Annotated in this window: 52 protein-coding genes and 3 tRNA genes (1 of these 55 running past the window's edge); 24 read left to right on the forward strand and 31 right to left on the reverse strand. The window is 44.8% G+C overall.

From position 1 onward, the window contains the following. The first annotated feature begins 327 nt into the window (after window positions 1-327). Window positions 328-1,146, forward strand: coding sequence for a protease complex subunit PrcB family protein (locus B3157_RS10035; protein ID WP_292590325.1), 819 nt, complete (start codon window positions 328-330; stop codon window positions 1,144-1,146). Here B3157_RS10035 and B3157_RS10040 read toward each other — a convergent pair. The 9 genes from B3157_RS10040 to B3157_RS10080 form a co-directional block, all read right to left on the reverse strand. Beyond that, the gene (locus tag B3157_RS10040) at window positions 1,121-2,467 is read right to left on the reverse strand and encodes a deoxyribodipyrimidine photo-lyase (protein WP_292590326.1); all 1,347 of its coding nucleotides are present in this window, start codon (window positions 2,465-2,467) and stop codon (window positions 1,121-1,123) included. The two genes, B3157_RS10035 and B3157_RS10040, sit on opposite strands and share 26 nt — an antisense overlap. Then, a complete protein-coding gene (locus tag B3157_RS10045; RefSeq protein WP_349680389.1) occupies window positions 2,464-3,435 on the reverse strand; it encodes a DUF523 and DUF1722 domain-containing protein in 972 nt (323 codons plus the stop codon). Before B3157_RS10045 ends, B3157_RS10040 begins: the two co-directional genes overlap by 4 nt. A 14-nt stretch (window positions 3,436-3,449) precedes the next feature. Beyond that, window positions 3,450-4,367 carry an alpha/beta fold hydrolase gene (locus B3157_RS10050; protein WP_292590329.1) on the reverse strand — a complete coding sequence of 306 codons (918 nt, stop codon included), beginning with the start codon at window positions 4,365-4,367 and terminating at the stop codon, window positions 3,450-3,452. A gap of 309 nt (window positions 4,368-4,676) precedes the next feature. Next, window positions 4,677-4,892 carry a DUF2089 family protein gene (locus tag B3157_RS10055; protein WP_243392211.1) on the reverse strand — a complete coding sequence of 72 codons (216 nt, stop codon included), beginning with the start codon at window positions 4,890-4,892 and terminating at the stop codon, window positions 4,677-4,679. A gap of 380 nt (window positions 4,893-5,272) precedes the next feature. Continuing rightward, window positions 5,273-6,550, reverse strand: a complete 1,278-nt coding sequence (locus B3157_RS10060) for an MFS transporter (RefSeq protein WP_292590330.1) — start codon at window positions 6,548-6,550, stop codon at window positions 5,273-5,275. Window positions 6,551-6,562: 12 nt separating this feature from the next. Continuing rightward, window positions 6,563-7,075, reverse strand: a complete 513-nt coding sequence (locus B3157_RS10065; RefSeq protein ID WP_214060682.1) for a 3H domain-containing protein — start codon at window positions 7,073-7,075, stop codon at window positions 6,563-6,565. Between the two features lie 106 nt (window positions 7,076-7,181). Continuing rightward, window positions 7,182-7,257, reverse strand: a tRNA-Phe gene (locus B3157_RS10070). Window positions 7,258-7,264: 7 nt separating this feature from the next. Next, a tRNA-Val gene (locus B3157_RS10075) sits at window positions 7,265-7,339 on the reverse strand. A 5-nt stretch (window positions 7,340-7,344) separates the two neighbouring features. Then, window positions 7,345-7,420 (reverse strand) — tRNA-Glu (locus B3157_RS10080). A 149-nt stretch (window positions 7,421-7,569) separates the two neighbouring features. Between B3157_RS10080 and minC the strand changes: the two genes are divergently transcribed. From minC to B3157_RS10180, 20 genes are read left to right on the forward strand one after another with little or no spacing between them, the layout of a single operon-like run. Next, on the forward strand, window positions 7,570-8,226 hold the full coding sequence (gene minC / locus B3157_RS10085; RefSeq protein ID WP_099828751.1) for a septum site-determining protein MinC: 657 nt from the start codon (window positions 7,570-7,572) through the stop codon (window positions 8,224-8,226). Further along, window positions 8,223-9,236, forward strand: a complete 1,014-nt coding sequence (locus B3157_RS10090; RefSeq protein ID WP_214079197.1) for a M20/M25/M40 family metallo-hydrolase — start codon at window positions 8,223-8,225, stop codon at window positions 9,234-9,236. The genes minC and B3157_RS10090 overlap by 4 nt, the downstream gene beginning before the upstream one ends. Further along, window positions 9,233-10,273 carry a M42 family metallopeptidase gene (locus B3157_RS10095; protein ID WP_292590332.1) on the forward strand — a complete coding sequence of 347 codons (1,041 nt, stop codon included), beginning with the start codon at window positions 9,233-9,235 and terminating at the stop codon, window positions 10,271-10,273. Before B3157_RS10090 ends, B3157_RS10095 begins: the two co-directional genes overlap by 4 nt. Continuing rightward, window positions 10,270-11,280 (forward strand): M42 family metallopeptidase, encoded by a 1,011-nt coding sequence (locus B3157_RS10100; protein WP_292590333.1) that lies wholly within the window; start codon window positions 10,270-10,272, stop codon window positions 11,278-11,280. Before B3157_RS10095 ends, B3157_RS10100 begins: the two co-directional genes overlap by 4 nt. Next, window positions 11,277-12,266 (forward strand): 3-dehydroquinate synthase, encoded by a 990-nt coding sequence (locus B3157_RS10105; protein WP_292590334.1) that lies wholly within the window; start codon window positions 11,277-11,279, stop codon window positions 12,264-12,266. Before B3157_RS10100 ends, B3157_RS10105 begins: the two co-directional genes overlap by 4 nt. Further along, window positions 12,263-13,003, forward strand: coding sequence for an SPOR domain-containing protein (locus B3157_RS10110; RefSeq protein WP_214060889.1), 741 nt, complete (start codon window positions 12,263-12,265; stop codon window positions 13,001-13,003). Before B3157_RS10105 ends, B3157_RS10110 begins: the two co-directional genes overlap by 4 nt. After that, window positions 13,000-13,776: a ComEA family DNA-binding protein gene (locus B3157_RS10115; protein WP_292590335.1), complete on the forward strand. Its 777-nt coding sequence runs from the start codon at window positions 13,000-13,002 to the stop codon at window positions 13,774-13,776. The genes B3157_RS10110 and B3157_RS10115 overlap by 4 nt, the downstream gene beginning before the upstream one ends. Then, entirely contained in the window at window positions 13,773-14,552 is a 780-nt protein-coding gene (locus B3157_RS10120) for an epoxyqueuosine reductase QueH (protein WP_292590336.1), read from the forward strand. The genes B3157_RS10115 and B3157_RS10120 overlap by 4 nt, the downstream gene beginning before the upstream one ends. After that, the gene (locus tag B3157_RS10125) at window positions 14,552-14,857 is read left to right on the forward strand and encodes a hypothetical protein (protein ID WP_214060892.1); all 306 of its coding nucleotides are present in this window, start codon (window positions 14,552-14,554) and stop codon (window positions 14,855-14,857) included. The genes B3157_RS10120 and B3157_RS10125 overlap by 1 nt, the downstream gene beginning before the upstream one ends. Next, on the forward strand, window positions 14,854-15,747 hold the full coding sequence (locus tag B3157_RS10130) for a DNA-3-methyladenine glycosylase family protein (RefSeq protein WP_292590337.1): 894 nt from the start codon (window positions 14,854-14,856) through the stop codon (window positions 15,745-15,747). Before B3157_RS10125 ends, B3157_RS10130 begins: the two co-directional genes overlap by 4 nt. Beyond that, window positions 15,744-17,042 carry a methylenetetrahydrofolate--tRNA-(uracil(54)-C(5))-methyltransferase (FADH(2)-oxidizing) TrmFO gene (trmFO, locus tag B3157_RS10135; protein ID WP_292590338.1) on the forward strand — a complete coding sequence of 433 codons (1,299 nt, stop codon included), beginning with the start codon at window positions 15,744-15,746 and terminating at the stop codon, window positions 17,040-17,042. Before B3157_RS10130 ends, trmFO begins: the two co-directional genes overlap by 4 nt. Beyond that, window positions 17,039-17,830 (forward strand): type I phosphomannose isomerase catalytic subunit, encoded by a 792-nt coding sequence (locus B3157_RS10140; RefSeq protein WP_214079205.1) that lies wholly within the window; start codon window positions 17,039-17,041, stop codon window positions 17,828-17,830. Before trmFO ends, B3157_RS10140 begins: the two co-directional genes overlap by 4 nt. Continuing rightward, window positions 17,827-18,999, forward strand: coding sequence for a tetratricopeptide repeat protein (locus tag B3157_RS10145; RefSeq protein WP_292590339.1), 1,173 nt, complete (start codon window positions 17,827-17,829; stop codon window positions 18,997-18,999). The genes B3157_RS10140 and B3157_RS10145 overlap by 4 nt, the downstream gene beginning before the upstream one ends. Beyond that, on the forward strand, window positions 18,989-19,681 hold the full coding sequence (thyX, locus tag B3157_RS10150; protein ID WP_292590340.1) for an FAD-dependent thymidylate synthase: 693 nt from the start codon (window positions 18,989-18,991) through the stop codon (window positions 19,679-19,681). The genes B3157_RS10145 and thyX overlap by 11 nt, the downstream gene beginning before the upstream one ends. Further along, complete coding sequence (locus tag B3157_RS10155) at window positions 19,678-20,040, forward strand: hypothetical protein (protein ID WP_214060631.1); 363 nt, start codon at window positions 19,678-19,680, stop codon at window positions 20,038-20,040. Before thyX ends, B3157_RS10155 begins: the two co-directional genes overlap by 4 nt. Next, complete coding sequence (locus B3157_RS10160; protein WP_214060630.1) at window positions 20,033-20,992, forward strand: CBS domain-containing protein; 960 nt, start codon at window positions 20,033-20,035, stop codon at window positions 20,990-20,992. Before B3157_RS10155 ends, B3157_RS10160 begins: the two co-directional genes overlap by 8 nt. Before the next feature lies 1 nt (window position 20,993). Beyond that, a complete protein-coding gene (locus B3157_RS10165; protein WP_214060629.1) occupies window positions 20,994-21,329 on the forward strand; it encodes an iron-sulfur binding hydrogenase in 336 nt (111 codons plus the stop codon). 6 nt (window positions 21,330-21,335) lie between these two features. Further along, window positions 21,336-22,055 (forward strand): PHP domain-containing protein, encoded by a 720-nt coding sequence (locus tag B3157_RS10170; protein ID WP_292590341.1) that lies wholly within the window; start codon window positions 21,336-21,338, stop codon window positions 22,053-22,055. Further along, window positions 22,046-22,609, forward strand: a complete 564-nt coding sequence (locus tag B3157_RS10175) for an ATP-binding protein (protein ID WP_292590342.1) — start codon at window positions 22,046-22,048, stop codon at window positions 22,607-22,609. The genes B3157_RS10170 and B3157_RS10175 overlap by 10 nt, the downstream gene beginning before the upstream one ends. Further along, entirely contained in the window at window positions 22,599-25,070 is a 2,472-nt protein-coding gene (locus tag B3157_RS10180) for a POTRA domain-containing protein (RefSeq protein ID WP_292590343.1), read from the forward strand. The genes B3157_RS10175 and B3157_RS10180 overlap by 11 nt, the downstream gene beginning before the upstream one ends. A 53-nt stretch (window positions 25,071-25,123) precedes the next feature. Here the strand turns inward: B3157_RS10180 and B3157_RS10185 are convergent, their stop codons facing one another. From B3157_RS10185 to hpt, 17 genes are all read right to left on the reverse strand, one after another. Then, window positions 25,124-26,086 (reverse strand): histone deacetylase family protein, encoded by a 963-nt coding sequence (locus B3157_RS10185; protein ID WP_292590344.1) that lies wholly within the window; start codon window positions 26,084-26,086, stop codon window positions 25,124-25,126. Next, the gene (gene rpiB, locus B3157_RS10190; RefSeq protein WP_292590346.1) at window positions 26,083-26,544 is read right to left on the reverse strand and encodes a ribose 5-phosphate isomerase B; all 462 of its coding nucleotides are present in this window, start codon (window positions 26,542-26,544) and stop codon (window positions 26,083-26,085) included. The genes B3157_RS10185 and rpiB overlap by 4 nt, the downstream gene beginning before the upstream one ends. Before the next feature lie 26 nt (window positions 26,545-26,570). Further along, on the reverse strand, window positions 26,571-27,197 hold the full coding sequence (gene lexA / locus B3157_RS10195; protein ID WP_099828772.1) for a transcriptional repressor LexA: 627 nt from the start codon (window positions 27,195-27,197) through the stop codon (window positions 26,571-26,573). A 31-nt stretch (window positions 27,198-27,228) separates the two neighbouring features. After that, a complete protein-coding gene (gyrA, locus tag B3157_RS10200; RefSeq protein WP_214079209.1) occupies window positions 27,229-29,655 on the reverse strand; it encodes a DNA gyrase subunit A in 2,427 nt (808 codons plus the stop codon). A 22-nt stretch (window positions 29,656-29,677) separates the two neighbouring features. Further along, a complete protein-coding gene (gene metG, locus B3157_RS10205; RefSeq protein WP_292590348.1) occupies window positions 29,678-31,585 on the reverse strand; it encodes a methionine--tRNA ligase in 1,908 nt (635 codons plus the stop codon). A 60-nt stretch (window positions 31,586-31,645) separates the two neighbouring features. Continuing rightward, window positions 31,646-34,420 (reverse strand): O-antigen ligase family protein, encoded by a 2,775-nt coding sequence (locus B3157_RS10210; protein ID WP_292590350.1) that lies wholly within the window; start codon window positions 34,418-34,420, stop codon window positions 31,646-31,648. Window positions 34,421-34,522: 102 nt separating this feature from the next. Continuing rightward, window positions 34,523-36,733, reverse strand: coding sequence for a GumC family protein (locus B3157_RS10215; RefSeq protein ID WP_292590351.1), 2,211 nt, complete (start codon window positions 36,731-36,733; stop codon window positions 34,523-34,525). A gap of 14 nt (window positions 36,734-36,747) precedes the next feature. Then, on the reverse strand, window positions 36,748-37,410 hold the full coding sequence (locus B3157_RS10220; protein WP_214060328.1) for a CpsB/CapC family capsule biosynthesis tyrosine phosphatase: 663 nt from the start codon (window positions 37,408-37,410) through the stop codon (window positions 36,748-36,750). Window positions 37,411-37,422: 12 nt separating this feature from the next. Beyond that, on the reverse strand, window positions 37,423-42,150 hold the full coding sequence (locus B3157_RS10225; RefSeq protein ID WP_292590353.1) for an SLBB domain-containing protein: 4,728 nt from the start codon (window positions 42,148-42,150) through the stop codon (window positions 37,423-37,425). A gap of 23 nt (window positions 42,151-42,173) precedes the next feature. After that, window positions 42,174-42,533 (reverse strand): response regulator, encoded by a 360-nt coding sequence (locus B3157_RS10230; RefSeq protein ID WP_349680390.1) that lies wholly within the window; start codon window positions 42,531-42,533, stop codon window positions 42,174-42,176. Continuing rightward, on the reverse strand, window positions 42,511-45,222 hold the full coding sequence (locus B3157_RS10235) for a GAF domain-containing sensor histidine kinase (RefSeq protein ID WP_292590354.1): 2,712 nt from the start codon (window positions 45,220-45,222) through the stop codon (window positions 42,511-42,513). The genes B3157_RS10230 and B3157_RS10235 overlap by 23 nt, the downstream gene beginning before the upstream one ends. Beyond that, on the reverse strand, window positions 45,219-45,668 hold the full coding sequence (locus B3157_RS10240) for a Mut7-C RNAse domain-containing protein (protein WP_292590355.1): 450 nt from the start codon (window positions 45,666-45,668) through the stop codon (window positions 45,219-45,221). The genes B3157_RS10235 and B3157_RS10240 overlap by 4 nt, the downstream gene beginning before the upstream one ends. Continuing rightward, window positions 45,665-46,222 (reverse strand): 16S rRNA (guanine(966)-N(2))-methyltransferase RsmD, encoded by a 558-nt coding sequence (gene rsmD, locus B3157_RS10245; protein ID WP_214060389.1) that lies wholly within the window; start codon window positions 46,220-46,222, stop codon window positions 45,665-45,667. Before rsmD ends, B3157_RS10240 begins: the two co-directional genes overlap by 4 nt. 1 nt (window position 46,223) lies before the next feature. Then, a complete protein-coding gene (gene recG / locus B3157_RS10250) occupies window positions 46,224-48,581 on the reverse strand; it encodes an ATP-dependent DNA helicase RecG (RefSeq protein ID WP_292590356.1) in 2,358 nt (785 codons plus the stop codon). Continuing rightward, window positions 48,581-49,477, reverse strand: a complete 897-nt coding sequence (locus B3157_RS10255; RefSeq protein WP_214060391.1) for a DegV family protein — start codon at window positions 49,475-49,477, stop codon at window positions 48,581-48,583. The genes recG and B3157_RS10255 overlap by 1 nt, the downstream gene beginning before the upstream one ends. Continuing rightward, complete coding sequence (locus B3157_RS10260) at window positions 49,474-49,785, reverse strand: hypothetical protein (protein WP_099828783.1); 312 nt, start codon at window positions 49,783-49,785, stop codon at window positions 49,474-49,476. Before B3157_RS10260 ends, B3157_RS10255 begins: the two co-directional genes overlap by 4 nt. Next, the gene (gene hpt / locus B3157_RS10265) at window positions 49,785-50,318 is read right to left on the reverse strand and encodes a hypoxanthine phosphoribosyltransferase (protein WP_214060392.1); all 534 of its coding nucleotides are present in this window, start codon (window positions 50,316-50,318) and stop codon (window positions 49,785-49,787) included. Before hpt ends, B3157_RS10260 begins: the two co-directional genes overlap by 1 nt. Before the next feature lie 171 nt (window positions 50,319-50,489). On the opposite strand from hpt, the gene trmB reads away from it, so the two are divergent. Beyond that, window positions 50,490-51,431: a tRNA (guanosine(46)-N7)-methyltransferase TrmB gene (trmB, locus tag B3157_RS10270; RefSeq protein WP_292590357.1), complete on the forward strand. Its 942-nt coding sequence runs from the start codon at window positions 50,490-50,492 to the stop codon at window positions 51,429-51,431. Between the two features lie 118 nt (window positions 51,432-51,549). Here trmB and fabF read toward each other — a convergent pair whose 3' ends face one another. The 4 genes from fabF to B3157_RS10290 are packed head-to-tail and all read right to left on the reverse strand — an operon-like array spanning window position 51,550 to window position 54,933. After that, on the reverse strand, window positions 51,550-52,773 hold the full coding sequence (fabF, locus tag B3157_RS10275; RefSeq protein WP_292590358.1) for a beta-ketoacyl-ACP synthase II: 1,224 nt from the start codon (window positions 52,771-52,773) through the stop codon (window positions 51,550-51,552). Between the two features lies 1 nt (window position 52,774). Next, a complete protein-coding gene (gene acpP / locus B3157_RS10280; RefSeq protein ID WP_099828787.1) occupies window positions 52,775-53,023 on the reverse strand; it encodes an acyl carrier protein in 249 nt (82 codons plus the stop codon). 27 nt (window positions 53,024-53,050) lie between these two features. Next, window positions 53,051-53,986: an ACP S-malonyltransferase gene (gene fabD / locus B3157_RS10285; RefSeq protein WP_214060395.1), complete on the reverse strand. Its 936-nt coding sequence runs from the start codon at window positions 53,984-53,986 to the stop codon at window positions 53,051-53,053. Then, complete coding sequence (locus B3157_RS10290; RefSeq protein WP_292590359.1) at window positions 53,980-54,933, reverse strand: DUF561 domain-containing protein; 954 nt, start codon at window positions 54,931-54,933, stop codon at window positions 53,980-53,982. The genes fabD and B3157_RS10290 overlap by 7 nt, the downstream gene beginning before the upstream one ends. Before the next feature lie 132 nt (window positions 54,934-55,065). Between B3157_RS10290 and fabZ the strand changes: the two genes are divergently transcribed. Then, window positions 55,066-55,479: a 3-hydroxyacyl-ACP dehydratase FabZ gene (gene fabZ / locus B3157_RS10295; protein ID WP_214060397.1), complete on the forward strand. Its 414-nt coding sequence runs from the start codon at window positions 55,066-55,068 to the stop codon at window positions 55,477-55,479. A 103-nt stretch (window positions 55,480-55,582) separates the two neighbouring features. Here the strand turns inward: fabZ and B3157_RS10300 are convergent, their stop codons facing one another. Next, window positions 55,583-56,980, reverse strand: a complete 1,398-nt coding sequence (locus tag B3157_RS10300; protein WP_214060398.1) for a Do family serine endopeptidase — start codon at window positions 56,978-56,980, stop codon at window positions 55,583-55,585. 123 nt (window positions 56,981-57,103) lie between these two features. Here B3157_RS10300 and B3157_RS10305 point away from each other — a divergent pair, with 123 nt between their 5' ends. Next, window positions 57,104-57,671 carry the 5' portion of an SLC13 family permease gene (locus B3157_RS10305; RefSeq protein WP_214060399.1) on the forward strand. Its footprint extends 707 nt past the window's final position, so only the first 568 of its 1,275 coding nucleotides appear in the window; the start codon lies at window positions 57,104-57,106; its stop codon lies beyond the right edge, outside the window.

Here is a 57,671-nt window from a genome sequence, read left to right on the forward strand (position 1 = left end):
GCAGTAAGAAACTTAGTAAGTAGGGGGGGATCAGAGGTAAGGGGAATGAGGCTAGAGGTAAGAAGATCAAGATCTCTTCGCTCTTCCGACCTCTTGCCTCTGACCTCAGGCTCTTCCCACCAGATCCTGACCAAGAGCACGTCAGGATGACCAATTGAGTTAGTTCATGCAACCTAACGTCCTGCCCCTAGAAAGGTTCTCCCTCCCGGCGAAGCCAGCCTTACGTCCCCGGATGATTGGGGGTGAAATCCCCCTGGGCTACTCACCAATTTGTTCGTACAAACAAACTGTCAGTTTATGTAGTCTTATTACCAGGGAGGTGACTGAATGAAGAAGACATTCTGGGTTTTCGTTGTTGTTTTCTCTCTTCTATCCTATCTATTTGCTTTTAACGTTGGCTATATTGAGCTTGCAGAACTTGAGCCGTTTGTTCTTACGGAGAGTGTAGGAAGTAGAACAAGCAATGTGAACTTCACAGTTCTCTCGAAAAGCAATTCAGAAGAAGTCGCAATTGTCTTGTCCGGCTGGTTGTTCGATCCAGGAAGCGAGAATTCGGAGCGAGAAGTATTCATTCAACTTAGAGGAAATGGGGAGAGTTATGAAAAAAAGATTTCATTGATGAGAGAGGGTATATACTACACAATGAATCCCTTCATTCTCTCGTTTCAAAGAGGTTATACACTCGTGGTAATGGGACTCGAAGTTGATTATGATAAAAATAGGGGGGATGATGCTATAGAACTTGGGTTTGAGGACGTCTCGGTTGAAGTTGAGTGGGATAGCGATGTGAGCATTCTTCTGGGGGAGGTTAATGAAGGTCTTTTTACTCAGGTCTCTGCAGTCCTTGAAGAACCTGTATTGTTAGTCAAGGGGGGAGAAAGGCCTACGGGCGGCTACAACATCGTGATAGACGGCGTTTATCTTCACGAAGATAGAAGCATTGAAGTAGCTGCGAAACTGCAGACTCCGGGAAGCGGAGATTTCGTTACACAGGCCTTCACTTATCCTCATAAAGCGATAAGAATTCTGGGGCTTCATTCCGGCAATTACGATGTCTCAGTTCGAATGGAAGTGCTCAAGGATGGCGAGGTGATTGATATCTATGAATACAGCTCGTGTTTCACTCTTTACTCGTCAAAGAACTGATCTTTTGTACATAGGCATCGGCATCAAACTTCCTTTTTAGGCCGTTTGAGTTCATATATCTGGCTTTTCCGAATACTGAACGCTCCGCCCAAGCTCTGTCGTGTTTTCCGAAGCACCAGAGAATGCCGCTATAACCATTCGGATCTCTACCGTCTAGTTCGTACTTGTCGTTAAGATAGATCGCCGAGCTGATTGCAGTTTCAGGATCAGGACTCCATTCGAGGATCTTCTTTCCCCAATACATACGCATATAACCGTGCATTTTGCCCTTCGCGACCATTTCTCTCTGTGCTGCGTTCCAGTAAGGATCGTGAGTCATCCCGTCCTCCAGTTCAGAAAGTGAGTATACGTATTCTCGCCTATCACTTCTATGTTCATTGAGTGTCTTCTGAGCCCACGGGGGGAGTGCTTCGAAGGAATCGTACCTGGAGTTATAGAACACGAAATTCATGCTCAGTTCTCTTCTAACAATAAGCTCTTCAAGATAAGCTTCTATTCCCGATGAACCAGACTCCATAACCCTCCTGGCGATCAGACAAGGGGAGATTTGTCCGAAGTGAAGAAATGGACTCATCTCTGATAGACAGTCACAATTGGGGTCATTTCTCTCTTTCTCGAACCTATCTATTTTGGTTTCTAGAAATATCTCAAGTTGTCTATTTGCTTCTTCCTGTCCGCCAGGAAAGTTGCTGACCACGCATGCCGTGTGGTCGATATTTGAAAGGTCCGGATTGTCAAGATCAAATGTGGTCTCAAAATCGGTTACAGGGTCTCCGGGTTCGAACACGACGGATTCGAAGTCAGTTATGAAATCTTGAAGGCGACTCAACACTCTTGGCCTAAACGTAGCTGCGCTGTATTCCTCCTTATTACTGGCTGCTTTGACAGGAACAACTACGTTGGCTTCGACCGCGATTACCGGGCACGAGGATGCTTTCGCAATTTCCCTTCTCCATGCGATCTGATGCCTGAGGTATCCAACGTCTGTGACGATCAAAGCACAGTTCCTTGAGGCCCGGGGGACGATTTCTGTTGGATTACCCTCTAGAACAGTGAATCTGATACCCATTTCTTTGAGCTTTGATTTAACGGCCTTGAGCCCGTCAATCATAAAGGAAAAGTTCCTGAGATTTGCAGAGGGGTAATCGGTGTTGAAGACGAAAAGGACTATAAGAGGAAGGCTATTTCTCTTGGCTTCTTGCTTTGCGATCTCGAGTGCGGGGTTTTCTTCGGTTCTTTGAGAGGCCTGCATCCAGTACATAATGAATCTACCTTTGATATCTCGTCTCTTACTCAGGTTATGAATCCTATCACTCTTCATTTTCCGGACCTTCCCTTCCCGGAGTCCGTTATCTCAATCAATTCAGCAGGGTAGGGTTGGAAAAATGTTTGACGAGCAAGATACTCACTGTCAAATGCAACAATGTAAGAACGCAATATGTAGAGAGGAACACTTAGCGGGATTTTTCCGTCTCGATATCTTTCAAGCGTCTCTAGAAAAAACCTCTTCTCAGAAGAAGAGATGTAATTAGAGAAGTAACCAAGCCCATGCATCAAGACGTTTATGTGTGAAGTATGTTTTGGGGGGGTGGACATCATCTTGTAGAAGTGGGATGAATAATCGCTGTATACTTCTTCAATACCTCTTGAATCCATCTTTCCGATTATTCTTCCCATGATTCTCATTTCGTTCTGGTTGTAGGACATGAAGAGCAGCTTGTTATCCGACTGAAAATCAACCAGACCTTTTCTGGTGAGATTTATGGAGAGGTCTCTGAAGCGCGTGACGGTGAATAGAATAGTTAAGAAATGCTCTCTTATTGTGAAATTAGAAAGTCTTCCCTCGTCTTCTATAGGAAGCCCACAGTATCTTTCTAGTACAGTGCCTCCAAAAAAACCAGAATCCCTTCCTGAAGAGGCTACTTTCCCTTCTCCTGGATAGACCTTAACATCCTTTATGCCACACGTAGGTGAGGCCGACTTAAGAATGAAGCCATCTACCCTTTCCAGTCCAGCAAAAAAACTCTCCGTAAACTCCAAGAGGCGTTCAGTAACGTCAACTCCCGTTAAGGGTTGCACTAGTCTTGTTTCGTTAGATCTGAAAACCATGCGGATGGGCGCCCTAGGAACTCCGAGCCCGATGTCGTATTCCGGACATACGGTCCTGTAATTGACGAACTTCTCCAGCTTCTCCACGAATTTGTTCGGGATCATCTGAGCGTTGTATCTGCAGCTTTCGAAGCCCAGGCACCTGCTCACGACCACTTCCGGTTTGGCTAGTCTCAACACATCGCCCTCCTCGTTTATTCCAGAAAATCGATGATTTCTTTTGCTATCCTTTCAGGTGATTCAAGAAATGGAGCGTGTCCGCTTCCCTCTACTACTTTCAGAATGCTATTGGGAATCTTTTTAGCCAGTGGCTCTCCATGCTCCTCAACTGGGAGAACAATATCATTTTCTCCCCAAAGGATCAGCGTGCTGCATTCGATTTCGCCAAGTTTATCCGATACAGAAGCTGTGTCATCACTGTTTATGAATTCATAAATAAAAGAAGAGGACATGTGGTCCACGAGCGAGAAATATCTGCCGAAAGTCTCAGAACTGAATAAGGATTTGTCTCCCAATCCTTTAGTGTAAAGTAATCTTTGAACCGGAAAAGTTTGGAAATAGAACCTCATAGCGATCCGCGTCATTATCTTGCTTCGCGCAAAGAAACCGGGGAGAATATCTCTATCCCCGTGAATGGAAGAGTCAATGAGAACAAGGCGGTTGACCCTTTCGGGAAAATAGTAGGCGATGTTCAAAGAGACCTCTCCTCCAAATGAATGGCCAATCAAATCAGCTTTCTCAATGTTCAATAGGCTCATTAAATCAACCACAAGCTCAGCATAACCCTTTCTTGAATAGTCACCTTTGTTAGAGGCAGTGGACAGCCCAAAACCGGGTAAGTCCAACAAGTAGACTCTTCTATTCGATGAAAGCAGTTTAGCAAGCTCTAGAAAATCAAAATGTGATCCAGCAAAACTATGTATCATTAGAACTGGGTCGCCATCTCCAATAACCTTGAAGAAGACCTCCTCTTGTTCTACCTTCAAATACCTTCCGTCTCTCTCTATTCTTCCGAAATAAATCCTGGCTATGGTAACGCTGAAGATACTGTTGATAACGAGGAGAGCAGCACCTATTAGCAGAATCAAAAAGAGCGCTTTAATCAATTTCATCAGATACACCCCTTCACGGGAAGTATTCAAGCAACAATAATATACCATTTTTTCTTTGCAGATCGTTGGATGGTTACGAATACCGAGTATCTAGGAAAGCAATTCTTCTTTTCGAAGAGCAGTGCTTCTTTCTTTTGGAAGAAGCCACCATTCGAGAACGATTAAGAGAAGCTATTGCCTTTTCTTCTTCTTGCCTAGAAGCTCCACACCTTCCTTGGCACTGAGATTTCCTTCTTCCAATTTCCTGATGATCTTCGAAGCTTCCTGAATTTGGCGATTTGCAAGCTCATATCCGAGACTTGTGACCAGTTACTCCAGTTTGCTTCTTGCAGTGGGATAGGAAATACTTAGCTCCTTCTGGAGTTCAGAGAGATTTCCTCTATTCTTAATGAACACTTTCAGGAAGTCAAGGAGTTCTTCGGGCAGGTAAAGCAGCTCGTCTTGCACAAAGGTCCCGATAATCTTAATCTCGCAGTTCTTAAAGGTATACTCGGTAATTGTAGATATCCGCCGCAGCTGGGACACTTAGCAAGCCGCTTCTTCATCCAGAGTTCTCCATCCGATCGGCAATATGCGTACTGCAAGAGAAAATATCGGTAAACCCGGGAAGAAGTCAATCTTTGGAGAGTCATCAATTCAATAAAGTTCAATAATATTATCTAATAATTGATAAATATATGACAATAACTAATAAGTGTAAATATTGCATAAGCAAAATCTTATTTCTTCTGAATTCTAGATATATCCCAACGATTCGATTTGATGGAGTGTGCGCATGACAGAGAAATGACCAATATTGAAACAATTCCTGAAATTCGCCTGGAAAGAGGACTTTAGGTGTTTTCTGCAACGGAGACACGCTTCTGCAAGACAATCCTTGATGTAAATGAATGCGGAGATTCAAACTATTCAATTATCACCTGTCTTGTTTCGACACCCATTCTGAAGACAACTATAGCTGCAAATGTACTGAGAGCAGCCATAAAAATCATTACAACAAATACGCTACCGGTGGCTCCCATTAAAGTGCTGGTGAAATAGGGGGCGATAATTCCTGCTGACCTTGCCACAGCTCCTGAAGTACCGTTTCCAAGGCCACGCATCTCGGTTGGGTATAATTCAGGGGTATAAGCGTATACCATGCCCCAAGCTCCAAGAACGAATAGAGAAATCAGAACGCTGGCGAAAAGAAGAAGCGAAGAGCTGCTTACAAAAGCCATCACAATAGACGATACTGCCATTCCCGCAAAAAAGAATGTGAGAGATGGCCTTCTACCGAACCTCTCTATAAGAAGCGCTGCGGCAAGATATCCTGGAAGTTGCATGATAAGCATGAAAAAGGTGTACCAGAGAGATGAGACTGGGGTGAGCCCTTTCGACATGAAAATCTTTGGAGCCCAAGTATAGATTCCGTAGTACACAAAGCTAACCGAGAACCAGCTTATCCATATCATGATTGTCCTTCTCGCAAGACCGCTTCTAAAAAGCCCCAGAATAGGCTGCTTTGAGCGTTGGTGCATCTCAACTTCCTCATCTATACTCGTCGAAAGAATCTTTTCCAGAGCTGATTTTCCCTTCTTCATGAATTCATATTTTGGACTTTCAGGAAGAAGAAAGGATACGAATATAAGGGGAATACTGAAGAAGGCAAGCAAGTAGTATGACCACTGCCATCCAAGGGATTCCAGCGTTAACATTGTGAATCCGCCTATCAAGATACTTCCAATTGCCCAGCTAGATTCCAGGAGAGCAAGATAAAGGCCCCTGATTCTGATGGACGAGAATTCGGTAAGGTAGGCGTTTACAACAGGTAACAGTCCGCCATAACCAAATCCTGAGAAAAATCTTCCCAGGGAGAACACTCTCATTGAGTTAGAAGCGCCGGTGAGTCCTGTTGCAAATCCGGCGATCAACAAAAGAACAAGATTAGTCCACTTTCTTCCGAATCTATCTGAAATTGCACCGGAGAATAGTGCTCCAAGAAGCATACCTGCAAACACGGAACTCGCCATCATGTTCTGGCTTCCAACAGTTCCTGCGAGATCGTCAACAATAGAAGGAAGAGTCAGGGAGGTAATCATCACCCCTCCGGCCACAAGCATCCACTCCATTGATGTCAAGAGAAGCATTCGTCTTCTTCTACCGGAAGTGATATATTTCTGAATGACTTCGTCTATGTTCATTCGCTCACCCCTCTACTTGGCAAAAAAGCCCTTCTCCTCCAGCATGTTTCTGATACTCTCCAGTACCTCTTCAGAGTCCGCCTCAATAGTGTGAAGGTGGACTCCGTCTTTTGAAAGACTAAGAAGAGGAAGTGCATCTGATGCTTTCAGAGCAGATACAAACCTGTTTAGATGATCTATGCTTGATAGATTAAGCTGACCTTTGAGCTCACCATAGACTGCGTGAATCACGCTGACATCGATTACGCGTCCTCCAGCTCTTATTATTGCTGAAAGTTCATCGTAGATATCCTTTTCCTCGTGTTTTACGGAGACAACCATTCTTAAACTCTTTCTTCCGTCAAGAACATATCCTCTCGGAGTAGAGACGATTCTATAGCCTCTTTCCCTTAGCTCGTCAACATCCTTTACGATCATCTGTCTACTAACGCCTGTTTCAGCTGCCAGAGTCTGTCCCTTTACCGGAACGGTCGAAGCTTCAAGAGTCTCTAAGATGTGTTTGTATCGCGAAGATCTCTCCACCACCTCACCCCCAGCATAAAGCTAATTATAGCAGCTACTTTACAGTAATTCAGTCTAAAAAAATATGTCCGTAAGGACATGTCGTGAATTAAGAATCCACGAAAAACTCTGGTGGCAAGGGACGGAATCGAACCGTCGACACACGGATTTTCAGTCCGCTGCTCTACCTGCTGAGCTACCTCGCCATCAATCTGGTGGAAGCGACAGGGATCGAACCTGTGGCCTTCTGCTTGTAAGGCAGACGCTCTTCCTCTGAGCTACGCTTCCACCTCTGGCGCCCTCACGGGGATTTGAACCCCGGTCGCCGGCGTGAAAGGCCAGTGTCCTAGGCCACTAGACGATGAGGGCCGAAGCACGAATTTATATTACACTATAAACCGTCCCCGGTCAAGAGGTCGATGCTTTTCTTTCGTGGCTTTCGCCCACTACTTTGGGTTCATAATCCGCCTTGGGTAGGGTTTTTTCATGATAGAATCTTGAAGAAAGGGGTGATCGTGATGCCGATTGACTTCAGAATGACAAAAAAAGGGCTGATTCTTCTCATTGACTCTTACAGAACCGTCGATGAATTGAGGCAAGACATCATGAAGAAGTTTGCTGACGCGAAGGATTTCTTTCGTGAAGGAGATGAGATCTCGCTCATGCTTACTCAAGATACAAGCAAACCGGATGACATCGTTAAGATCGTCTCGCTGTTGAGTGATCTTGGTGTCCACGTTAAGGACATACTCGTGGGTAGTATGGAGCAAAAGGATGTGAAAGTCGGTCAGAAGTATGATCTTGTTAGAGAGAAGATTACTGAAGTTCGAGGAGCTCAGATCATTAGGCGTAATCTCAGATCAGGACAGATAGTCGTTCACAATTATGATGTTGTGGTGGTTGGCAATGTTCATCCCGGTGCAGAGGTAATCGCCGGTGGTAGCGTTGTAATATTTGGAAGTGCAAGAGGGGTTGTTAGAGCCGGTTACTCTCAGGGTGAAATCGGGATAATCGCAGCGATCGATTTGCAGCCTTCACTGATCCAAATTGGGAATTTCATAACTCAGGAATACGATCGTTTTGATAAGCCTGCCGTGGCACACGTAAGGACGGGTAGGATAGTAGTTGAAGAGGCGGACAATGTTAAGTTTGAAGTAAAGGGGGAGGCGAATTGAGTTTAGCCAGGTTATTGATTAATCTCTCCAATGCCTTTGGACCTGTGGGATACGAAGATGAAGTCCATTCGGTAATTAGGGAAGCGATAGGTCCGTTTGTGGATGAGACCTATACAGACGAGATTGGAAATCTGATTGCAGTTAAGAAAGGAAGTGGGAAGAGAATAGGCGTATTCACTCATGTTGACGAGGTATCGCTTGTGATTTCGAGAGTCGATGAAAGAGGGTTTGCAAGGTTTGAAGAGCTAGGAGGCGTCGATCCTAAGGTATTGATTTCTCAGAAGGTTAAGATCAGGAGCAGAGATGGAAAGGAAAGATCAGGAGTAATTGGAATGTTGGCTCCCCACCTTCAGAAAAGGGAGACAAGAGGAGAAGTCCCTTCTTTCGATGAGCTCTTCATTGATGCTTCGATTAATCCGGATTATGAGAAGATAGGTGTTGGCGATCTTGCAGTAGTAGACATTTTGGCGTTTGAGATGAACGGCAAGGTTGCTGGGAAAGCTCTTGACGACAGAGCGTGTGCAGCGATTAGCATAGAGACTGCAAGAGAGCTCTCGAAATACAGTACAACTCCTACCGTCTATTTCGTGTTCACAACAAGAGAAGAAGTCGGGGCAATAGGAGCAAAGGGCGCCGCTGAAGCTTTGGAAATCGATCTTGGTGTTGCCATGGACGTTACTCACCATGACAAAGAGAACGATGTCGAACTTGGAAAGGGTCCGGCCTTAACTGTTGGAGGCCCGAATATCCACAAGAAGTACTTTGAGTTACTCGATAAACATGCGAAAGACAATGAAATCAAAGTTCAATATGACTTCAGCTCAGGTAGAACGGGAACTGATGCAGACAATGTCCAAATAGCCGGTACCGGAGTTCCAACGCTTCTGCTTTCTCTCCCTGAAATGTTCATGCACACTCCAGTCGAAGTAGTTCAAGTTAGTGATGTTGCAGGAACGGCCAGATTACTTGCAGGATTTTTCATATCTCTGAAGGGGGCTGAGGAGCAATGAAGCTAGAACGCCTGAAAGACCTTTGCGAACTCCCGGGAATATCAGGTTTTGAGGAAAAAGTCTCTTCCTTCATCAGGAGCATTGTCGAGCCAAGAGTCGATTCGATCTGGACCGATACAGTTGGAAACCTAATCGCGGTGAAAAAGGGGACGGGGAAGAGTTCTAAGAAGCTTATGCTTCTTGCTCATACCGATGAGGTTGGTCTTATGGTGAGGAAGATCAATGAAGACGGCACACTCTCCTTCACCAGTGTAGGAGGAGTCGATCCAAGAGTATTGATGGGTAAAAAGGTTTTGGTGGGAAAGGATTTTGCTCCTGGAGTGATAGGGTTTGAAGCCATACACACTCAGGATCCAACCGCTTTGCTTAAAACACCAAGTATGGGCAAACTGAGAATCTATTTGGGTTATTCAAAGAAGGAAGAGGCTCAGAAGAACCATCGCATTGGCGACCCAGTATTCTTCGATACTCAGTACGAAGAGATTGGCGACTATGCGATTGCGAAATCATTTGACGACAGGACGGGGTGCGAAGTACTAATAAGGATTCTTGAGAGCCTTGAAGGATACCGTCTGGATTTTGATGTCTATTTCGCCTGGGTGGTCCAAGAAGAGGTTGGTCTGAGGGGAAGCGGGGTCGCGGCGAAACAGATAAAGCCGGACGCAGCTCTTGTGTTCGAGAACACTACGGCTGGAGACAACCCGGAGCTTCCTGATTACAGGTGGGCCACAAGTCTTGGAAAAGGCCCCGTCTTAACATTTGCCCACAGTGGATTGGTGCTAGATAAGAGGATACTCGACACAATCGTGGATACTGCTAAGAAAAACTCAATAAAATTCCAGTACAAGAGCAGGATAGCTGGGGGTACTGATGCAGCTAGGCTTGCAAGAGTAATTTCGGGTATACCGTCAGGTGTTATCTCGACTCCTTCGAGATACATACATTCTCCAACTTCTGTAATAAACGTCAATGATTTTCTCGGAGTGGTAAAACTTGCCAGTTTACTAGTTAAGGAAGGGAAGGTGCTGTCTAGATGAAAAAGCTGATTGAGAAACTGGTTACGATTAGTTCTCCCAGTGGTAGGGAGGATGCTATAAGGGAAGCGATCGCCGAAGAGATCAAACCATACGTTGATAGCATGAAGATAGATCCGTTAGGCAATCTTGTTGCTCTGAAGAAAGGAAAGAGTGGTAAGAAGCTGCTATTTGACGGTCACATGGACGAAATCGGTGTCGTGGTCACACATATCGACTCAAATGGTTTTCTCAGGATTGATTCGATAGGTGGGCTGTCTCCATATATGCTTTTGGGTTCGAGATTGATTTTTGAGACAGGAGCATCAGGTGTCGTTGACCTAGAAGGGGAGACGATCAAAGAGCTCGGGGAGACCATCAAGAATCTTGATTTCGACCACATTTTCGTTGACATCGGAGCAATAGATAAGAGTGATGCAGAGAGGAAGGCACCGATCGGGACTTTTGGAACATATGATTCAGAGTTCATCGATCTTGGAAAGAGACTCATCTCGAAATCTATGGACGACAGGATCGCCTGTGCTATTATGATACAGGTCTTGAAAGAGCTAAAGGATCCCAAAGACGATGTTTACTTTGTCTTCGCCGTTCAGGAAGAAGTTGGACTAGTGGGTGCAAGTGTCGCTGCATTTGATATTATGCCAGATATGGCTGTTGCAGTAGATGTTACCGCAGGACCCGACACCCCGAAATCTTTGAAGAGAATGGGATTCAAACTTGGAGAAGGACCTACGATAAAGATAAAGGATCGCGGAAGCATAAGCTCTTCGAGAGTAGTATCTAGATTGAAGGAGATTGCTGAGAAAAAGGAGATTCCCACTCAGTATGAGGTCTTGATTTTTGGAGGCACTGACGCTAGAGGTTACCAGACGACCGGAAGAGGAATAGCCTCAGGAACGGTCTCGGTTCCTTGCAGATACGTGCACTCGCCTCACGAGATGGTTGATTATGATGATGTTATTAATGCGGTTCGTCTGTTAAAGGCACTTGCTGAAGAAGGAGTGGAATGAGAAGAATCACATTTACCAGTGAATCAGCTGAAAGGTGTCAGTTGATTTTTGGGAAGGCTTTTGCTGGAAGACTTCCAGAGTCCCTGAAAATAGTAGACTCTGGTTTTAGAAAGGTCTTTGGCGAAAGACTGGAAGACGAATACTTGATGCCCGGTGGAGAACATGTGAAGTCAGTTGACAGAGTGTTCGAAATATATCAGGTTATAAGGGCTTCGAGAAGAAAAGCAATAACAGCCGTTGGAGGAGGTTCTCTCATCGATCTGGTAGGTTATGCGTCATCAGGTCATACCGATATTGAGAAGCTCTTCCTCTTTCCTACGACGACAGTTAGTCAGGTGATGCCTGCGCTGAAAGGATTCAGGGTGAATTTCGAGTTTGTGAAGGACCTTCTCTCTTTCAACTGTCTCCCGGACAAAGTCTTCATTGATTTTGAGGTCAGTTACAGAGAGTATGCTTGCTCGTCTAAGAGTGTTCTGATCTTTCCTTTGCTGGTTGCCCTTTCGTTTGATAATAGGCTTTTCAAGTATCTTTTTAACGTTGTGGTCTCTGGTAAAGATATCTCTGCTGAGCAATGGGAAGATATTGTTTTCTCGTCAGTGAAAGCTTATCTTAAGGGAATTGAAACTGGCCGATTCGTTGTAGGCACGGAAATTGGAAGGCTTATTGAAACTGCTTCTAGGCTTAAGGCTGGATATGATGCTTCACTTCTATTTGGAGCCATGATGGAATTACGTCTGGCCGAGAAATTTGGTACAGGGGATAGCAGTGTGACAGAAGACTTTTTTAGAGTGGTGAAATTGCTGTGGGACAGTAGATGGTCTTCCAGAATTGATATGTCGTCCTTGGTTGACTTGGTCGAACAGAAAGGTGGTGTAAGAATCAGTACTCCTGACGGAAATCTCGACAAGACTTACTTCGTGGGGTGTTCTGTATTTGAGAGATTTGTCAGGGAAAAGACCTGGAGGGGATTGGAGAATTTTGTATGAGCGAAGTATCGCATGATTATGTTCTGAAGACTCTTATCGTTATCGTTCTTGCATTGTCGGCAGTTGTCATGACGCTTGGAGGATATGCTATTTTTCTCCGGGAGGAAAACAGAAAGTCGGAACTCATAATTGAGGAAATCAGAAGTTCTGTGCTTTCTCAGGGGATCGATCAGCCTGAACAGCCGGACAATCCCGTACAGTTTCCCACAGGAACACAGGTTGTCAGAGAGACAATATCGATTCCAGAGACTCAGAACTTCTTTCTTGAGGTATTCGACTATAGGCGGCTAATACTGAACTCCTTCGACTTTCTTGCAGAAGGTTCCGAGTTTGGTTATGTTGTTGTGGAAGAAGATACAGCATTCAAGTTGTGCGTGGAGAAAGGTCTCGGGAAGTACTTTATCACCAGGGTGGGGGATAGTTTTGGCGTGATGTTTCTGGGGAAGAACCCACTTGACGGACTTTATGACTCAAAGACGGCGTATGGAATTCAACTCGTATCGCACACAGTCTCAGATGGGATAGCACCACAAGTAATGGATCTGAGGAGTGCAGGTTACCCTGCCTTTGTGTATAAGTCAATAACCGCGGACGGGAGAACATTCTATGCAGCTGTTTTAGGGGTTTTCCCTGATGCGGCAGCGGCCAGAGAGTACTCTTCATCAGTCGACGTTCAGGCACTCCAGAGGATAACGGGCTGGAATATCACTGACAGGTTTCCGAGGCAGTTGAGATGAGGAAGATTTCGGTCAAGGAGTTACAGATAATCGGATCAATTGTGATACTAGTGATCATGGGGTTTGTGGCCCTCTCAGGGTATAGCGGTAGCAACACAATGGCCATCGGTGAAAACTCTGATAAACCGAAGTCGGTTAGCTTCCCTATTGATTTGAACTCTTGCTCGGAGAAGGAGCTGGAGCTGTTGCCGGGGATAGGCCCTGCCAAGGCTCGAGCAATAGTCGATTACAGAGCTACGTCCGGTCCGTTTTTTTCCATTGACGATCTTCTTCTTGTCAGGGGAATTGGTGAAAAGACCCTGAGTAACTTGAGAGAAATGGTGACCGTTTCCGGTCAGCTGTATTCCAACGCAGAAGGAGTGGTTTTAATCGACATAAACACGGCTTCCTCTCAGTCTCTTCAGAAAATTCCAGGAATCGGTGAAGCTAAGGCAGCTGCTATAATCGAATACAGGGAACTCAAGGGACCCATAATAACTGAGGAAGACCTTCTCAATGTACCTGGAATCGGACCTTCCATACTTCCTGAAATCCTTGCTGCCATTATTCCTCTTATCGGGGCTGAAGAACAATCCGGTTCGAGAAAGGTGAATGTTAATAACGCAGATGTGGAAGACCTCTGTAAGCTTCCAGGCATCGGGCCCGTACTTGCTCAGAGAATAGTTGAGGCGCGTGCTCATTTCGGTCCATTTCGTTCGTGCGATGATCTGGCTAAGGTAAGTGGAATTGGTGATAAGACCATTGCCAGTTTGAAGGAGCTGGTTGAGTTTTGAATCTGCTTCATGTTTGCTGCGCACCGGATCTAGTTAGTTCTGTTTTGAGGAGAGAGGAACTGAAGCATTCAATGCTGCTTTTCTATAATCCGAATATCTATCCTGAAGAAGAGTTCTTCAAAAGATATCATGCTTTCCGAAGAGTCTGTCAAGAAATGGGAGTTGAGTGTCCTGAACCAGACTACAGCCCCGAGGACTTCTCTGCTATTCATGATTCCTTTGAAGATGAGCCGGAAGGGGGCATGAGATGTACGAAATGTATAGAATTAAGGCTGAGAAAGGCAGCGGAAGCTGCAAAATCCTTAGGTGCCAAGAGCTTCAGTACCACGCTTCTTGCAAGCCCCCAGAAGCCAATTTATCTGATCTGTCAGATTGGGCAGAAAGTTTCGGAATCGTTTGATTTGGAGTTCATTTCGGAAAACCTAAGACTAGAAAGGGGAAAGCTAAATCAGTTTTTGGGTAATGTCTATGTCCAGAATTACTGTGGCTGCAAATCTAGTCTCAACGAAATTGTCCAGACCAGAGAGATCAAGAAAAGGAGAGATAAAGAGGCGCTAGAGAGAGACTTTTCATGCTTCGCCGATCTCTGGAGATTCAGAGGTGCCGTAATTTCTCGAAGCAGCATCCCCGTTGAAGAGGTCTCCGTGTTGAAAGAGCTGATAACTCTCATTAAGCCTTGTGCACTTCTTGATGATGTCGAAGATGTTTCACTACAAGGCAAAAGATGGTTGAAAACCGGGAGTTACAACTGCCGGATAATCAGGGAGAAGAAGTAATGGATACTCTGGCAAAAAGAATCAGATCACTGGGGGAAGAGTGTGGCATGGTCTTTCGCCTGGTCGACGAAAAAGGAATTCCTTATGATGGGGATTTGGAATTTGATATCCCTCAGCTCATAATAGCGCTTTCAAAAGCTACGGGTTCGAGAAGCTCAACGGTTGTGAATGGGACGCAGATTACCGCTCTATATCTTGATGGAATTAGAAAGAGTTCTTATCTCATAGTGCTCGGTGAGTTCCTTGAAGACAACGCATATAGGCTTTTGAAAACGGTTATCGAGTCCCATGAGGCGAACCTGTGATTGAATTCACTTTGAAACCTGCGGGTCTAATTGATCTTGATTCGACACTTGACTGTGGTCAGACTTTTCGATGGCGAAAAGAAGGAGACTGGTGGAAGGGAGTTGTTCGAGATACAGTTCTCTTCCTGAAAGAGAACTCAGATGGAATTATTGTCAGATCTTCCTCCAAATCTTTGCTCGGAAAAGATATCTATGAGGAAATTGGGAACTACCTTGGACTTGGAGATAATCTGGAGGAGATTCACTCAATAATTCTGGAAAGACTGAAGTGTTTTGATCAAAGGGTTAGAATCGTGTCTGAAAAGGCTCTCAAGGAAGCCGAAGGATTGAGAATACTTAGGCAAGATCCTTTTGAGATGGTTGTGGAGTATATTCTCTCAACTAGAAACAGCATTCCTATGATTCGATGGATGAGCGACAAACTATCGGAACTCTTTCCCGAAAACAGGATCGATCTATGTCAGGAGAGTTACTACACGTTTCCTTCATTGGAGCAGGCCAAGGGAATCTCAGCAGAAGCTCTGACCGAGCTCAAAATCGGTTTCAGGGTTCCGTGGCTTATGAAACTCTTTTCAGACATAGAGACAGAAGGGTATTTCTCACGGCTTTCTTCACTGGCTGCCGAAGACTTGCTCGAAGAATTGATGAAGCATGACGGCATTGGTTACAAGGTAGGTAGCTGTGTAATGCTCTTTGCCTACGGTAAGCTGAGCGCCTTCCCGGTAGATATCTGGGTGAGCAGAGTGATGAAAGATCTGTTCGCGCTGGACGGTTCAACAAAGAAGGTAATGCAGTTTGGAATGGATTCCTTCTTTCCTTATGGAGGGTACTATCAAGAAGCACTATTCAGGTACTATAGAACTCACAAACTAGGAAGAGAGAAGAAATGAGGATAAATGTTATCGGTGGAGGACTGGCCGGTTCTGAAGTTGCTTTGAGCCTCGCGGATTTCGGAAAAGAGGTAATGATTTTTGAGATGAGACCTGCCAGGAAAACCGATGTTCATCAATCGGAAGACTTTGCGGAACTAGTATGCAGCAACTCTTTGAAATCTAAGTCACTGGACAATGCATCGGGCCTGTTGAAGGAAGAGGGTTTGCTAATTGGCTCCCGACTTCTGGAAGCCGCCCACCGTCATAGAGTACCTGCCGGAAAGGCTTTGGCAGTAAACAGAGAGACCTTTGCAAGAGAGATCACTAGGAGGATAGAGAACCACCCACTTATCAGTGTTCGGAGAGAAGAGGTGTGCCAGCTAGACATCTCCGGGTCAGTCAATATAGTGTGTACCGGCCCACTAACTTCTGAATGCCTTGAGAATTATCTAGGTGAACTGTTTGGCAACGCACTCTTTTTCTTTGATGCTGTAGCTCCAATAGTCGCTTCGGATTCGGTAAACTTCGAGAGAGCCTTTGTTGCTGACAGATATTCCGACACCGGAGACTACGTGAACTGCCCTCTTACGATTGAGGAGTACGAAGTTTTCTGGAAGGAGATTGTATCGGCAGAAGTTTTGGAGATCGAAAACTTCTCGGATCGATTTCTCTTCGAACGCTGCCAGCCTGTTGAAGAGATAGCGCGAAGCGGAAAAGAAGCTCTGAGATTTGGTCCAATGAAGCCGGTGGGACTGACCGATCCTGCAACGGGAGAAGAACCTTTTGCGGTTGTTCAGCTTAGAAAGGAAAATCTATCAGGTTCACTTTTAAGTCTTGTTGGGTTTCAAACGAGGCTGAAATGGAGCGAGCAGAAGAGAATCCTAGGACTTATCCCAGCTCTAAGGAACGCCGACATTGCCAGATATGGAGTAATGCACAGGAACACCTTCCTCGATTCACCCAAGCTTCTGAATCCCGATCTTCAGTCCAAAGATTACCAAGGGCTGTTCTTTGCAGGACAGATTTGCGGTCTTGAAGGATACGTGGAGGCAATAGTCTCCGGAAGGCTTGTGGCAATCAATGTCAATCGATTTGTTGACGGTCGCAGAACGTTAATTCCTCCGAAGGAGACAATGCTTGGAGGGCTGGTCAACCATGTAACAGTATCTGGCAGGAGTCCCTTAAGACCAGTATATGCGAATTTTGGTCTTCTACCGGAGATAAGGATGAGAGATAAGAGAGAGAAGAATAGAAGAAAGGTATTAAGAGCGCAAGAGCAGATGGAGGATTTCCTGAAAGAGGTGAGAAAGTGATATACAGAAGCAAACCCGTCTTTTCGAGTAGACCGTGGGGTGATAGTGATTTGAACACCATCTACGGAGTAGATTCTGAAGAACCGATAGGAGAAGTTTGGCTTCTGTCAGATACAGCTAATATGAAGACCAGTCTTGAGTCAAGCTCTTCAAGACTGAATCCTGAAGATGTTACTGAAGAGCTTTGTGGACGAGCTTTGCCTAGGTTTCCTTTGATGGTTAAATATATCTCGGCAAAGGAATGGCTTTCAGTCCAAGTTCATCCTGATGATGAATTTGCCCGTCGCATTGAAGGAGAACCATGGGGTAAGAGCGAATGCTGGTATTTCTTAACAAATGGTCAGGTGCTTGCAGGCTTAAAGAAAAAAACCGAGACAATCGACATCAGAGAGAAAGACCTGAATCACATCAGTCTTAATAAGGGAGATCTTCTGGCTTTGCCTGCAGGTGTCGTACACGCAATAGGGCCGAGTTCTAAGCTGATCGAGATTCAGCAGAACAGTGACACAACGTACAGGCTCTTCGACTGGAACAGGGGTCGGGATCTTCATCTTGACAAGGCAATCAAAGTAATTAAGCCGTCTGTTAATCCAGAATACTGTAAGAACATGAAGAGTTTTCAGTGGAAATACTTTTCGATAGAGAAGACAGTGACATTCTCCGGTACTGGAATATGTGTCACAATTGAGGAAAGACCTAATCTATATGTGGTTATCAATGATAATGTTGAATCCCAAATGCCATTTCTTGCTATCACTTTGGGACCATTTTGGAGTGAGGACTTGTGAAGCACATTTTGGTTCTTGCCTTTATATTGACCGTTTCAGCTCTTGCCTTTTCTGTTGACAAAACGGATTTGCTTCTTTCGAAGAACTACCTTATGGATATACAATCACTTGACAGCAGAGATTTGGAAACGAAGGCTTATCTTACGTTAGCCGTGGGTCTGAAGTACAGAGAGACTATCCAACCAAACTACAAGGTTTGGTTTAGTAATCTCTATTCAGAGCTTCAAGGAGAGGTACTTCCTCCGTACCTTCAGGAAGCCATCGAGGTGGTCTACCAGTTAGTCGCTGTTTCAACTGTCTCCGCGTTGAATATGCTCTATTCGTCTGAAAGCGAGGACCATCTCTTGAAGGCGGTATCTCTGAGAGCCTTCTTCTATGATTGGGTTGATACAAGAGACCCGAGATCGGCAAAGCAGATCGCGGAGACGGCAAATGAGTTGATTGACGCTCGACCCGGGCAGTATTTCCCATACAAAGCTTTGCTGGAGTTGTATTCCAGCATCGGCTCAATGGATATTGAAAGGTTAATGGAAATCCGAGAAACGGTATTCTCTGAAAACCTTCAGGGACTGCTCGGAGACGATCTCATCGAAAGCGAATTTGTCTCAGGGCTTACAGAGATGGTTATAGAGGACTTTTCGAGGCTGGAAACAGAGGATCCACTTTCAAGCTATTATGTGGCGATGTCCTATCTGCAACTTGGTGAAGTACCTCAAGCTTGGGAGATCTTAGACTCCCTCGATCTAAATCAGATTCCTCCCAGATTTGCGTCTAATGCTTCGATGGTAATTGGAGACATTTACCTTGAAGATGGTAACTTTGAAGAAGCAATTGAGCGCTATCAGGAGGCAGTACGTTTTTGGCCGAACAACTCAAGGGCTATTAGGAATCTTGGAATGGCCTATTATGAGACGAAAGATCGAGACTACTATGATTTAGCTAGGTTCTATCTTCAGCTGAGTGGATTCGAAGATTATGATTATGCAGTAAGTTCTGCACTGAAGGAGTTAAGGCGAAGAGTAATCTTTGAACTGGCGCTTGTTACAGTAGTCCCGCTTACTGCCGTAGTAGTCCTGGGGCTCTTTCTGTTAGAATACTTTAGTAGAAAGAGAAAGAGTTCACAAGAGAGAAAGGCGATGAAAGAAGACGGAGGAAATGATGAGAATTGATGTTCTTGACAAAGGGTTCGTCGAGCTTGTAGACCGAATGGGAGATGACTACTCAGCGGTTCAGGCAGCTAGAGTAAGTTATGGTAAGGGCTTAACTAGCAAAGATAGAGATGATCGCCTAATTCGTTATTTGATGGAGCATGGTCACCACTCCCCTTTTGAACACATAGTATTCAAGTTCCACCTGAAGCTACCGATTTTCGTTATGAGACAGCTCGTGAGACACAGAATAGCGTCAATAAATGAGCGAAGTGGAAGATATACTGAGTTCTCTGATGAGTGGTATCTGCCCGATTCCATAAGGACTCCAGACGGCGAAAACAAACAGGGTTCAGTGGAATGTGCAGATAAGGCAATCACTCAAAAGGCGATTGCAATAATCGAAGAAGCCTATAAGAACGCTTTTGTCGCTTATAGTAGGCTCATAGAAATGGGCGTTGCAAAAGAGATGGCGAGAATTGTACTTCCCACATCTATGTACACAGAGGCGTTCTGGACTATCAATGGAAGGTCGATTATGAATTTCCTAAATCAGAGAGCAGATTCTCATGCTCAGCCAGAAATCCAACTGTATGCTAGTGCAATCGCAGAGATTTTCGAAGCTAAATGTCCGGTAGTATATGATGCTTTCATCAGGTACAACTACACAGGTGATCTTCTGAATAAGGAGGTTAGGGGATGAGACTTGCCAATATCATCCGGTTACTTGATTGCGAGATACTGAATAATGTAACTGAAGATCCTGAAATAGAGTCGGTAGGAGCTGCAGATCTGATGAGTGATGTGCTTGCTTTTGGAGGACCTGGAATGATTCTGGTAACAGGCCTGAACTCTCCTCAATGTGTTAGAACTGCCTCAGTGGTTGGAGCCGCTGCAGTGTTGATAATAAGGAAAAGAAATGTTCCTGAGACCACGATTCATCTGGCTCAAGAGCTTGAGATGCCTTTGATTCACGCGAGAATGTCGATGTACAGGGCTTGCGGAATTCTTTATAGAGAGGGTCTTCGAGATTCACTCGAAGAAGGGAAGAACTTTGACTGAACGAAGTGTTGACGACCTCCTTGATAAGTTAAGAGGGTTATTTGTAGATATAACGGCAAAAGACATAATGTTGAAGAGCGTTATCACGCTTACCAAAGATAGAACGATGTGGCAGGCGAAAGAACTGATGAGGATCTGCAAGATATCAGGAGTTCCCATTACCGATGCCGATAACCAGCTGGAAGGCATAGTGAGTATAGAGGACATTATTGTTGCTCTGGAGGGCAACTACATAACTGATTCGATTGAAAAGCATATGACAAGGGATTTAGTTACACTCTCTCCAGAGATGAATCTTGAGGCACTGATTGAAAAGTTCAACAGATATAGATACGGGAGATTCCCGGTTGTTGATTCCGAAGGGAAGCTCATCGGAATAATTACAAAGAAGGATATTATCGGAGCCATTCTTGATAAATTCAGGCTAATCTATGTTCACGATACCCGACGAAGGGAAGTTCTGGAGAGAAGCGTTGACTGGTTTGATAAGTCTCTTATTTCGGGAGATGCCGTTGAGAAAAAGAGTGCTGACTTCGTATTCCATATTGATTATTCGGAAATTGACATGGCCGGAGTTGGATCTGCGAAACTGAAGAGCTATCTGAAGACGCTTACAGAGGACGACAATCTGATACGGAGAGTATCAATCGCCTGTTATGAAGCTGAAGTGAACGTCGTAATTCATAGCGGTAGCGAAGGTTATATCTTCGCCTGGTACGATGAGGCCCTGGTAAGAGTGAGAGTTGAAGACTATGGAAGAGGTATTGAAAACGTGGAGCAGGCAATCAAGGAAGGATTCTCCACGGCGTCTGATCACATTCGCGAGCTGGGTTTTGGAGCGGGGATGGGCCTTCCGAACATGAGAAGGTACTCAGACAAAATGGTTGTAGTATCTGAGGCGGGAAAAGGGGTTGTGGTTGAAATGCACTTCTATCGAAATGGGAGGAAATGACATGAGATTGAGCGAACTGGTTGACAAATGTGGGACAAAAGTAGTCACAGACTTACCTCTTGAGGCTGACATATCGGATGCTTACATTGGAGACTTGCTTAGCGACGTAATGGGAAATGCCCCATCGAATTCTATCTGGTTGACTGTTCAGTCTCATATGAATATTCTGGCAGTTGCCACTATTGTAGGGGTCAAAGCAATTGTGTTGTGTAATGGTCTTCACTTCGACGCCGCGACTATTAGAAAGGCCGAGGAAACGGGAATCGTCCTTATGGAAAGCGAAGAAACTACCTTCGATCTTGCTTACAGGCTAATAGAGAGTGGTTTGAAGGGCTGAAGTGTTTTGCAGTTTCTTTGTGACTTTCACATTCATAGCTGTCTCTCTCCATGTGCCGAAATTACAATGACGCCAGGCGAGATTGCAAAAGTATGTGTATCAAGAGGGATCGATTGGATTGCTATTACGGATCATAACAGTGCGGGTAACGTTAGAGTTTTCAGCAGTGTTCTTCAAGAAGTGGGGGTTTCCGTGATCCCCGGCGTAGAAGTACACACACTTGAGGATGTTCACGTATTAGCATATTTTCCAGATGTTTCGTCAGCAGAAGGGTATTCTGCATTTCTTAAGAGAGAGAAGCTTCCGATAGTTACGATAGACCCTGAGATATCTGGTTATCAGTTGTTGGTGGATGAGAATGATTCTTTTGTAGGTATGGAGGAAATCTGGCTTGGACAGCCAGCTTCTCTGAGCATTTCTGAGACTCTTAAGACTGTAGAAGAGAATGGTGGGATTTCAGTAATGGCTCATATTGATAGGAAAATGGGTCTCATTGTGCAGCTCGGACTTGTACCAGAAGAATGTATAGAAGTGCCCATGGAGATTTCTTTTGAACGGACTCTGAAGCGGGGGCTGCAGACAAAAAACATTATACATTCAAGTGATGCACATAGTTTAGACCTAATCAAGCCCACGGTGTCAATTTCGGCCAGCACAAGAAGCTTCGAGGAGTTCAAAACTGCGATTTTTTCCTCAGGAAGGGCGTTGAGTATAATATGGGACTGAGAACAATCTGCGACCATATACTGGATATTGCTCAGAACTCAGTAGATTCTGGAACAAAAACAGCGAAGTTAACGATCGAAGAAAGGAAGGAAGAGACTCTCTTTTTCTCGGTTGTGGATTGGGGTAAGGGGATTAATGCTCAATCTTTGGAAGCAGTCATGGATCCTTTCTATACGGAAAAGAAAAAGAAAGTCAAGTTCGGATTAGGCTTGCCGATGTTGAAGTTTGCAGCTGAATCTACGGGAGGCAACTTCGAAATTCGTTCAGAGCCTGGGATTGGTACAGAGGTTAGCGCACTGTTCATTCTTTCAAGTGTCGACTGCCAGCCTGTAGGTGATGTCCCATCGACTCTATTTGCTGTGATTACTATGAAAGAAAATGTAGACTGGACAATAGAGAGAGTTCTAGATGAAGATGGTTATTCTTTCTCCTCGGCTCAATTCAGAGAAGTTCTGGGGAACGACTGTTTCGTTTTTCCAGTCAAAATGAAGATGATTCTTGAAATTCTTCAGGAGGCAGAAATTTCATTGGGAGGTTTATCGGATGTCCATTAGAAGATTATCGATTATTCTCAGTATGCTTTTGCTATGTGGGTTTGGTTTGGCAAGCATCGTTCCGTCAAGGATCGCTGTTCTTGACAACAGAGTGATCTCAGACAACGAAGTTCTAGAGATTCTGAACATTCAGCGTGGAAAGGAAATAAGCGGTTCTGAACTTGAAGAGGCGATAGAGAGAGTGAAGAACAGTGGTTACTTTTCCGATGTTTATCACAGCTTCGATGAAGCATCCAGACTTCTGACAGTTCAGGTCAAAGAGTACCCTGTTGTAGAGGTTTCAGTTGTTTTCGACGGTCCGAAAATCGTTGAAACATCTCTACTCGAAGCTGCTTCAGTTATCAAGAGTGGCAAACCTATGAATCCTTCAAGGTTGATGTATGATATTCCCTTAACCCTAGAAGCAATAGAGAGCAAACTGGCTGAAAGCGGTTATATAGAACCGTTTGTACGGGTAGAGTGGGAGACCGATAAAGACAGAGCCGACATTTTTTCAGGTAATGTTACTGATAAGGTGAAGGTCACTTTTACAGTTAAAATCTCTTTCCTGTGGGAGCTTTCGATCGATGCTCCAATATCGGATGAAGCTAAATCCTATCTCCTTAGTAGATTGGAGATAGATTATTTGAAAAAGTATTACGATACTTCGATCCTGATTAGATGGGTCAATTCTAAGAAAAAGTATGTTCCAAGAGTCGAAGACATTAACAGAGTCGTTCAGACGATTTACTCCACTTATTATGCTAATTCAAACGGACAGTGGGGATTCGATGACAGAACTTATCAGGCGATGATCGTGACATTGAATAACGCCCTGAAAAGCGTGAGACAGGTGACGCTTCCCGATGAAGTTAGGGAAAGCAGCGCATTATCAATGAGTATCACTTTCACGCCGATAGAGTATGTAAAATCGGGATTCGAATTGAGAAGTGTCTTTATTGAGGGGAGCGTTAACTTGCAGAAAGGAGAAATCCTTAGACAGACCGGTCTTGCTGAAGGTCAGATGGTTGACAACGAGATTGCGACAAAGGCAATTCAGGCAGTTCAAGACTTATACACCGATAGGGGTTATCCCTTTATGAGAATTGAGCCGGTAATTGATGAAAAAATCGGCTTCTTCAGTCTGAAGATAACTGAGCCTTTGGTGAGAGATGTAACAGTTGAATTTGATGGTCCAAAGAAGACTCAGGATTATCTCATCAATGACAAAATCGTCATTGAGAAGGGTAAGGTTTTGTCCTTGGATGAGCTTAGAAACACATATGCCTTCCTAAACAACACAGGTTACTTCTCGAAAGTGGATATTGCTCCTGTTCCTGTAGGTAGCGATGCATTGGATGTGAAGATCACACTTATGGAAACCGATAAAAACAACAGGATTGGTGGCGGCGGAGGATGGCAGAATGGTCTGAATCTTTATCTTGATCTCGGACTGCTCAATGTGTGGGGTTATGGTCAGAATATCTCAACTACGTTCAGTGTTACCGTTCCAATGCCCAACAACAAAGAAGTTTTTGTGACTGAAGGAGCCACGGAAACAACAACGAGAAGACCTGCCTTTGATGCCACTGTAGGCTATTCGATTCCCAAGATCGGTGGTTCCAGGCTTGACTTGGACACGGCCTTCAGACTGAAATTTACTGGATTTACGACAACAATCGATTCCACCGATACCATAGTAACCAAAGCTTCTCAGGATACAGAGTTCATGTTCTCATTTACTCCAAGTTACAAGCTGTCACCCGGACAGAAAATTGGGTTCACTGCGGGGTATGAGTATATTATGTCAGAGAGCAAGGTTTCTACAGAGACCAAGCCTGCGACTGGCGACGATACTGGGAGCGTCTCGGAAAGCTTTGACGGGCTGTTTACTGGGATAAGTTATCAGCTCTCTACCCGAGATGACATCCTAAGGCCGACAATGGGAAGTGAGTATCTTGCCGGCCTCACTGCTAGAGGTATCCTTGGGAAGGACGACAAACTGTTCCTTTCGGGATATGCAGAGTACAAGAATTTCATGTCAATAGGAGATCCAGTTCTTGGCTTCAGAATAAGAACGCAGCAGCTTTTCCCGCTCTCTTCAAACGGTGTCTTCAGAAACTATCTGTTTAGCCCGGACTCTCTCATTAGGGTAAGGGGTTCTCAGAGTATCGGCCAGAATTCCTACGGTGTAACTGTCGGTTCTGCCCAGCTGAGATATCCGTTGACACCGGAAACATCGTCAATACCTGTTGACATAGTTGGGTTCGGCGACTTGCTTTTCTATCGGAACAGTTCGGGCGGGGACATAATCGGAGGAAACTTTCTTGCTGACTTTGGTCTTTGCATAGATATATCAATTCCAATGATTGGGTTGGTTCGTCTTGGTTACGGATACAACACGAGCCTTGCTGAACAGAATTCCAAGTATGGCAAGCCGTATTATGGAACTCCCTTCTTTGGTTTTGGGCCTGCATTCTAAGAAGATAAAGAAAGCGCGGCTTTAGCCGCGCTTTCTTTATTGGTGAGTCAAGGTTAAACTACTGCAGTCAAAAAGTTAAGCACAGATTCTGAGTTCGCAACAGGGTTGTAGCCACCCTCCTGTACAATAAGCTTTTGAACATCAACTTCCTGTATGAGTTTCCCCATCATTGAGAAGTCCTCATTGTTCAAACTGAAATGGCCTATCCCGTCGTCTTTGTGGCTGTCAACTCCAAGAGAAATAATAAGCAAGTCAGGGGAAAAATCATCGATTTCCTGAAGTGCTTTCGAAAGAGTTCGCATATATTCAGGTCCCTCTGTGCCACCCGGAAGAGGGAAATTCATGTTGAAGCCTTCGCCCGAATCGGAACCAATCTCCCAAGAGTTGCCGCTTATCCAGGGGTAGAATATCTTTGGATCGCCATGAATGGAGACATAGAATACCGTGTCGTCGTAGTAGAAGATCTCCTGAGTTCCGTTTCCGTGATGGAAATCGACGTCAAGAATTGCAACGAAGCCTCTAGTGTGTTTTTGGTAGTATCGCGCGGCAATTGCTGCATTGTTGAAGTAGCAGTATCCTCCACCAGTCGATATACCGGCATGATGTCCTGGGGGTCGGCAAAGAGCATAGGAAACACTCTCACTGTCGAGGATTGAATCGACGGCGTTTAAGGCTGTGGAAACGGCAGCAAGCCCTCCAACATAGCAACCCGAGGTGACCGGCGTGCCAGTATCGAAGAGTTTGTCATATCCAAAGACCTCGGGGAAGTACTCTCTGTCTCTTGATACTGAGAGACTCTTTTCTCTTAACCATTCAACGTATTCTGGTGTATGCACCTGATAAAGATGAGAACAGTGGTAATCCCTTGGTTCCCTAATACGAAAGCCCGCGGTCTCCAGCGTGCTGCGGATTGCCTCTATCCTTTCAGGTTTGTCCGGATTTTCGATCCAAAGACCGTCTTCCAGTTCTTTCATAGGTAGATGAAAGAGATGTCTTCTGTCATAGTAAGTTATCAATTTCCATTCACCCTGTCCCCGGAAGGTCCAGTCTCAAGCTTGTCCACTCTGACCTGGTGACGTCCGCCCTCTTCAGTTGAAGTGAGAAAAGCTTCCACTATCCAACCGGCGAGTTCGCTGCCTATCAACCTTCCACCCAGCACGAGAACGTTAGCGTGGTTGTGTCTTCTGGCAAGTTCGGCCATTTCCGGAAATAGACAAAGAGCAGCGCGAACACCCCGATATTTGTTTGCGGCAATCGACATGCCAATTCCAGTCCCACATAGTAAAACACCGAAGTCGGAGTCTCCGGTGGTTACCGACTTACATACCTTATCAGCATAGTCTGGGTAATCAACAGATCGTTCACCAGATTCAGGACCGAAGTCGACCACTGAATGCCCCTTTTCTCTGATGTAGTTTACAACGAAATCTTTGAGCTGATAGGCAGCGTGATCAGAAGCAACTGCGATTTTCATGTTCATACTCCTTAGAAATGGCTTTGCTATTTGTACCAGCGGAGTACACCGGAAAGCCGTCCCTGGATTTTCACCCTGTTTGCTTCAACGACAATTGGAAGCATCTCCGGGTTTGAAGGCACCAGCCTAATCTTAGGTCCCTCGTTCTCATATCTCTTAAGGGTAGCATACTCGTCGTCTATTAGGGCCACAACAATATCACCGTTATTAGCCCATTCCTGTTTTCTAATGATAACAAAGTCACCGCTCATGATATGAGAGTCAATCATGCTGTTTCCGGTTACTTTCAGCATGTAGTATTCAAAACCTCTTCTTATCATCCACAAAGGAACAGGAATTTTCTCTTCCTCAGTCTGGACAGCTTGGACAGCCTCACCCGCTGCTACGTTACCAATAACAGGGAGCATGACAACATCTTCGCCAGGTTCAAGCGATGAGCCGTCAGGACTCTTCAAGACTCTTATTCCTCGAGAAACGCCGGTTCTTTCAATGTAACCCTTCTTCTCAAGTGACTCAAGATGCTTTGCCACTCCCCTTGGAGAAGATATTTCAAAGTCTCTGCAGATATCTCTTATGCTAGGCGGGTAACCATAGAGCTTAATGAAATTCTCAATGTACTCCAGGATCTTCTTTTGTTTCTCGGTCAGAGTCAATTCATTACACCCCCTATTCTTGGCTGGGTTACTAATCAACGACAACTGCCATCGTAGCGACGGTATCGTTTTCTTTTAGGTCCACTATCCTAACTCCCTTGGTTATTCTTCCGGTCGGTCTAACTTGTGAGATAGGAATTCTTATTGACATGCCCAACTTGGTCGCAAGAATAATCTCGTCTTCGCTGGTCACTACGAGAGTTCCGACAACAGGACCGATCTTCTCGAGTCCGTAGATGTTCTTTACACCCATGCCTCCACGATTCTGGCATCTATACTCGGAAATGCAGGTTCTCTTTCCTCCTCCCTTTTCTGTAGTTGTCAGGAGGAATCTTTTGTCGTCAGCAGAAACGATGCTGGCTCCAACGACCTCGTCATTCTTCTTCAGTCTTATGCCCATAACTCCTGCTGCTCCTCTTCCCATTGCACGTACCTGTACAAGCGGAAATCTAGTTACCATACCGTTCCTTGTTGAAATAATAATGGTATCATCTTCCCTTGATGCAAGTGAAGCATCTATCACCCTATCGTTCTCGTTCAAACCGATTGCCCTAATTCCAGATACCCTCACATTCAGGAAGGCCTCGAATACCGTCTTCTTGATCTTGCCAGATCTAGTGGTAATAACCAGATGCTTTCCTTGAACCTCTTCCTTTCTCGTTGAAAGGACTGCCTGTACGTTCTCATCGGGATCGATCTTGATGTAGTTGGCGAGAAGCTTTCCCTTTGAGTCTCTCGAAGAGTGATCGATGATGTGGTTGCTAAGTACGTATGCTTTTCCCTTTGATGTGATGATAACTGTCTTGCTAAGCCTGGTTGTTGTAAGAATGTTGACAACGAAATCCTCTTCGCCCGTTCTTACTCCGATGACGCCTTTGCCACCACGCCCTTGCTTTCTGTAACTTTCAAGAGGTGTAGATTTTATGTACCCCTTCTTTGTTACCATCAAGACGATCTCTTCATCCGGAATCATGTCTTCGATGTCAAAATCCCTTCCATTGCCCAAATCAATCCTAGTGCGTCTAGCATCTCCGTACTTGGTCTTTATTTCATCGAGCTCCTTAACAATGATCTCATAGACCTTTTCATCACTTCCTAGAATCAATCTGTACTCGTTGATCTTGGCTACCAAATCCCTGTACTCACCGAGAAGCTTCTCGATTTCCATTCCTGTAAGCTTACCCATTCGCATGTCTAGAATCGCGGCGCTTTGCTCCTCAGTTACTTCAAGTGTTTCCATCAGATTCCTGGATGCCTCTTCCGTATTAGCCGAATTCCTTATTATGTCTACAACTGTATCAATAGATCTTGTCGCCTTCGTCAGCCCCTCTACAATGTGAGCTCTTCTGGATGCTTGCTCAAGATCGTATTCAGTCTTTGCTCTAATTACATTGAACCGGTGAAAAAGAAAGCCCTGAAGTATTTGCTTAAGATTCATTACTCTTGGGCGCTTCTTCTCGTCGATAACCAGCATGTTCACGCTAAAGGTTGTTTGAAGCTGTGTATGCTTGAAAAGAAGATTAAGGACTACGTTAGGATCGGCACCGCGTTTCAGTTCAATAACTACCCTGAGCCCTTTTTGATCGGACTCATCCCTTATGTTTCTTATCTGAAGGTCGCGGTGGTTCTGAGTTGCGCTAACTATCTGCTGAATTAGATCTGCCTTCGATGTGTTGTAAGGTATCTCATGGACAACTATTTGAGGACTTCCACCTGACTCTTCAATCTCGGCAATAGCTCTAACGGTGATTCTTCCTTTCCCCTCCTCATATATTGAAGGGATGGATCCAGCATCCATTATCATTCCGCCAGTAGGAAAATCCGGTCCCTTCACGAATTTCAAGAGATCGGAAACCGTACAATCTGGATCCTTTATCAGCAGATTTAGGGAATCAACGATTTCGATTAGGTTGTGTGGTGGTATGCTCGTCATCATTCCCACGGCAATTCCAGAAGTGCCATTCAGGAGTAGGTTTGGGATTTTCGTAGGAAGCACATCAGGTTCTGAAAGAGACCCATCGAAATTCGGCATCATCGGTACGGTGCTCTTATCGATGTCCTGAAGCAATTCTTCTGCAAGAGTTTGCATTCGTGCTTCGGTATACCTCATTGCAGCAGGAGGATCTCTATCGACTGATCCGAAGTTGCCCTGCCCTTCGACAAGAGGATAACGCATAGAGAATGGTTGAGCCATTCTCACTAGAGCGTCGTAAATGGCAGCATCGCCGTGGGGATGGAACTTTCCCATGACTTCTCCGACTATACGAGCGCTTTTCTTGAAACTCTGATTATGGCGAAGACCCAATTCCGACATCCCGAAAAGAATCCTTCTCTGAACAGGTTTCAGACCATCGCGCAGATCCGGAATCGCTCTCCCTACTATAACGCTCATAGAGTAGAGCATGTATGAATTAATCAGTTCATCATCAATATTCTTGTGGATAATTTCTTCGGGCAAAGACTTATTCCTCCTCTACTTGTCATGAGACTTTGGCGCCTGGAAGCAGATCCTTATGAACAGTTAGCAGTGAAAGCGCATTTCCTATCTTTGCGGCAAGAAGCATCCCGTTTGACTCAATCCCCATCAGTTTTGCAGGTTGAAGATTAGCGACCACCACCACCTTCAGACCGACCAATTCTTCCGGGCTGTAGAATTGAGCGATTCCAGCTACGACCTGCCGCTTGCCAAGTTCACCTAGATCGAGCTGCAACTTGACAAGTTTCTTGGATTTCGGAACGTTCTCCGCCTCAATTACAGCCGCCACCCTAAGTTCAACCCTGGTGAATTCGTCGATTGATATTAGAACGTTATTTTCAGTTTCGGGCTTAGTATCCTGACCGTTCAAATCTGTCACCTTCTTATGTTTTTCTATGTCAATTCTCGGAAAAATCGGTTCACCGTGACTGACTCTACTTCCAGAATACGGATCGGCCCAGTCAAGGTCTTGAAGAGTCATTCTCGACTCAATACCTAATCGTTTTCGAATCTCCTTTGCAGTATTGAACATAACCGGTTCAATCATTAACGACACATTTCCAAGAACACAAACAAGATTGTGCAGGACAGTGTCTAGTCTCTTTTTCTTTTCGTTGTCTTTCCCGAGCTTCCATGGCTCAGTCAGATCGATGTATTTGTTACCATATCTTATGAGTTCCCAGACACTTTCAAGTGCCTGTGTGAACCTGAGTCTATCCATTGAGTCCACATATGTGGAAAAGGTGCTTTCCGAAAGCTCTTTAAGGGACTCATCAACCATCTCTTCTACGCCTCTTTCAGGAACAACTCCGTCATTGAACTTCTGAATCATAACGACTGTTCTATGCAGAAGATTACCCAGATCGTTTGCAAGATCTGCGTTGATCCTGCCAATAAGGTTGTCTTCGGAAAAGTCGCCATCGCGACCAAACTGGATGTCCCTTAGGAGGTAGTATCTCAGAGCGTCGTTACCGTAAACCTTGACAAAGGTCATCGGACTTATCGCGTTTCCCAATGACTTGGAGATCTTCTGACCATTAATTGTTAGCCATCCGTGGGCATAAACCTGCTTAGGCAAAGAGATTCCAGCAGACATAAGCATAGCTGGCCAAATAATCGAGTGAAAACGATTTATCTCCTTTCCAATCAGATGCACATCGGCGGGCCAATACCGTTCAAAGGAGTCGTGATCATTCGGGAACTCGATTGCACTCAAGTAGTTTATCAGCGCGTCCACCCAAACATAAATCACGTGTTCTGGATCGTCAGGCATCGGTACCCCCCAATTGAAAGACGTTCTCGTTATACTTAAATCCTTCAGCCCGGATTCGAGAATTTTCAGCATTTCATTTCTTCTAAAATCCGGTTGGACAAATTCAGGGTTCTCTTTGTAGAGTTTGAGAAGAGGATCATTGTACTTAGAAAGTCTAAAAAAGTAGTTCTCTTCACTCACCCATTTCACTTCGCGACCACATTCTGGGCAAGTCTTTCCTTCCTTCAGATCTTCCTCATTCCAGAAAGTTTCATCTGGTATGCAGTACCACCCTTCATATCTCCCCTTATAAATATCACCGTTTTCCTTTAGTCGTGAAACGAATTCCTGCACGGCTCTCATGTGATTCTCATCAGTAGTTCTCACGAACCCATCGTTCGTCAATTCAAGATCTTTCCAGAGCTTTCTAAATTTGGCGGCCATTATATTGCAGTATTCCTGAGCATTGATATTTCTCGTTAGCGCTTCATTCAAGACCTTTTGACCGTGCTCATCGGTGCCAGTGAGGAAGAATACTTCATAGCCGGAGAGTCTCCTGTATCTGGCAATTACATCTGCAATTATTGTAGTATAGGCAGAGCCAATGTGAGGCTCACTATTTATGTAGTATATTGGCGTGGTAACATAGAACTTCTTCACAGGACACCTCCAGAAGTATTATATCATTTACCTAGCTAAATGTATACCAGGGAAAATCACTCAAAGCGTTTCGAAGAGCGAGATTAAGCTTTGTATCTGATCAACGGTTTTCTCTGGAAGATTGGGCGTCTTCTCAATCAGATCCCTATTTAGATTGACCACTCTTTCGTAAATATTTTTCAGATTTTGCTCGAAGCTACTTAATTCTTCTCCAGATAGATTTGATCTGCCCCACTGTACTGCGAATTGCAGTGTTTCGTCTGGAGTTGCCGGTCCCATGTTCTCACAGGCCCATACGTGTTTCCGGACAACCTCAAGTATCTTCAGTTTCTGTGCATCTATAGAATCAACAATCGAGGGTATTGAGTTCAAATATTCAATGTAGATGTCCTCCCAGTCCGGGTATCTGTTCCATGTGCCGGGAAGAAGAGTGATCGCAAGATCAAACCAGTAAGTTGCTCGATCACCACTTTCGTATACCAGATCTATGATTATCTGCCTGAACTCTCCGCTTTCTCCAAAGGCAGAGACCACAGTGCTTTCTCTAGAATTGATGAAGTTGAAGTACTTCTTGAGTTCGCTATTCAAGCTTGTGTATAGGCGGCCAAGAATCCTTGGCGTCTGGCGCTCGCTGAACAGTATAACAGATGATTCATAGTAGTCGGCAGCATCGAGTATCATCTGAATCTGTGTAATGAAGTAAAGCTGTAAGCCCGACACAAGTTCAGGATTGTCGAAAACCGAAGCGTGCTTCTGGAAGAACTCAGCGAACGGAAGAGTTCTAATGCTTGTTCTATGAACCGGAATTATTTCGGGATCTCCCTTGAACTCAAGTATTATGTCAGAGGAATACTCATCCTTCCCTGTTAGAATCGATTTCATGAGCTCCGGGTTGTCTCTCGCTGTCTCAAGTCGCTGTGCCTTTGTTCCCAGGCCTGCAATATACCATAAGGGTTTGCCAAATACGGGATACAGTCTGTTTGAAAGTTTGAAATCGGCTAATGCCTTATCATAGAACTCCGCCGCCTTGGAAATATAGAAGTTGTACTGGTTTATTCGATTGTTTATCTCATCCAATAGTTTTCTGATCTCGCTCTGTCTCTCTTTTTCAGCTAGCTCAAGAAGATCGATTTGATTGGCGCCAGGATACTTCGATCGGATCTCGCTTCCCTTCACATTCATATAACTCGCGACATCTTGCAGGTGAGCGTAGTTGCCAGAGAAAGTGCTGATCTCATTCTTGATTTGCTGAAGAGCACTTAGATTGATGTTCTGTGCTTGATTATAGTAAGCAAGATAATACTGCTGGTTAGTTTGTCCAATTCTGAAGAAGCCCTCTCCAAGAAACGCCGACGTCTTCAGGAAGATCAGTACGGCGGCTATAGCGAACAAGGCAATCACAGCAGGAACTCTTGGAAGCTTTCTTTCCTTCAGATCTGGATTGAAGTACTTTCCAACGGCGATAGATCCCAAAAAGATGGCCAGCATAAGATTTGGCTGCATGTGGAGAGGAAATTCAAAGAAACTGTGAACTGCCAGGGAAAATATTCCCGCTCCCAGGGAGCCATAAAGCAGCAGATCCCTCTTATTGTCTATTCTGAACAAGTTTTTTACGTACCTGAAGACCAGTAGGCCGACCATCAATACAATGAAGAGGAGGCCGATGATTCCCATCTCTCCCAGACCCTGGACGTAGTCGTTGTGAGTCCTCTTGAAATTATTCCATACAGGCATGAAGTCAGGACTATGGTTAAGTACTTGAGGACTGTATAAGAGATGATACAGCTGAAACGTTCCGATTCCACTCCCGAAAGGAATTCTCAGCTTATTGGTATCATCGAGCCACTGGAAAAGCGAGTTGTACCATGCTGAGAACCTCTCTTTCCACGATCCAGAGGAAGTTAATACATATTCAAGTCTGGCAGTGATATTGATTTTTCCGTCGCCGGTCAGGGGAGATGGTGTGAGATAAAGATATGACAATACGGCTATGATTACTAGAGCCAACAGAAGAAAGATGAGTGAGAGTCTTTTCAACTTCTTCTCTTCAGAGGTTTCCAGAGCTTCTGGCTTCTTTCCTTTCCTCAAGAAGAAGTACAATAGCAAGAATAGTAGATTGCCTATGAATATCGCAGTTATTACCGTTCTCGTCTGTGATACAAATACAGAGGCTACCATCGGAATCAAGAATACCAGCATGATTATCTTAAGGATAAGTTGACTTCTTGCACTCTTGAACAGAATCCCGAGTGGTCTTCTGGAGATCAGGAAATAGAAGATCATAGGAATTGTCATGCCCATGTAATCAGAGACGAAATTCGGGTTTCCAATAGTCGATCTAGCGGAGGCTCTTGCAAAAGGTTCTCCGACCTTGCCTAGAAAAATGTCAAATCCCAGGTAGAAGTTAAGGAGTGCATCAGCTGCGACAACGGCTGCTCCAATCAAGAAGAACAGCATAATTACTTCAATCTTCTCGACGGAGTCCCATTTACTGGAAATATAGATCGCGGTGAAGGAAAGGAACACAACATAAAGAGCAATCTCCAAAGAGTACCTGAAGTACTGAGGATTGTCCATCGAAACCACAATCAACGAGAGTAAGGCAGCGATTCCGATTCCGAAAAAGGCCAGATGTACGTACCCAAACCGCATCAAAACCTCTCTCTTCCTAATAAACACAGAAAGGAAGATTACTGTGAATCCGACAACGTAGAAGAGATGTTTTCCGGTTGAAGGCTCGTGTGTGAATCCCTTGGTGACAAACAAAGGAATAAACAGAGTCAGAATCAGATAAACAATGGTTTCGAAGTCTATTAGGTGTTTCTTCTCCGTCATTAAGACCACCTCGAAAAATGAGATTAGAATTCTACAAAGAGATACCTTCTCAATATGTTGTCTTCATAGCTTGCCAAAAAGCAACGTTATTGCCTGAAACATCTACTTGCTGGTCCTCTTCCTTCTCTTTTTTCTTTTTCCTTCTTCGTTGTAATAGTAATAGTAGTGGTAGTAATAGCTTGAATTCTTCTCATCTACTCCATTGACTATTACTCCAAGAATCTTCACTCCCACGGTCTTGAGATTCTCCACAACTATTCTCAAGCCATCTTTTATTGCCTTTCCGGGCCTAACAACTAGCACGATTCCGTCTAACTTGTTTCCCACCAAAGAAACGTCTGAAGTGACAACCGCCGGTGGCATATCTATCAGAACCCTGTCATATCTCTGCTTCAGTTCAGAAAGGAGAGTGTCGATCCTTTTCGACGAAAGGACTATTGTGGGATTCGGGGGAATGCTTCCCACCCCTATGAAATCCATGTTTTCAGCGTAGTTCTCGACAACTTCATCAATTGAGGCAGTTCCCATTATCACATCCACCGCGCCCTTGGTTCTCTTGCCAGCTTTAAGTATCTTTTCGACCCTGGGGCGACGCAGATCAAGGTCCAAGAGGACTACTCTTTGACCGCTGTTTGCCATTGAATAGGCGATATTTGCAATTACAAAACTCTTTCCCTCAGTAGGGAGAACCGATGTAACTGCCACTGTCTTTCCCTCGCCCATCGTGAAAGAGAGATTGCTTGCTGCAAGCTTTATCGATTCTGAAGAAGGGGCGGTCGGGTTTTTCTCGACATACATTTCTTCGCTTGTTCCTTCGATACTCGGAATTCTTCCGATTATCGGCTGCCTACTGAAACGTTCTATCTCTTCCTCTGTCTTGAGAGTTTTGTCGAGGTACTCGGCAAGAAAGACCATTAGCATTCCAAGAAAGATCCCCAAAACTCCTCCAATGGCCAGAGATAGTTTCTTGTTGGGTTTCACCGGCGACTGAGGCACGGTCGCGGGGTCGACAATTGCAGCGTTTCCAACTACGGCAGCTTCACTGATCTTTGCCTCCTCAAGTCTCTCCAGAAGCAAGGTGTAGAGGCTCTCTTTAACTGCTATCTGCCTCTCAAGATCGAGCAGCTGTTGCTCCTTTGCCGGCAGGTTTCTCAGTTCAGATTGATACTGGTCCCTCAAAAGACCGACTGCCTGAATCGAAGCTTGAAGGATTTGAAATCCTGCTTCTGAACTGATGACGCCAGTTATTATCTGCTGGTACGCAGGATTCAAGGTCATGCCCTGGCCTGAGATTATGAACTCGTTTTGAATCTGTTCTGCAATCAAACTCTCAGTCTTCGAAATCTCTGTGATTTTCGATCTCACTCTAGGGTCAGTTTTTGGATATTGCTCCTCCAGCGAAGCAAGCTCAACTTGAAGAGTTGCAAGGCTCTGTCTTAGACTGGTAAGCACGGGGTTTACGGAAAAACTCTCAGATGTTTGAACCCAAAGTGCCTTTATGCTCTTTGAATCAGTGCTGTCAAAATCGTCGAGCATACTCTGGTAAGTTTCGATTTCTGCTTTCTTCTCTTCAGCGGAGATCATCAGTTCGTTGTGCTGCTTGTCATAGTTGCTGAGCATTTGGAATAGTTGATCGGCATGCTTGTCGAGTACGTAGATGCCTGTTTCTTCTTTGAACTGCTTTATCTTATCGGTAGCCTCGTTCAGATCGCTCTCCAGAAGTGGGATCTGTGCCTCAATGAATTCACGTTTTCTTGTCAGGTCTCTTTTTGACAATTCTGCCAGTTTGGTATTGTAAACCTCGGCTAGGGTATTGGCGATATCCCTCGCAAGAACGGGGTCCTTGTTCTGAACTGAGACTCTGACAATCCTGGTATCCTTAACAGGTGAGACAGTTATCATTGATGAAATACTTCGCGTGAGTGAAGCTACTAGATCACGGTCCGAATAACCTTCCGATAGTAGCCGAGCCTTCGTCTCTTCTGAATATACTCTGTCGACCAACCCGAGCACTTCGATTATCTCTTCGATGTTCGTCCTGCTCTTAATAAGTTCAACCTCGGTTGAGATATTCGATCCCGAGCTCCCTGTAAGGGAACTACTAAAGAGATCCCCCACAGATGATTGAGAGGTTGGATCGACCTTGATGGTGACGCTGGCTTCATAAATTGGCGTAGCGAAAATGAGATAAACGCCTGTGACAACAACTACTGCAAGTACAATAGAAACGAAGAGAACCATTCGCTTCTTAAACATTCTAAAAATGTCTTCAAGAGTTAGTTCCCTATAATCGCTGCCCTCGAACTCGCTCACGAAAGCACCTCCATCTAGAGATAGTAATCGTTCAAAAAAAACCTACATCGATCATCGTGAAAATCTATGAAGAGTCTGTTGTCGCCAGACTTGTGTTTATCGCTTCCAATGATCTCGGCTATTCCCTCGTTGATAAGAACCCGAGTCTTGGGATTCTTGTCCAGACTGTTCCAGTTTACCTGAAAGAGAACTCCCATGTCTCTAAGCCTAAGTATATCGTCTGTAAGCTCTTGCTTGCCAAAAAACAACCCGCCTTTTTTGAAAAGGTATTCATAACGCTCAACATGAGCAAGTATTATTCTTAATCCCTTGACCTGCAGTTTTTCGATCACTTCAAACAGATAGTGAGGTCTTCGCTGCGTTGGAAGCTCCAATAGAACAGTGTCTGACCCACCCATAGTAATCAGATCGACGTCCAGTATCTCTGGTCTAAAGAATATCTCAGAGCCAAGCAAGACTTCAACTGAGTGAGAGTTCAGTTCAAAATGGTATTCGTTCCATCTCTTCACTATCTGTTCAGGATCCGAAGGACTCATCGGGGAAAAAAGGTGAGGTGTCAAGTAAAGTCTCTGAAGCCCCTTGAGCTTCATTTCTTCAAGGAGTGCCAGAGACTCCTCAATACTATCAACACCGTCATCCACTCCAGGGAGCAGATGGCAGTGAGAGTCGATATTCAATGCAGATCAACCTCACTTGAATATGCCGACGGCCGAATTCACTATGCTAAGCGATGAAGCAACAATCGACATGATGTCTTTGATGTTCACGATAGACGACTGGGGAACGAAAATGATGTTTCCCGGCGTCAAAGGAACGTTGCCTTTCGCAGGCTTCCCCTTCTGCTGATCAAGATCAAGTACCAGAGGCTGTTTGTCAGGGTCCTGGAACAGCAGCGCGTTACCTAAAACTGCATAGCTTGTGGGACCTCCCGCCTCGACGACCGCCTCGATTGCCGTTATGCCATCATAGAACCTTACAACTCCCGGTCTCTGCACTTCGCCAAAGACGTACACTCTGGCGGGTTCAGAATAAGGAACATATATCGTTGACCCCGGTGGGACAATCCTTCTGGTTAATGTGAGGAAATCTTCCGGGGTAGTAATCACTTCTTCAGTCTTTCCGGAATAAGAGATGAAGATTCTGCCCCTGGTTTCGAAGCTGGCAAGACCCCCTGCAAGACTCAGTAGTTCTGCAAGCGAAAGCTCCCCATATTCTGAAACAGAGAATATGCCTGGTGACTTGACGTCTCCTACGACAGTAACGAATGAATCATAGTTTCTTAGCGCAACAATGGTATCATCATCCTTAACATAGCTTCTAGCCAGTTCCTCGGTCTTCAGTGCATCTACCAGCTTTATTGTGCCATCGATTCCTACAAGACTGAGCGTAGTCACTGATTTGTCGAGTCCTCCAGCAACTGCAATCGCTGTCGCCAATGAAGGTTTTTCTCCGCTGATCTCGTACTTTCCAGGTCTTACTACATCGCCGAGCACTGTGATTGATATCAAAGATTTGCTCGACACATAAATGTATGAGTTGTCTGATAGAGGATCCCCTCGCTTTTGCAGAACCGATGCGGTGAACTCGCTGACGGATTTTCCATCATGAATTACTATCTTTCCAACCTGATTCTCGTCAACTATTCCGCCCGCTTTTGCTATTGCATCAGAAAGAGAATGGCTTTCATCTACGCTAAATGTGTAGAGGCCTGGATTGTTTACTGCACCCAGAACAGTTATCCTAATCACCTTTCTTGGAACGATAACCGTGCTTCCCGCTTCAATTACCGTGTCTCTACCTTCGTTCTTGACTTCAGCCAGACTAATCGGGAGAATCTCTCCGGAAGGCATAAGAATCCTAACTTGGTCTGAAGCAGTAATCTTCTCTCCTCCTGCTCTCGCAAGTGCTCTGAGAACAGTGATCTCCTCTTCGAAGGAAAACTCATACTTGCCAGGAGAATTCACCTCTCCGCTAACATAAACGTAGCGGTCATCTCCGGCAATATACACAGTCTGACCTGCCGACAAATGAATGTCTTCACCTTCAATTAGATCGAACCAGCGAATCTCTCTATCTTGATCTGTGATCTTTATATTCGAAGCGGCCCTATTTGTTAGACCGCCGGCCTTGGAAATGGCTAGCATCAGGCTAGGGGTCTCATTCTTGTAAAACTCGACGATTCCCGGGTTTCTAACTTCTCCAATTACATTCACTCTAACAGCCTCATAAACTGGTACATATACGAAGGACCCATCTTCAAGCGTAAGATCGAGGGCCTTTCCTAGTAGTATTGGGTCAACACTTACTGTGGAAGTTCTACCAAAGGGATCTGTTATCTGTATCTTGTTGCTGAGTGCAAGTGGCGTCATCCCGCCAGCTCTTGCAATTAGAGTAGTCAATGTAACTTTTTCTCCTGGTTCGAACTGAACTAATCCTGGGCTATTTACCGCACCAACCACAAATATCTGGCGGAGAACGTTGGGATACACGATTATCGATCCGGGTGAAAGTACCATGTCATTATCTTTGAGATCGGAGATCTGTCTTTCTCTTCTTGTTCCGTCGGGGAGAATCACAGTTACTCTACTGTTTGAGTCAAAATCAAGCAGGTTATGCTTTGCAAGGGCAGTTCTAAGGGTGATCTCCTCATTACTAGAAAAGTCAACTCTCCCGCCTTTTTCTCTTGAGATAACGTAAACGAACCGTTCTGAAGTCTCGGGCACGTATACTATTGAACCACTTGTTATCTGTGGATCAAGTGATATGCCCTTTATAACTGCCTGAAGGTCAAGTTTCTTGCGTTGGTCGGATTCAACTATTTCAACGTTTTTTGATAGAGGATCGATTAACCCTCCGGATATTGCTATTAGCTTTGTCAGGGTGGGATTCGGTTCTTCTCTGCTAATCAATTTGAGCCCAGGCTCCTTTACACCACCAAGAATGTACACATATCTTGATTCTATCTCGGGCACGAAGACTGTTGCTCCATCAGGAATAGACGGAGGGGTATCCTTCGATAGATCATCCATAGTATATACGGTTATTGAGGCTGCTCTCGAGTCAATTACTGTTATGCCGTATCTGTCAGCATAGTCATCAAAACCACCGGCAGCGGAAATCACGGTAGCCAGGTTGAAGGGGATACCGGGTTTCAGGGTGATTGTACCGGGGTTTCTTACTCGCCCAAGAACATTCGCCACGTTGCTTGCCTGCGGATAGAACACAACACTTCCTGTCTCAAGTTCCCAGTCAGTCTTTATTAGAGAACTGATAGGAATCCTTCTTTCGCCGCCGTCAGGAGATATCACTCTTATTTCCTTCTCTGAGGAAATCTCTACGAGATTTAGTTTCGCCAGAGCGTTTCTCAATGTGATCTTCTCTCCCGAAGAGAAGTCAACTTTGCCTCCGCTGTTGTCGGAGATAACGTACACGAATCTGTTGTCGATTCTTGGAACATAGATTAAATCGTCATACTCAATTTTTGGGTCTATTGAAAGACCTTTAAGAACTCTATCGAGATCGATGTCGATTATTTTCGTTCCTGAAAGAACCTGTACTGAAGAAATGTCGGCATTTTGCGAAAATCCTCCACCCGCGCTAATGGCTCTGGTTAAGAGAAGGTCATCTTCATCTAGCTCGATTTTTCCGGGTCTTCCCACTTCTCCAAACAAGTATACCCAAGTGCTGGTGTCAGGAACAATTACGATTGAGCCGGGTTCAAGGAAGTAATCCTTCTCTTCCAACTCCGAGGCAGGGATCTCTAGATTAGTACCGTTTGAACTAATAATCGAAATGGACTTGCTTGACTTGAAATTAAGGAGATTGATTCTGGCAAGGAGGTTTCTCAGGGTGAAGGCTTCATTCTCTTGAAAGTCGACTCTTCCTCCCTCTGTGGAAGAGACAACGTAGACAAATCGCTGTTCTTTCTCCCTAACAAGAACGATAGATTGCGGTTCTAGGACCAGAGAGCTTCTAGTGGCCTCTTCTATTGACAAGAGCCTTGTTCCATCTTTCATAAGAACCTCGACAAGTCCTGCCTTTTCACTAAGACCGCCTGACTTAGCAATTGCTCTACTGAGAGTGATTTCTTCGAAATTTGAAAAGGGTAGAGAGCCTGGGTTTCTAACCTCTCCAGTTACAAAGACCGTCTTCTCTCCGTGGGGCATAATAATCATCGAGCCTGCCTCGAGAAGCATATCCTCTTTTTCGATGGAGTCATAACGTTTTCCAGAAGGTTCAACTATCACGACAGAATCGAGACTAGATGGGTCGTATAGGTCTACCTTAACCAGAGCATTTACAAGAGTAAGATTCTCGTCGATGCTGAATTCTACTTTTCCGCCGAATGATGCTGAAGCGACATAGACGAACCTTTCTCGCAGACGAGGAACGAAGACCGTGTCACCCGGATTCAATTTCACGTCCTCGATTGAACCGCTCAAGAGCTTATCGACTTCAAAGGACTCAGGTACCGCGACGCCGCTTCTCAGAATGTACAATCCTTCTGATGCAGTTTGTCTTAGGCCGCCGGCCTCTCCAATTGCCTGTAGAAGGGTAAGTGTTTCACGGTATGGTAGCGATGTTGGGTTGTTGAACTCACCAAGAAGTTTCACGGATTTTGATGAAGAATCGTTTGCTATTACGATACTCCCGGCGGGGACTTCCGGGTCGCTTACTCTTCCAAATAGTATACTATTCAGGTTTATTGAGGATGAGTTGCCCTGGAATTCATCGCTAATGATCAGAATCTCTTCTTTGTCGGCCGTTTCGGCAAGGCCGCCCGACTTAGCAATAACCTGGGTTAACGTAATGCCTGGATTGAATTTCACTAGAGTAGGTGACCTGAACTCTCCCATAGTCAAGATCCATGCTTTTGTACCCGTTGGAACGTATAGGGTTGAACCTTCCGTAATCTTCTCCTTCAAAGCTTCGCCTGCCGACAAAATGGAAGACAGATCGACGTGCTTTCTGGTTCCATCCTTATAGACAACGAAGGCAGAAGAGAGATCTGCCCCATCCTGGAGCCCGCCAGCAAGGGCAAGAAGCTGAGAGATTCCGATCGTGCCTTCATGCCACTCTATCGCCCCTGGTTTGTTTACTTCCCCAAGGATGTAGAACATGAATGGTGCATATGATTTCACAGATACTGTAACCTGTGGTTTAGATGTAAGGATGCCCTGATTTAAGAACTGAGAAGAAAGCAAAGATTGGATTTCTTCGAGAGTCTTTCCCAGTAAAGCAATATTTCCTAGCGGTGGAATAGAAGCGGTACCGTCAGGACCAACAAGTACTTCGCTGGAAAGATCGCCTGAACCATAAACAGATATTGATAGCAGATCACCTGGTCTAACCGAGTATCCGAAAAGGGAAACTGTAATAACAAGCAATATTAGAAGCGGGATGATTCTCAAACGCATGTAACTTCCTCCTTCTTCAATTTTCAGTTCTCTTCCAGGAGTCTTTTGATCTCAGACTTCAATTCCGAGAAATCGGGTGACTTAACGACATACGCGTCAGCGGCCCAAGAAGAGAGATCATGTTTGTAGTGTGTATACGCTGTCAAAAGAACGATCTTCTTATCGGGATATTTTTCGCGCAATATGCCGGCTAGCTCAAGTCCATTTATCCCTTCCATTTCAACATCGATAGTAATGAGATCAAACGATGTTCCCTGCTTTAAGATGCTCAGAGCTTCTTCTGCGCTACTTGAGCCCTCGACTTCATATCCCGATTCCTTGAGCTCTTCTTCAAGGAGTAGCCTCATGTTCTTTTCATCTTCAACTATCAGCACTCTTTTCAAGATCAAACCTCCCAACTCTTCTAGTCGGCAACCTGAAAGTGAAGTTAGTTCCTCCGCTTCCGCTTGAAGCGGAAATCTCTCCCCCGTGTTCCTCAACAATCTTCTTGCATATCGAAAGTCCTAGACCCGTGCCAAGGGTCTTGGTAGTGAAGAACGGCTCAAAGATACGCTTCAAGGTCTCCTCTGGTATCGTTCTTCCGCCATTCCAGACGGAAAAGTCTATACTATCATCTTCTTCTTGAATAGTTATCCGTACTTCACCATCACTTTCAGAAGCCTCAATAGCGTTCTGAACAAGGTTAATTATTACCTGTTTAATCCTGTCTTTGTTGCCGTAATACTCAATTTTATCTTTTCTTGAGTATAGAACAAGTTTAACACTTTCTTGGTCGGCTTTTTCTTCAAAACCGGCAAGTATCTCGCGTGTTATGGAAACGAGATCGAACTCCTCGTCCGTTGTTACACTCCTTCTTCGCGAGGCTTCTAGTACTTCTCCAACTATGCTGTCGAGTCTACGGAGTTCGTCCATAAGTATCTTCGCATATTCTCTAGTTTTTTCCCTGTCGGAAGAGGCCAGAATCCTCTTAACAAAACCGCCGATTATCGTGATGGGGTTTCTGATTTCGTGAGCAACTTTGGCAGACATTTCTCCGAGAGCAGCGAGTTTTTCTCTGCTTTTCAACTCCTGTTCCAGCTTTCTTCTTCTAGTTATTTCATCTAGAGATAGAATCACACCGGTAAGCTTCTTTCTTCTCTCTTCTCTCAAGGGTGTTATTTGAACATCGAAATACTTGTCGCCAAAAGCGTTAAAATGCTGATCAGTCAAAGTAATCGTCTCTCCAATTCTCATCGCGTCAAAGAGTAGTTCGATGATACCGTCGAGTTTCAAATTCATGGACTGGATGCTCTTTCCGATAAGGTCATTTCTATTGACGTCAAGAAGGAACTCAGCGGTTCTGTTTACCTCTGTTATTTTGCCTTCAACCGAACAGACGATTATTGCCGATTCGAGAGACTGAAGAATACTTGATACAAACCTACGATAGTAATTAGATAGGTTTTTCTCCTTCTCAAGGCTCTCAGCCATTTGGACAATTCTCTCGTAGTTCTCCGTAAGCTCCAGAGCTACCCCTGTGCTGTCGGCAAGCAACCCGAGAATCTCCGTATCGGCATTGCTGATTCTCTTTCCAGAATCACTGTTGTCGATTATCAGAATTCCTAATACTTTTTCTTCACCGGATACGGGAACAATCAAGTATTCATCTGAACCGATGATCCTATTGAGAAGAGCCAACTCTTCCCCTCTCAGCCTAAGCATTTCGGGTGTGACATGAACGATTTTCTTCCTCAGGACTACTCTCTCAAGGATGATATTACCCGGGTAAGAAATCAACGCCCCAGATTCATTTTCATCTTTTGAAGATTCCTCAAGCGACACATCCTGAAGATATCTTGCTAGATCGCTATACACTGATCTGTCCGAGTTTTCTCTGCTTTTTGAGAGCATTTTGCTCTCTTCAACAAGAACAGAACGTGCGTTATCCACTCTGAAGAATATTGCTCTATCGAATTTAAGTCCGGAGGAGTGGGTTGCGCCCATAAGAAGAATTCTAATTATTCTCTCTCTGTCAAGGCTTCTCTTCATTGCCTCTGTGATTTTGTGAAGCACGCTCAATTTGAAGAGTTGCTCTTTCTGTTCGCTTATTAGTTCCTCATGCTTCTTTCCGAGCTGCCTGAGTTTTCTCACTTCTATTTCCAGTCGAGAAGTAAGTCTTAACCTACTTATGGCAAATGCCATCCTTCTACTCATATCATCAAGCATCTTCAAATCTTCTCTGTCAAGGTGTTTGTAAGCTCTGAATTCACCTTCTACCTCTTCTCTATCGGCAGCAACAATCAATCCAACTACCATTCCCTCGACCAAGAGTGGAACTGCTATGAACGAACCCACGGAGACTTCTTCTGTGAAGATTACTGATGAAAGATCCGACTTCTTGGCTGAAACAAAAAGCCTCTCTCTTGAGAGAACATCAAGTTGCTCATCGGAAATACTCATCTCTATTCCTCGTAAAGGACTTGTTCCTTCACCAATCGCTGCCCTAAGGTGAAATGAGGTGTCAAGCCTTTCAAGAAAGAAGATCCATCTAACCCTTAACATCTCTCTGGCAATTTCAAGAGATCTATATACAAGCTCTTCCGAATCGGTTTCCGTTTCGAGAACCGAAGTCAATCGAGAGACAAGCTTCAGTCTCCTGTAGCCTTCTTCTTCTAGCGATCTCTTGATTGAATAGTGCAGAACCATTTCTAGCTCCTTTATCCAGCTTCCGAGTGAGCCTTTGACTTTAGATTTTGTAGGGAAGGTCAAAAGGCCAAGCGGTTCACCCTCGCAAAACAAACCTATGAACTTAACCTTTTCCTTGTGTTCCTCGAGATGAGTAGAAAGGACTATCTCCTTCTCGAACACTTCAGCTTTGTTTAGTTCTCTCAGAAAGGGATTCTTATTCAATCCAATTTCCCTTCCTGTACGGGTGAATCCTTCTCTGAAATTCACTTCCTTGAAGACATCCCGGTACTTCTCCAGAATAAAGAGTGATGGTTCCGATGAGATTTCCAGCGCTATTCTTTTCAGTATTCTCTGGATTATCTCATCAGAAGATGTTTCAAACCCCGTTCCTCTCAGTTCAATCACCACTTCTCGACAATCTCTATTATCAGTCTCATGTGCTCAACATGACTTCCCTCCCAGTAGATATGACCGCATTTCTTGCACTTTGAGAAGCTCTCTTTTGTAAGTAGTATATAGTCCGGTACTCCGCAAAGATCTTCAAGAGAGGCTATTTCTAGCTCGCCGTTGCATTTTGAACATCTGCTGAGGAAATCGATATCTTTGTAATTTATCCTGAACCTGTGAACGACCGACTTCAGTTGCGACTTCCAGTTCTCAGATTTGATAAGGTAACATCTGATCCTGAATCTCATTGCAATTTCGAGAGCTTTCCTGCTCTTGGTAAGAAATACGTCTCGATTACTGACAGCTCCTTCAATCTCATTTCTTGAGCATATCTCGGTGTCGAAGCCAAGAAACCGGAGCTTCTTCGCCAGCTTTGTAAGAGAGTCTTCAACTAGGAACTTCATTTCTTCACCATGATCGAGAATACTATCCCTGCATATTCTCTTTGATCGATAAGCCTAAACAGAGTACCGGTTCTTGCAAGAGAATCGCTTTCTCTCTTTGAAGTTTCGACTATCAGGAGACTTCTAGAGTTTAGAACGACAGAGTTTTGTTCTAGCAATTCAATAAGAGGTTTAATATATTGTTCATCAAAAGGGGGATCTGCAAAGATAATATCAAATTCAACACCCTTTCTTACGAGGGAAGGGATGGCTCTGCGAAAGTCGGAGCAGACTATTTTCAAGTCCGCTGAAGGATCAAGTCCATTCTTGCTTTCGAGAATTGATTGACATGCCTTCTTTGATGAATCAACTGATGTTACATCTATTGCGCCTCTGCTCAATGCTTCAAAAGAAATTATCCCGCTTCCTGAGAAGAGATCAAGAAAGGTCTTCGAGCTCACGTCCACTATATCGAAAAGGGCCTTTCTGGCGGACTGAGGTGTATATCTTGTACTCCTCCTTGGAGGAGTCTTTATAGATCGTCTAGCCCACTTCCCTCCCGTTATGACCAACATACTATCCAACCTCTATCAATCTTACTCTTTCCGAGTATAGCCTCTGCATTTCGATTCTGAGAGCTCCATGCTCCAGAAGATCGGGGTCTCTTTCAATAGTCTCCTGAGCATCTTCCCTGGCTTTGAAAAGGAGATCTCGATCATCGACAATGTCGCCGAGAAGAAATTGAGGCATTCCGTGCTGCCTCAAACCAACGAACTCACCGGGGCCTCGAAGTCTAAGATCGAGCTCAGCAACATCAAATCCACTTGCGGTCGAAGCAAACTCTCTCAACCTCGAGAGCGCTTCGCCCGAAATCGCTCGGTTCATTAGCATGACGCAGATCGACTTGAGATTGCTTCTTCCTACACGTCCTCTGAGCTGGTGAAGTTGCGCCATTCCAAATCTTTCGGGGTGTTCAATAACCATAACGGTTGCCGAAGGTATATCAATTCCTACCTCAACAACAGTTGTGGAAACAAGAATCATGCTCTTCTTTGATTTGAATCTCTGCATAATCTCTTGCTTTTCGGTGTCGGTTAGTCTTCCATGGAGCAGTTCCACTCCTGTACCAGGGAAGACTTTCTCTCTTAGCCTTGCCGCTTCATCTGTTGCATTTTTCAGGTCCACTTGCTCTGACTCTTCTACGAGAGGATAAATGAAGAAAATCTGATGACCCATCTTTATTTCCTCCGAAATGAATGAATAGAGATGATCGATCCTGCTTCGGGCAAGCAGTATCGTTCGTACTGGCGATCTTCCTTTTGGCATCGTATGAATTGTTGATACGTCAAGATCACCGTATACCGTCAAGGCAAGTGTTCTGGGGATAGGAGTCGCAGTCATGACAAGACTATCAAGAAGTCTCCCCTTTGAAGTCAATGTTTCACGTTGCTTAACTCCGAACCTGTGCTGTTCGTCAACCACAACAAGACCAAGGCTTCTGAACTCCACACCCTCCTGAATTAGGGAATGGGTTCCAACCACTACGTCTATCTCTCCCTTTGTCAATCTGGTTCTGATACTCTCCTGATCAGTCTTCTTGAGTGAACCAGTCAACAGTGCGACGTCGATACCGAGCGGTTCAAGATCCTTCTTCATCTTTTCGAAGTGCTGCATTGCCAAGACAGACGTTGGAACCATCAAGGCGCTCTGATATCCAGCTTCATAGTTGTCTGTGATTGCCAGTTCGGCTACAAGTGTCTTTCCAGAGCCCACATCTCCCTGAAGCAACCTGCTCATTGGCGAGGTGGCCCTCATATCATCTCTTATCTCTCTGAAAGCCTTTACCTGATCTTCTGTTAACTCAAAGGGCAGGGACTCTACAAGTCTTTCGGCGAGAATCCCGGCGATTTCCTTAGGTAGGCCTTGGTATTTACACCTCATCTGTCTTCTACGAGAAAGAACTGCAATCTCAAATAAGAAAAACTCTTCATATGCAAGCGTTTCGCGAGCCTTTCTTGCTTCGAACATGCTCTTGGGAAAATGTATCGCAGTGAATGAATGCTTTCTTTCGAGGAGCTGCCTTCTTTCTTTGATCTTCAGAGGGATAAGGTTTTCTAGGGATCTCACAACACCAAGATTGCGCTTGGTTATTTTCCTCATCATTTTCATAGAGATTCCTGAAGTAAGGGAGTAGACGGGCAGAATCTCACCCGAGACTTCGCCATTCACTTCTTCGATTTCCGGAGAGTTCATCTCCAGAGGACCAAATGGGGTCTTCTTTGCCAATCCGTGAATGAGATACTCTTTGTCTTTCTTGAGCTTTTGTAGAATGTAGTCCTGATTGAACCATTTGAGAAGCAGTTGACCGAAGCCATCGCCTGCGACTGCAGAGATTATCGTGTAGCCTGAAACCTTCTTAACTGAGAAGTTAAGTATTCTCGCCCTTACACTTACCTTGGAATCAGCTGAAAGTGACGAAATCGGGAGAATCACCCTTCGATCTTCGTAGTCTCTCGGAAAGTAATAGATTAGATCACCAATTGTTTCGATATCCATTCTCTTAAGAATTTTGGATCTTGCTTCACCGACTGAGTAAGCATACTTTATGGGTGTTGAGAGTGATGCGGGCCTTCCTAGTAGCGCCTCGATTTCGTCAACAGTTCGCAGAAGGAAAATCCTTCTCAACTTTGCTACCATTTCGAGTCCATTTATCAGTCTCTTTTTCCTTCTATCTTGACTAAGCGCTTCGCTTTTCGAGAAGTAGGAGACGAATTTGGACAAGTATTCGTTGAGTAAGGGAAATCGGGAAAACTCCTCTTTGTCTGTCTGAGATACGATTCGCTTCAGTTCTGAGAAGAGAACTTCATTGTCTCTTCCTGAGAGCGAAGCTTCGAAAAGCATTTCACATTCGTCAAGGACTTGCTCAAAAAGCATTACTTTCTTTCTTTCTCCCCGTAACACGCCAGGCCAAAGACTGCGGGTCCGCTATGGCAGGCTATTGTTGGCCAGATTCTTCCGGTAACAAGTTCAATCTCATTTCTTTGGATGCCTAAATTCTCTTCGATCAACTCGACGGTTTTTTCGGTTGTTTCTTTCGCAATATCCGAGTACTCCTCGCTCCCGTAGATCGAGTACAAAACAACTGATTCTCTCCTTCTCTCGAGAAACTCAAGGACGTTTGAAACCATCTGCTCCTGCAACTTCTTCATACCTCTAAGCTTCGCCACAGGACTAATATATCCTTCTTCATCAACTGAAAGAATCGGCTTGATGTTGAGCAAGGTTCCGGCTAGCCCCTGTGCTTTTCCTATTCTTCCATTCTTTATCAAGTATTTCAGCGTGGGAACGCTGAATTCCATGAACGTGTCTTGAATTATCTCCGGCACTCTCGATATTGCCTCATCGATCTCCAACCCTCGTTCTATTAACTCAATAAGTTTCTTAGCGATCAAATGAGCTCCAATAGAGACTTTTCTGGTATCAACAACTGTGACTTCCAGCCCCTCCACCATTTTGGAGGCCATAACGCAAGTATCATACAGACCCGACATCTTCGATGAGAAATGAATATCAAGTAGCTTCGTGTAACCTTTTGACTTTATGTCATTGTAGTAATCAAGAACCTGTCCGAGTGGCGGTTGAGCTGTGTGAAACTCTCTGGAGCTTTCGACGATATTGTAGAAAACATTCTCCATGAAGTCAAACTCGTCGTTATATTCCTTGTCATCAATAATGATTTTCATTCCCATGAAAAAGAGTTTATGCTCCTCAACGAAACTTCTCGTTGGCGCACAACCTGAATCAACGGATACCGCAATCAATTCGTTCACCTTCCTTCGGCGAAAATCTGCTCTTGGTCGTCTCCGTTATCTATTCTCACGCACCATCTACCATCGACAAAATCAGTCTCCAGTGAATACCCGTTAAGTTCCACAGCAAGTGGTCTGCCATTATCTATGCTGAACTGAAGAAGTCTTTCGGCAGAAACCCTTACTCCTCTCTTTACTGAAGCCTCAAGCATTAACTGCGTGTTTTTGCGATTTGAGTTCACTACACTCAGTGCAAAAAAAGAAGTTATCATACAGATACTCAGAAGTAAGACAGAGAGAACAAGTGTAACAATGTTGCCTCTTCTCATCAATCACCTTTCAAATAACCTACGTAAGGTAGATTTCTGTATACTTCATCATAGTCAAGTCCATATCCAACAATGAACTGATCGCCTATTCTTTCGCCGGTAAAGTCTATCACAACTCCATGATCGTGAATAGTCTTTTCAAAGAGCGAGACCAGTTTCACGTCTGCCGGTTTCTGCTTCCAGATATAGTTTATTATGTATCTCAAAGTTCCTCCGGTGTCAACTATGTCTTCAACAAGAAGAACGTAACGGTCCGTAACAGATTCATCCACCCATGTCTTCACACGAATTCTTCCCGTAGTGGAGACTCCTGAATAACTGGAAACATGAACGAAATTATAGCGCACCTTCAACTCAAGTCTCTTTAGGAGATCGCTATAGAAATGAACTGAGCCCTTCAGAATGCAGACAGCCGTTATCTCTTCAGTAATCGGGGAGTAGTAACTGTTGATTTCTTCTGCAAGTCTACTAACAATTCTCTCAAGGGCCTCTTCTGAGTAAAGAACCGCGATCTTAGCAGGATCAAAGAGCATTTCCTTCACCTCCGGCAGTCATGATAATTATACCATCGTAGAAAGACTATGAAACGATCTATTCTTATGAAGCATTAAGTGGAAATGCGAGGTTGAGTAGGTTACAATCCTTCTTGTGAAGTTGCACGGATTTCTTGGCTAATCTTTTTGCCTACAGAATGGGGCGATTGTATGGATCAACATTTTCTGAGTAATTACCTCGACGCTTCCGAATATGAGATTCCTCTAGATTTGCCTACAATCTTTGGGAGGGAAAGCGAAACATACCTGGAAGTGGGGTTCGGTAGTGGCGAGTTCCTTGTTCAGAAAGCGATTGATAATTCTGCAAAAGATTTCCTGGGAGTTGAGTTGTCTGTAATAAGCACAGAGAAACTTCTTAAATCGCTTAAGAGAGAGCTTGTAGAAAACGTCCGAGTGCTTCTGACGGATGCGTCTTTCTGTTTAAATAACGTAATTCCTAAGGATTCACTGTCCGGTGTTTATATGAATTTCCCCTGTCCGTGGCCAAAGAAAAGACATTCAAATCGGCGGCTGAACGACCTCAATTTCGTTTTGAAGATTGGGCGGGTTCTAAAAAAAGGGGGTTTCTTTCAGCTCTATTCCGATTCGAAGGAATTCATCTCTGAGATGAGCTCGAGCGTAGACCTAACTGGTCTCTTCGATTCGGACACAGTCGAAATAAATCCAACGGCCGGAGTGGGAACTAGATACGAGAGAAAATGGCTGGCTATGCAGAGGGAGATATTCAGACTCATCTGTAGAAGAAACAGCAAAGCAGTGAAATGTGAAGAGGATGTGGTTAACTTGTCGCATTTGTGGGTGAAGAACATCGACAAGTCCCGGCTCGATAGAGTTGCAGGGCGGTCGTTTTCTAGTGATGAGATGTTTGTCAAGTTCATGGGGGTCTACAGAAAGCTTGACAATGAGGTCTTTCTAATTGAGACTCTTTCGGTTGACAGAGGCTATTCTCAAAGATTCTATATAAGTCTTTCCAAAAGGGAAGAAGTTTGGCTGATTCAACTAGATAGTCAAGCGAAACCTTTTAGGACCAGAGCGGTAAAATTCGCCGTTAGAACGCTATCTCGGATACTTGGTGACGAAAGTCGAGCTTAATAGTGAGGCGCATTTTTGGGAAGTTCTGCTTTTCTTAATAGGGTAGGAAGCGCTTTCATTGAACCGGGCAAATCATAGCTATGGCGGGGCGCAGATGCGCCCCGCCCGATTAAGATAGTTAGAGCTTCTTGAATAGCAAAGAAGCGTTATGGCCTCCAAAGCCAAATGAGTTTTTTAGGGCGTAGTTGATTTTCCTATCAACTCCTGAATTTGGTGTGTAGTTCAGATTGCATTCAGGATCGGGGATAGAGTAATTAATCGTTGGTGGAACGAAAGAGTTCTGAATTGCAAGAAGAGTTGCTACAGATTCAATTGCTCCTGCGGCTCCCAGGGCATGTCCGACCATTGACTTCGTGGAACTTATGTTGAGCCCATTACTACTCCCAAATAGACGCTTTATGGCTCGTGTCTCCATCAAGTCGTTTAAGGGTGTAGAAGTGCCGTGAGCGTTAATATAGTCAACTTCTGATGGGTCAACTTCGGCTTCTTCAAGAGCCATTTTCATAGCTCTGTAAGCTCCATCGCCAGATTCCTCGGGTGAAGTGATATGAAACGCATCATCGGTTGAACCGTATCCGGCGATTTCCCCGTAGATCTTTGCTCCACGCTTCAAAGCATGCCCGTATTCCTCGATGATCAGTGTTGCGGATCCTTCGGCCATAACAAATCCATCGCGTTCGCGATCAAACGGTCTTGAAGCATTTTCAGGATTTCCACGTGATAGGGCTGTCATATTCGAGAAGCCGGCAAGAGCAAGGGGCGTGATCGTGGCTTCAGAACCGCCGGTCATCGCGATATCGATTATCCCATTTCTTATAAGCCTCGTTGCTTCACCAATCGCATTTGTGCCAGAGGCGCAAGCTGTGGACACAGTGAAGTTTGTACCCTTGAACATGAAACGTATGGCGAGAAGTCCTGGTGCCATATTCGCGATAGTCATGGGAATCAGGAAAGGGCTGATTCTCGAGGGGCCTTTTTCCATCAAGACGGAGTGCTGATCCTCAATGACATCCATTCCGCCTAGACCTACACCATAGACCACCCCAGCCCTTTCAGGATTAGAAATCTTTCCGTCCAGACCGGAATCATCGTACGCCTGGCAAGCACTTGCAACAGCCATCTGAACAAATCTTGCGTTTCTTTTTGCTTCTTTTTTGCCCATAAATGCAACAGGATCGAAGTCTTTTACCTGACCAGCAACCTTTGATCCAAACTGAGTGACATCAAAAGTGTCAATCCAGTCAATACCAGATCTACCAGATTCTAGCGACTCCCAAAACTCCGATAGGTTCTTTCCTATTGAACAAATTATACCCATTCCAGTTATTACGACTCTTCTCATCCTATCTTTCTTCCAGTTTGATTATGAATTTCACAACGTCATCGATGGTCTTGAAGCTTGCAGTCTGACTGTCGCTGATCTGGATATCAAATTTGTCTTCAAGTTCCATTACAAGATCTACCAAGTCAAGGGAGTCAGCTCCAAGATCTTCTATGAATCTTGAACTTCCGACGATTTCTCCAGCTTCAATACTCAGATTCTCTGCTACGATCGAAATCACTCTTTCCTGTACAGTAGACGTCTTTTCCATTGAACTCACCTCTCATTTAAAAGTATTTTAGTTAGCGATTTCCTGGAATTCTCTTATTACTTCAAGGCTTTCGCAATCTGTTGTGCTAATCGAAACGTTTCTATCAATCTTCTTCATAAATCCGCTAAGAACCTTTCCGGGTCCTACTTCAATGAATCTGTCCGAGCCAAGTTGTATCATTCTTCTTATTGATTGTTCCCATTTAACTGGCTTATATGCCTGGGAGATTATGAGTTCTTTGATTTCCTCTGGATCTTCGGGGAAGAAGTCTCCAGTGACGTTTGAGATCACGGGGATTCTAGGAGGACTCACCTTGACGTCCTTCAGAAAGTCCCGCAAGACATCGCCTACTGGCTGTAAGAATCGACTGTGAAAAGGTGCGCTGACGGAAAGCTCAACGCACTTTCTAGCACCTGCTTCCAGTGCCATTGAAGTTACCAAACGCACTTTTTCTGTAGTTCCCGAAACCACAACCTGGCCTGGACAGTTGTAATTGGCAACGATAACTTCTTCTTCAGAAGAGATTTCCAGACAGATTTTCTCTACGACCTCATTGGGTAAACCTATGATTGCCGCCATTATTCCTTCACCGGGTGGAATTGCTTCTTGCATCGCTATTCCCCTCAACCTGACAAGTCGAAGAGCATCAGCGTACTCAAGTGATCCCGCAACAGTAAGCGCGCTGAATTCTCCAAGAGATAGACCTGCTACAATATCAGGTTTAGCACCCCTTTCCGAGAGGAAATCCGAAAGAGCGATGCTGACAGAGAGAATAGCCGGCTGAGCATTCTGTGTAAGAGTCAACTCACTTTCCGGACCTTCAAGCATCAATCTTAACATATCAAATCCAAGCATTCGGCCCGAGAGCCCAATGAATTCTCGTATTATGGCGCTTTCCTCGAACAGCGTCTTTCCCATTCCAACGTACTGACTCCCCTGACCAGGAAATATCCATGCTACCATCTCTTGATCCCTCCCAAAACTTCGATGACCTCTTCGGCTTCCCCGATGATTTCTTCCAACAACTCACTTACGCTTTTGATGTCTCTGATCAATCCACTAGATTGACCGGCCATGAGCGAGCCAAAATTGAGATCACCTTCTCTTGCGGCTCTTTTAAGGCCGCCAATCGCCACTCTTTCAATTGCCTCGACTCCGTTACCTTGTCTTTCAAGTTCTTCAATCTTCCTAGTCAATTTATTTCGGAAGGCTCTGACAGGATGTCCGGTTGAGATCCCTGTAACGACTGTATCAAGCTCATTTGATGAAAGAACTCTTTCTTTGTAATTATGGTGTGCCGAACACTCCGTCGTGCAAATGAACCTTGTTCCCATCTGGATTCCGCTTGCCCCTAGAGCAAGAGCTGCTACGAGCCCTCTTCCATCTGCGATTCCACCGGCAGCAATAACGGGGATCTTTACTACGGATGCAACGGCAGCCACCAGAACCATTGTTGTCACCTTTCCGATATGGCCACCGGCTTCCATTCCTTCGGCAATTACTGCGTCAGCACCTTGTTTTTCGAGCCTTCGTGCAAGTGCCGTTGAAGCAACAACCGGGATTACTTTTGTCCCAGAAGACTTGAGCCTTTCAATAATGCGTGATGGGCTTCCTGCACCTGTGGTCACCACCGGTACCTTCTCTCGGCAGACAACTTCTATTTGATCTTCGATGTTCTGAGAGAGAAGCATAATATTTACGCCAAAAGGTTTTGATGTGATCTCTTTTGTTCTTCGGATTTCAGTCTGTAACTCTTCCGCCGAAAGGCTACCGCCAGCAATAATCCCTAACCCGCCAGCATTTGAAACAGCCCCTGCCAAGCCGTTGTCTGAAATCCAGGCCATCCCTCCCTGTAATATTGGATACTTTATTCCTAATAGTTCAGTTAGTGTTCTTCCCTGTCTCGTCAATGTCGTTCCTCCTGGCACGGAAATGCTGATAAAGAGTCAGCAACACTATACCAGGGCCCAAGGAGACCAATAAAGTATGGATTTCGGACGCTTTGCGGTCTTATTGACCGGAAACGCTACAGGAGGAGAGCTTTGAAAGACAAGGAGTATGTTCAAGAGAGAATTCCTCACAGAGACCCTTTTCTGTTAGTGGATGGTGTAACATCTATTGGAGAAACGGAGGCTAAAGCTTACAGAGATATCCTTGAAGATGATCCCGTTTTCAGAGGTCACTTTCCCGGGTGCCCAATCTACCCGGGAGTACTAATAATTGAGGGTCTAGCACAAACGGCGGGAATTCTTCTTCTAAAGCCTGGGACAACCCCTTTGTTCGTAGGAATAGAAAGGGCTCGGTTCAAGACCATAGTTAAACCTCCATGCAGACTCGAATACTCAATCAGACTGATTGGAAGAAAGATGAATCTTGCCAAAATAGATGCTACAGCTTTTGTAGACGGCAAACTTTCTGTCAAGGCAGTTCTACTTGTCACTTCGCTAGATCAATGATTTTGGAAAGAAAAAACCCCTGTGCTATAATTTAGGCGTTGATCCTGCACAGGGGACTAAAGGGGGTAAGCCGTCACCTTCGAAGGGTGACGGCATTTCCGTTTTAGAACTGGAAAGAAGCAACGAATCTTACGCCGCTTCTATAGACGAAGAAAGCCACGTAATCTCCCTCTCTTATGCTATCAACAGCTTCTTCAAAAGCACTTACATTATCAATAGCCACCTGATTTCCATTTATGCTTAAACGGGTTATTATGTCGTCTTTGCCTATGCCCAGCCTGTATACTATTCCTTCTGTGCTTACACTCCTAACGATTATCCCTCTGAACTCTTGAGAAAGGCCGAGACGCTCTCTGTCTTCAGGAGTTATCTCGGAAACTGAGAGGCCTAAAGAGCTCTCGAAAGCTTTTGGCTCTTCACTCTCTTCCTGCGAAGAAGTACTTTCTTGAGAAAGAGTCCCAAGGACTGCAGTTACAACAATTCTCTCTCCGAACCTGTCGATCGTGATTCTAACTTGAGAACCAGCAGGGTAGTTGAGTACAGCTGCTCTAAGCTCAGAGGAGTTTGAGATCTCAAGGTTTTCGAATCCGATTATTACGTCTTGTGGCCTAATTCCCGCCTTGTCAGCAGCTGAGTCAGGTACGACATCGGTTATTAAGGCACCTTTATCAACTTTGAGACCCAACGATCGAGAGATTGCCTCAGTGACGGAGTCCATGTATACTCCCAGATAAGCCCTCTGAACCGATCCCGTTTCGATTATCGAATCAACGAATCTCATAGCAACGTTGATCGGTATTGCGAAGCCAAGAGAAGTCCCAACGTCGGGAGATATAATGGCTGTGTTGATTCCGATAACCTGACCGTAAATGTTGAGGAGTGGACCTCCACTATTACCGGGGTTGATTGCTGCATCAGTCTGGATAAGATTCGAATAGACTCCGTTACCGTCGGGTTTCGGTAGCTGCCTGCCGACAGCGCTGATCACGCCGAGGGTAACTGTGTGTTTTAGACCAAAAGGATTGCCTATCGCAATTGCCCATTCGCCTATCCTAAGAGAGTCGGAGTCACCGACTTCAACAATGGGAAGATCGGCACCGTCAGGTTCGATCTTTATCACGGCAATGTCCAGTTCGGCGTCTCCTCCAATATACTTTGCCGGATAGACGTTGCCGTCGAGAAGAGATACCGATATCTTGTCTGCTCCAGCGACAACATGTTCGTTAGTGAAAATATAGCCATCTTTACTGAAGATGAATCCGGACCCAACGCCGGTCACCTTCTGATCGGGAATTTCACCAAAAAAACGCCTGAAGAATTCCTCGAAACCGTAAGGATCTCTGATGGAATATTTCCTTGTCGCCTCAACGTCTACTTTGACAACTGCTGGTCCTGCTGCTTCAACTACGTTAATAACTGGGCTCTCGTAGCCTTCATTAACCAGGGCCAGAGAAGCCACTGATAACATAACTACAACAAGTACTACAAAAACCTTCTTCATAACTCTGACCTCCTTCTTCGAGTTGGCTACTCCGGTATCAATTTGACTGAAGATTTTTGTTCATTGTTCAAGGAATTGGTTGGTGATATACTGTTATAGTTCATTTTCGAGAGGTGACTTGAAATGCAGTGGTTGTTCGTTCTAGTTGTTTTTGTTCTGGCTTACATTCTCATAATATCTGGTAAATTCAATAGATCTACCGTTGCGTTTGCAGCAGGTATAATCATACTTCTTTCTAAAGTAATACCTAACTTCGATATGAAGGAAATTGGTTTTCTTGTAGACTTCAATACGATAGGCATTCTTATCGGAATGATGATAGTGGTCGGCACTCTTAGGACAACCGGGTTCTTCGAGTTTGTGGCTGTTCATGTTGTGAGGATTTCGAAGGGAAATGTTAGAGCATTATTAGTCTTCTTTATGGTTACAATTGCGCTTTTCTCTGCCTTTCTAGACAACGTCACTACTATACTTCTCTTTGCTCCGGTAATATTTCTTGTTGCGGATTCTCTGGAAGTCTCCCCCAGAAACTTCCTGCTTGCGGGTGTCCTCGCCGCAAACGTTGGAGGAACGGCAACGCTGATTGGAGATCCGCCCAATATCCTTGTCGGTTCAGCGAGTGGATTCGGATTTATGGATTTCATAAGGATAGATGGCCCTATTACTCTCATCGCACTGCTAATAACTGTCG

The sequence above is a fragment of the Mesotoga sp. UBA5557 genome, from assembly GCF_002425715.1.
Classification (GTDB): Bacteria; Thermotogota; Thermotogae; order Petrotogales; family Kosmotogaceae; genus Mesotoga.

What these genes read in the sequence shown, in the direction of transcription:
- B3157_RS10035 (WP_292590325.1), top strand. Translation starts at nt 328, where the DNA reads ATGAAGAAGACATTCTGGGTTTTCGTTGTTGTTTTCTCTCTTCTATCC.
- B3157_RS10040 (WP_292590326.1), bottom strand. Translation starts at nt 2,467, where the DNA reads ATGAAGAGTGATAGGATTCATAACCTGAGTAAGAGACGAGATATCAAA.
- B3157_RS10050 (WP_292590329.1), bottom strand. Translation starts at nt 4,367, where the DNA reads ATGAAATTGATTAAAGCGCTCTTTTTGATTCTGCTAATAGGTGCTGCT.
- B3157_RS10060 (WP_292590330.1), bottom strand. Translation starts at nt 6,550, where the DNA reads ATGAACATAGACGAAGTCATTCAGAAATATATCACTTCCGGTAGAAGA.
- minC (WP_099828751.1), top strand. Translation starts at nt 7,570, where the DNA reads ATGCCGATTGACTTCAGAATGACAAAAAAAGGGCTGATTCTTCTCATT.
- B3157_RS10095 (WP_292590332.1), top strand. Translation starts at nt 9,233, where the DNA reads ATGAAGCTAGAACGCCTGAAAGACCTTTGCGAACTCCCGGGAATATCA.
- B3157_RS10100 (WP_292590333.1), top strand. Translation starts at nt 10,270, where the DNA reads ATGAAAAAGCTGATTGAGAAACTGGTTACGATTAGTTCTCCCAGTGGT.
- B3157_RS10105 (WP_292590334.1), top strand. Translation starts at nt 11,277, where the DNA reads ATGAGAAGAATCACATTTACCAGTGAATCAGCTGAAAGGTGTCAGTTG.
- B3157_RS10110 (WP_214060889.1), top strand. Translation starts at nt 12,263, where the DNA reads ATGAGCGAAGTATCGCATGATTATGTTCTGAAGACTCTTATCGTTATC.
- B3157_RS10115 (WP_292590335.1), top strand. Translation starts at nt 13,000, where the DNA reads ATGAGGAAGATTTCGGTCAAGGAGTTACAGATAATCGGATCAATTGTG.
- B3157_RS10125 (WP_214060892.1), top strand. Translation starts at nt 14,552, where the DNA reads ATGGATACTCTGGCAAAAAGAATCAGATCACTGGGGGAAGAGTGTGGC.
- trmFO (WP_292590338.1), top strand. Translation starts at nt 15,744, where the DNA reads ATGAGGATAAATGTTATCGGTGGAGGACTGGCCGGTTCTGAAGTTGCT.
- thyX (WP_292590340.1), top strand. Translation starts at nt 18,989, where the DNA reads ATGAGAATTGATGTTCTTGACAAAGGGTTCGTCGAGCTTGTAGACCGA.
- B3157_RS10155 (WP_214060631.1), top strand. Translation starts at nt 19,678, where the DNA reads ATGAGACTTGCCAATATCATCCGGTTACTTGATTGCGAGATACTGAAT.
- B3157_RS10165 (WP_214060629.1), top strand. Translation starts at nt 20,994, where the DNA reads ATGAGATTGAGCGAACTGGTTGACAAATGTGGGACAAAAGTAGTCACA.
- B3157_RS10175 (WP_292590342.1), top strand. Translation starts at nt 22,046, where the DNA reads ATGGGACTGAGAACAATCTGCGACCATATACTGGATATTGCTCAGAAC.
- B3157_RS10180 (WP_292590343.1), top strand. Translation starts at nt 22,599, where the DNA reads ATGTCCATTAGAAGATTATCGATTATTCTCAGTATGCTTTTGCTATGT.
- rpiB (WP_292590346.1), bottom strand. Translation starts at nt 26,544, where the DNA reads ATGAAAATCGCAGTTGCTTCTGATCACGCTGCCTATCAGCTCAAAGAT.
- B3157_RS10210 (WP_292590350.1), bottom strand. Translation starts at nt 34,420, where the DNA reads ATGACGGAGAAGAAACACCTAATAGACTTCGAAACCATTGTTTATCTG.
- B3157_RS10225 (WP_292590353.1), bottom strand. Translation starts at nt 42,150, where the DNA reads ATGCGTTTGAGAATCATCCCGCTTCTAATATTGCTTGTTATTACAGTT.
- B3157_RS10240 (WP_292590355.1), bottom strand. Translation starts at nt 45,668, where the DNA reads ATGAAGTTCCTAGTTGAAGACTCTCTTACAAAGCTGGCGAAGAAGCTC.
- rsmD (WP_214060389.1), bottom strand. Translation starts at nt 46,222, where the DNA reads ATGTTGGTCATAACGGGAGGGAAGTGGGCTAGACGATCTATAAAGACT.
- recG (WP_292590356.1), bottom strand. Translation starts at nt 48,581, where the DNA reads ATGCTTTTTGAGCAAGTCCTTGACGAATGTGAAATGCTTTTCGAAGCT.
- B3157_RS10260 (WP_099828783.1), bottom strand. Translation starts at nt 49,785, where the DNA reads ATGAGAAGAGGCAACATTGTTACACTTGTTCTCTCTGTCTTACTTCTG.
- hpt (WP_214060392.1), bottom strand. Translation starts at nt 50,318, where the DNA reads ATGCTCTTTGATCCTGCTAAGATCGCGGTTCTTTACTCAGAAGAGGCC.
- trmB (WP_292590357.1), top strand. Translation starts at nt 50,490, where the DNA reads ATGGATCAACATTTTCTGAGTAATTACCTCGACGCTTCCGAATATGAG.
- fabF (WP_292590358.1), bottom strand. Translation starts at nt 52,773, where the DNA reads ATGAGAAGAGTCGTAATAACTGGAATGGGTATAATTTGTTCAATAGGA.
- acpP (WP_099828787.1), bottom strand. Translation starts at nt 53,023, where the DNA reads ATGGAAAAGACGTCTACTGTACAGGAAAGAGTGATTTCGATCGTAGCA.
- fabD (WP_214060395.1), bottom strand. Translation starts at nt 53,986, where the DNA reads ATGGTAGCATGGATATTTCCTGGTCAGGGGAGTCAGTACGTTGGAATG.
- B3157_RS10300 (WP_214060398.1), bottom strand. Translation starts at nt 56,980, where the DNA reads ATGAAGAAGGTTTTTGTAGTACTTGTTGTAGTTATGTTATCAGTGGCT.